This window comes from Hymenobacter sp. UYCo722 (genome assembly GCF_040547115.1).
In the GTDB taxonomy this organism is placed as follows: Bacteria; Bacteroidota; Bacteroidia; order Cytophagales; family Hymenobacteraceae; genus Hymenobacter.
In genome coordinates this window covers 401,085-458,489 of record NZ_JBEPPC010000002.1, presented here as the reverse complement: position 1 = coordinate 458,489, position 57,405 = coordinate 401,085, and the positions used below count along the sequence as shown (strand labels likewise).

Here is a 57,405-nt window from a genome sequence, read left to right as displayed (position 1 = left end):
CGACAGCGACGAAATCAGTGCCCTGGCCGTGCGCGGGACGAGCGTGTACGCGGCAGGCACTTTCCGCAGTACCGCAGCCGCTTTTGGCACGACCACGCTCGTGGGCAGCAGCAGCGGCGAGGTATTCGTGGCAGAACTGGCAGATGCGGGGAGCACCGGTCAATTCATGGGGGCGCAGCAAGGAGGCGGCCCGGGCACCGACCAGGCCAACGTGCTGGCCCTAAGCGCGACCGCCGTGTACGTGGGAGGCACCGTTTCCCCACCGGCCACTTTCGGCAACGTCCGTCTTACCAGCCCCGTGGGCAGTGGCGTCGCCTTCTTGGCGTCGCTGACTGGGCCGGCTTTGGCCAGCCAGTCAGCCATTCAACTGGCTGGGGTGCGAGTGGTGCCAAACCCAGCCCACGGCCTGGCCACCGTGCAGTTGCCGGGCACGCCTTCGGCTACGCGGGCCACACTTACGCTCTCCGATGTCGTGGGCCGGGTTGTGTACACGCAGGTCTGCGCCCTTCCCGCCGGTGGCTTGGTTCAGGAACTCAACCTCGCCCTACTGGCCCCGGGCCTGTACTACCTGCGCGTGCAAGCAGGTGCTGCTTCCGCCGGCAGCCGGCTGCTCGTCGAATGAGTTTTCTCCTCTCTACCCGCTTTGGGTAGTCACCCCTCTGCCTGAGGCAATGGCCAACGCACGCTCCCGAATAGAAAAACCAGCCCCTCGATGCTACACCCTTCTGCACAATTGCTTTTGTACGCCAGCTGCTACCTGCTGTTTTTGGGGCTGCTGTGGGTGTGTAAATCCCAGCGAGCCCATCGGTTGTTCGATGAAGATGGCCTGGTGGCCACGCCCTGGCTGCTCATGGCCCTGCACGTGGGGGGCATTATCCTGTTTGGCATCATACCGGCGGTATTGCCGCATCAGCCTGCGTTCGCGGCCAGGAGTGGCCCTGCGGAAACAATGCTGCCCACCACCATCACCGTGCTGCTGACGGTGTTTATCAGCCTGTTTGCTCCGCGCCTGGCCGAGAAGAAGTACCGGGCGCTACCCCGCGCCGAAGCATCGGCGAGCCTCGGCAGTGCCTACATCAGCACCTACTTTTTGGTGCGCGTGGTCTTTATCTGCGCTTACGAAAGCTGGTTTCGGGGCGGCCTGCTGCAGGATAGTACCGCGCACTTTGGCGCGCCGGCCGCGGTGCTGCTCAACGTGGCGCTTTACGCCGCCCTGCACCTCGTCAACGGCAAAGCCGAGACGCTGGGCTGCCTGCCCTTTGGCGCGCTGCTCTGCGGCCTGTGCCTGTGGCAAGGGGCCGTCTGGCCGGCCATAGCGCTGCATCTGGCCCTCACGCTGCCCTACGAATTCTGGTACTGGCGCAACATCCCCCACTTCATTCCCCTGCGACATGAAAATCTTGGTAACGGGAGCGTCCGGCTACATCGGTAGTAAGCTCGCCCTTCGGCTCGCCGGCCAAGGGCAGCAAGTGCACGCCCTGGTTCGCAGTGCAGCGGGCCACGCCGCCTTGCAGCACCCCAACATCCGGGTATTCACGGGCGATGTGCTGCAGCCCGAGGGCTTGCGGGCGGCCATGGAAGGCTGCGCCCAAGTGTACCACACGGCCGCCAAAACCGGGGCCTGGGCCCCCAACCCGGCGGTTTTTTACGAGGTCAACGTGGCGGGCACCCGCCAGGTGCTGGCCACCGCCCGGCAATGCGGCGTGACGCGCACCGTGCTCACCAGCACCTGTGGGGCCATTGGCCCGGCCCGGCGTGCGCCCATGACGGAAAACGACCACCACCCCACGGGCCTGGAGATTGATTACGACCGCTCCAAAAAAATGGGAGAAGACCTGGCCCTGCAGTGCGCCCGCGACGGCATGGACCTCGTGGTGGTGAGCCCGGCCAAAGTGTACGGCCCGGGCAGCTCGTCGCACGCCCTCACGGCCAATGCCATTATTCAGGCGTTTCTGGCCAAAGGCATTGCTTTTATTCCTTCTCCCGGCACGTTTGAAGTCTGCTTTGCCTACATCGACGACGTGGTGACGGGCCACTTGCAGGCCATGGCAAGCGGCAGTAGCGGCGAGAAATACATCCTGGGCGGCATCAACGTGTCCTATCGCGACTTTTTTATCCGCCTGCGCCTGCTGGCCGGCCGCCAGGGCCACATTGTGTCCCTGCCCAAGCCCCTGCTCACGGTCCTGGCCCACGCGCAGGTCCTCAACCATCGCCTCACCGGCGGGTCGGTGCGCTTCACGCCGAGGTCCGTCGGCTACCTGTTCCGCAACTACACCTTCAGCAGCGACAAAGCCGTGCGCGACCTGGGCTACCGCATTACTCCCCTCGACGAGGCCCTCACTGCAACCATTCACTTTTTAACGCCCCCCGCTCATGGCTAGCCCGCAGTACACCTTGATTACCGGCGCCAGCGCGGGCTTCGGGAAAGCGCTGGCCACGGAATGCGCCCGCCGGCAGCTCAACCTCATTCTGGTGGCGCTGCCCGGCGAGGACTTGCCGCGCTTCGCCGAGTCGCTGCGCACGCAGTACGGCGTGTCGGTTTGCAGCATCGAACAGGACCTGTGCCGGGAGGCCGGCTGCAGCGAAGTGTTCGGCCAGGTGCAGGCGGCGGGGCTGGAGGTGAACATGCTGGTAAACAACGCCGGCATTGGCAGTACCGCCCTGTTCGGGGAGAAAAGCACGGCGCTGTACGAGCAGCAGATAAAGCTAAACGTGCTGGCCACCACCCGCATGACGCACCTGTTTCTCGACACGCTGAAACGCAACCGGCCGTCCTATGTCCTGAACGTGGGCAGCCTGGCCTGCTTCTACGCCCTGCCGCACAAGCAGGTGTACGGGGCCACCAAATCCTTCGTGTACTACTTCTCCCGCAGCTTGTGCAAGGAGCTGAAACCCGACGGCGTGCACGTGAGCGTGCTGTGCCCGGGCGGCCTGCTCACCAACCGCGAAGTCACCGCCCTCATTCAGGCCGGCAACTACCTGTCGCGCCGGTCCAGCATGACGCCCGAGCAGGCCGCGCCCGTGGCCCTGGATGGCCTGCTGGCGCGAGAAAAGGTCATCGTTCCGGGCCGGCTCAACCGGTGCTTTCTGGTCCTGAACGCCCTGCTGCCGGAGTTTATCAAAGCCATTATTATGAACGGCACCATGAACCGCTTAGCCGCCGGGCACCGCCCGGCGCGCTACGTGGCCGAGGCCCGGGCCGGCGCAAACCGGGCACCCCTCGCCACCTGCTGAATTTCGCTTCCTCACGAGTGCAAACAACCACCTCATGTTCACGTTCGACATCGCTGCGGCCGGCTTTCTGTTCGCCGCCTTCTTTGTAGAGTTCGCCCTGATTCTGCGTCACCAGCCGGCCCCGGAATTGGTACGGGATATCAAGGCCAACTTCCTGATTGGCGTGTGCCTGGTCGGGGTGGGCGTGCTGATGAAGGGAGTGGAATTCAGCGTGTTTTCGGTGGTGTACGGCGTGGCGTTTTTCAAGCCGGCGTTGTCGTGGTGGCTGTGGGTGATTGGGTTTTTCAGCTGCGATTTCGTGCATTATTTCTACCACTGGGTGGGGCACCGAACCCGGCTGTTCTGGGCGGCCCACGTCACCCACCACTCTTCGGAATACCTCAATTTATCGACCGGCTGGCGCACCAATTTTTTTCATCTTTTTTATCGATTCCTGTTCTGGGCGCCGCTGTGTTTGCTGGGCATTCCGCCGGCCATTGTCTTGTTTTTTGAATCCATTACCGCCATTCAGAATTTCATCGTGCACACCGAAAAAGTGGGAAAGCTCGGCGTGCTCGACTGGCTTTTCAATACCCCGTCCAACCACCGGGTGCACCACGGCACCAACCCGGAATACATCGATAAAAACCTGGGCGGCATCCTGATGCTCTACGACCACCTGCTGGGCACCTACGCCCCGGAAAAAGCCCCGCCGGTTTACGGCATCACGCACAACATCGACACGCACAATCCCTACACCATCATCACCCACGAATACCGCCGCCTGCTGCAGGAATTCCCAAAGATGAACGGCATCAAGGCCAAGCTCCAGTACCTGTTGGCGCCGCCTCAATAACCAGAAAGGGTTGACCAGTCCGGTTCGGCTAAATAGCATCGTCATGAAACAGCTGTATTCTCTCGCAAGGCTGCCTCAGTGTGCGGTCAGTCTTTTATTCTTGACAGGGTTCCTGCTCGGCAAACCGGCCGCCGGCCAGGCCCCAAGCTTCGCCCACGCCCTGACCGTGGCCGCCGGCGCCACGGCCAACAGTGGGGGCAGCACCAGCCTGGAAATTGCGACCGATGCGGCCGGCAACAGCTACCTCACCGGCTGGTTTAGCGGCACGGTGCTGTTCGGCACGTATTCCATCACCAGCATTGGCGGCCACGACCTGTTCGTAGCCAAATACGACCCGACGGGGGCCTGCCTGTGGGTAGCCCGGGCCGGCGGGCCCGGCGACGACTACGGCAGCGGCATCGGCATCGACGGCAGTAGCAGCGCATACGTGGTGGGCAGCTACACGGGCTCGGCGGCTTTTGGCGCTACCACGCTGGCGGGTACGGGCGGTATCGAGGTGGTGGTGGCCAAACTGACTCCCGCCGGGGCCTGGCAGTGGGCCCAGCCGGCCGGCGGCGCGGGCGACGACTACGGGCAGGGCATCGCCGTGGACGCGAGCGGCAATGCATATGCGGCGGCGGCCTTCTTCAGCCGCACGGTCCAGGTGGGAACGACCACGCTCACGAACACGGCCGTCGTCAATTCCTTTGTGGCCAAGTATGCGCCGACGGGCGCGCTGCAGTGGGTGAAGCAGGCCGGGGGCTCGGCCACGGTGTATGCCAATGCCGTGGCCGTGGACCGCAGCGGCGCGCCCTATGTATTCGGCGATTTTTCGGGCAGCACCCTGCTGGGCAGTACCGCGCTGGTCAGTGCCGGGGAGCAGGACGTCTTCGTCGCCAAGCTCGACCCGGCCAGCGGGGCCTACCTCTGGGCCACGCGGGCCGGCGGCAGCGGCAACGAACAGGCCCCGGCCGGCACCGCCATCGTGGCCGATAGCAGCGGCAGTGCCTACATCACGGGCCGCTTCACTAGCCGGGACGCCGCTTTCGGCAACCTGCAGCTGCAAGCCACGGGCAGCACGGACTTGTTTATCGCCCGGCTGGCCCCCGCCGGCACCTTCCAGTGGGCCGTGCAAGCCGGCGGGCCGGCCGCCGATGACGAGGGCGAAGGCCTGGCGCTTGATGGCCGGGGCTTCGTGCTGGCCACGGGCCGCTTCGGCGCGACGGCGGCCTTTGGTTCCACCACCCTGGTCAGCGCGGGCAGCTCCGATGTGTACCTCGGCAAGCTAAACGCCGGCAGTGGTGCCTGGGTGGGCGCGGCCCGAGCCGGCGGGCCCCAGGCCGACGCGGGCTACGGCGTCAGCCGCGATGCGGCCGGCCGCCCGTATACCACCGGCTTTTACAGCGGCGGCAGCGCCTCCTTTGGTCCCGTAGCGCTCAGCACCATTAGCCCCGCGCAGCCCGCCAGCTTTCTGGCCCTGGACCGGGTTGTGCCGCCTTCGCTGGCCATCGCCGGCGATTCGCTGGTGTGCAACGGGGGGCAAGTCACGCTCACGGCCGTGACTACCGGCGCGGTGGCAGGCTACCGCTGGAGCACGGGGGCGACTACGGCGGCCATCGTCGTCACGCAGCCCGGCACCTACACCCTGCAAGTCACTTTTGCCGGTGGGGCCGTGCTGGCGGCCAACTACCGCGTGCGGGGCCTGACGCCGCCGGTGGTTACCATCGCGGGCGGGCCGGGGCTATGCCCGGGCGGGGCGACCACGCTGCTGGCGGCGGCTCCCGGGGCCCGGTCGTTACGTTGGAGTACGGGCGCAACGACAGCTGGCATTACCGTTACGCAGCCCGGCACGTACACCGTCACCGCCTCGTACGGCGTCGGGTGCACCGCTACCGCCTCCATCACAGTCGTGGGCAATTCAGTGGCTGTCAGTGGCCGCTTCCAGCTTTGTCCTGGCCAAAGCACTACACTCACTGCCGCCGCCACCGGTACTGCCGTGGCCAGCTACCGCTGGAACACGGGCGCTACCACGCCAACGCTGACCGTGGCGCAAGCGGGCACGTACACCGCCACCGTTGCTTTTGCCGACGGCTGCCTCCTCACGGCCTCCCACCGCGTGGGCCCACCCACAGCTACGGTCGCCTCCGTGACTGGCGACACCATTATGTGCCCCGGTTCGTCGCTGCAGCTCACCGCCATGAACCCCGATGCGCTCACCTACCGCTGGAATACGGGTGCCACAACGCCCGTGATTACCGTGGCAGCACCCGGCACCTACGCCGTGCTCCTCACCTACGCCGGCGGCTGCACCAGCCGCGATTCCCTGGCCGTGCTGCCGGCCCCGGCCGTGCCCGCTTTCACCCTGGGACCGGACACAACGCTGTGTTTCGAAATGCCCCTGCTGCTGCGGGCCCCGGCCCTGGCTGGCTCCGGCGTGTCGTTTCGCTGGTCCGACGGCTCCACCGCTCCCACGCTGCGGGTGCAGGCGGCGGGGCTCTACTCTCTGCAGCTCACCACTCACTGCGAGGCACGCACCGTTTCCCGCCGCGTGGACTACGCCTCGTGCCTGTTCATTCCCAACGTGATAACGCCAAACGGTGACGGGCGCAACGACCAATTCGTTATCAAAGGACTTACGCGGGGGGCCTGGGCGCTGGCCCTTTATAACCGCTGGGGCCGCGAGGTATACGCCACCGCTGCTTACGGCCACGACTGGGGTGCTGAGGCTCCCGCGGGCGTGTATTATTACCTGCTCTGGCAGGGCCCTGTCCGTTACAGGGGCACCCTGGAGGTGTTCCGCTGAGGCCGGCCAAAAAGTTTGCTAAAAGGGTCCCAGCAGCAAAAGGTGTTTAGTAGCTATTGCTGAACTTACCGCCGTGACCGGAGATTAAAGCTAAAAAATACCGGCACGCTTCGTCTTCAGTGGTAAAGGTGCGCACGTAGTATTTCTTCCCGCGTTCGCTGTAATACACTTCCCACCCGTCTACGGTCCGGTCAAGCGTCACCGTATCGTCGAGCAGTCCTCCAGCCAAGTACCAGCCGCGGCGACCATCAGCCACGAGTCTTTTCTCTAAGGCAGCTATATCCATCTGATTGATAACTATCTACGGAAACGAGGGAGCCGTCAACGCTACTTTCTCCACACCACTGAGAACCACCATCTGCGATTTTTACATCCCATAATGGAGCATTCTGAAATGATACTGGTTTTTGAAACCATTAAATTCAGTAAAAAAATAAACCGCCAATTCACGTGCAGCAAAATGGCTGTTTTCACAAGTCAGCACGAAGGGGAAGAAGACCAGCTGTTGGCCGGTCTACTTCCCCTTCGTAGCTTATGGACTTACGCCCGCTCAGCAGGGTGCCCAGGTAGTAGGACGGCTGGTTGCGGCCAGCGGGCGGCGGGGCTTGGTGCCACTATTGCCAGCCCCGTAGCGGGCCGCTACTCGCTACCGGCCGCCGAGCTTGTGCCCGTGGGCATCAGGTATTTCTGGTACCAGGCCAGGTAGCGGGCGTAGCGGTCCTTCACGTAGCTGGGGGTGCTGAAGCCGTGGAACTGCCCGGGATAAATAACCAGTTGGGTGGGCACGCTCAGGCTTTTGAGGGCCTGGTACATCTGCTCGGTGTTGAGCAGGGGCACGTTGAAGTCCTTTTCGCCGCACATAAACAGGGTGGGCGTCTTGATGCGGTCGGCGTGAAAGAAGGGGTACGACACGCGCATGTACACGTCGGGGTTTTTCCAGGGCGTGCCCAGCTCGGTTTCGTAGTCGCGGATGTACTGGTCGGTGCCGTAGCCAGCCAGCACGTTGGCGATGCCGGCCCCACTCACGGCGGCCTTGAAGCGCTGGTCGCGGGCAATCACCTGGTCGGTCATGATGCCCCCGTAGCTCCAGCCGCCCACGCCCAGCCGCTCGGGGTCGGCCACGCCCTGGGCCACGGCGTAGTCTACCACGGCCAGCACGTCTTCGGTGTCCTTGTTGCCCCAGTCGGCATAAATGGCCTTGCTGTATTCCAGGCCCCGGCCCGAGCTGCCGCGGGGGTTGGCCGCCACCACGGCAAAGCCGTTGGCGGCAAAGTACTGCCACTCAAACGAAAAACCGTAGCCAAACTGCGCCACCGGCCCGCCGTGAATGCGCAGCAGCGTGGGGTACTTGCGGCCGGCCTGGTAGCCCACGGGCTTCACCAAAAAGCCGCTCACCGGCGTGCCGTCCTTGCTTTTGGCCTGGATGGCCTCCACCGCACTCAATGAAATGCCTTTGAGCCAGGTGTCGTTTTGCTTGGACAGGGGCTTGGGAGCGCCTTTTTTGTCCAGCCCAAACACCTCGGCGGGTGCCTGGGGCAGGCTGCTGAGCACCACTACCTGCCCGTTGCGGGCCAGGGCGAAGTCGTTTACCTCCCGAGCGCCTCCCAACACCATCTCCAGCTTGCCGCCCGCTGCTGGCACCCGGGCCAGCGAGGTGGCGCGGTCGTCCTCCAGCAGAAAATACAGGCTTTTGCCGTCGGGGGCCCACTGGGGCTTGGTGGTGTTGCGGTCGCGGCCGGCGGTGAGGGCGCGGACGGCCCCGCTGCCCACTTCCACCACCATCAGCTGGTGCAGGGCGTACACGAGCTGCTCGCGGGGGCCGCCCTGCACAAAGGCGATGCGCCGCCCGTCGGGGCTCCACGCGGGGCGGCTGCCGTAGCCCGGCGCGCACTCGGGCACGTCGGTGGTGAGCAGCGGCCGGGCCGTAGCCCCAGCCTTCGCATCCATGAGGTACAGGTCGAAGTTGTCGTGGCGGTCGGGGTCGGGCCCGCGCTTGCTGGAAAACACCAGCTGCTGGCCGTTGGGGCTCCAGGCGGGCAGGTACTCGTCGTAGGGGCCGGGGGTTAGCTTCGTGAGTTTGCGCGAGGCCACGTCGAAGACGTAGAGGTGCTGCCGCTGCTTGTTCAGGTACCCGTCGATGTCCTGCTTGAACTGGAAGCGGTCGAGGACGATGGGCGGCGCGGTTTTCTTTTTGGCTTTCTGGGCGGCCGTGAGCGAGTCGGGGTCGGCATCGCGGATGATGAGGGCCAGGCGCTGGCCGTCGGGCGACCACACGTAGTCGGACACGCTGCCCTTGAGCTTGGTCACCTTTTCGGCTTCGCCGCCGGCCCGGTTCAGCAGCCAGAGCTGGGCGTCACCGCCGTCCTCCTCGCCGCGGCTCGACACAAAGCTCAAAAACTTGCCGTCGGGGCTGAAGCGGGGCTTGGCCTCACTGGCCGGGGCGGTGGTCACGCGCAGGTTTTGGGTGCCGTCGGTGCGGGCCATCCACACGTCGGCGTCGCGCTTGTCGGTGGCCGAATCGGCGCGCGTCACGGTGTAGGCCACCCAGGCCCCGTCGGGCGACAGCTGGGGGTCGGCCACGTCGCGCATCCGCGACAGGTCGCTGAGCTGGAGGGGCCGTTGGACGGTTTGCGCCTGCAAAATCGTCGGGGGCAGCACCAGGGCGGCCCACAAGGGAAGAACTTTTTTCATAACACCACGCGGAGAAAAGATGCCCGCGCCAAGCGGGTTGGGTTGGTGTACGAAGCTACGCCCGGCTTGGTAGTTGTCCCCCAGCCTTCATGAGTAAGCTGGCTTATTTCGCTTAGCAAACCGGTCCTGCCGTAAACGCATTCTACTGACCAAAAAGAGCGTGGCATAAACCCAGTAACTCCGTTTGCAGAGGATAATGGGTACTGATTATTGCCGGTACTCGTTTAAAATGGCTTGCCTTAGCCGTTGGTTAAAGCGGCCTCGGTGCCTGATTAAAGCCAATGCCACCGAATCCTGCGTGGCGACGTCCGTCAGCCCAATTTCCACGGTAGAGATGCCCCGCTTGCTGCGCAGGACGCCAATCGGCCCGCGGTGCGTAAACTGGGTAACGTAGTACAGCCCCTCGCCTCGCTGGTTCGTCACGACGGGGCGGTAGTAAAACCGTTTGAGCAGGGCCAAATCCGGTTCACTCACGCGCCCGGCCCGGTGCAGGGCGTGGGCGAGCAGCTGTTGCTGGACTGGCCCGATGGCCCAGGTGAGCACCTTCCGGGAACTGGCCTCACGTTCATGCAAGACCACTTGTGCCTTGCAGCCCCCTACCAGGAGCAGCAGGCCGAGAGAAAGGTTGAGCGGTAGGCGTAACACAGAGGAGATGGGAGTAGGTAGCCGCGTAAGTTCAGCAATAGGGCCCGACAAATGAAATAGGCGGTATCTTGGCCTTGCTCCTATTGGGGTGCTACTTGCCATTTCTCTCGAAGGGAAGCGCCTCGGGGCGGTTCGAGAATCTTTGCTTTTCCATTTCTATGTTTCGAAAACGCATACGCGGGGTGCGTCGGCACTTCCACCGCCACCAACGGGACGCCGCGATTCCCGTCGCCCTGGACGCGGAACGTTTGGCGCGCTACGGAGTGGACTACGCGTCGCTCGGCATTGCGCCGTGGTTCACCCACCAGCGGCCCCCACGGGCCTTTCGCCGCGTGTGGGTCACGCGCCTAGTCGCCGATTTTCACCGCTGGCGGGCCGAGCTGGCCCGCGACTATCCAGCGTTTTACCTGGCCGTTTGGCTCTTTGAGCCCCACTTTGGCCACTCCCAATTGGTGGCCGCCCTGGCCGACCGCCACGCCCACTACGACGGCCTCTTTGGCGAAGCGGGCTCGTTTCGGTCGCTCCCAGCCCGGCGCTTGCCCCCGGAATACCAGGATGTGCCCGGCATCGCGGACTTGACCTGGAACCGGCACGCGGACATCGCGGCCTACTCGCCCGACGATTTTGCCGCCCAGGACGCGCAGACCAAGCAGAAGCCCCACTGGGACGCGACCACGGTGGACGGCGAGGCTTACGTCGCCGTCCAAATCGGTTGGGTGTGGGTCGGTCGGGCTACGACGGAATCTCTCTTGCTACCGGTCGGCGAGTGAACGAGCGCATTCCCTGAAACGGGCCAAACAGAATATAAAGCGTTAAGCAGCTTCCCCGCTGCTACCAGAAGGCCCCTTTGAACCCGCCAGACTGGCTCAGACCAGCGCCGCGGCCACCTAAGCCAAAAACCTGCACAGGCTAATCAGAAAGTCCTGCCTCCCACACCATGAAAATACTCCTGAGTTGCCTGTTGTTTTTCAATGCATTATGTTTCCTGCTTTTTGCCTTGGATAAGCGGAAAGCCCAACAGGGCCAGCGGCGCATTGCCGAAAAAATGCTGCACCTCGCCACGCTGCCGGGCGCAGCGCTAGGCGCATGGGTGGCTATTTTGCTGCTGCACCACAAAAATCGCAAAGCCGCTTTCTGGGGCATTACCCTGGGGCTGACGCTGCTGCAAGGGGCCGTGGTCTATTTCGCGTTGCCCTATTTTCGGGCGCAGCTTTAGCCGCGCAAAACGGCGGCCTGCGAGCTGTTTCGGCGCTTGGTTGCGCCAGCCAATTGGCCACGCCCAATACTTCCGTGCCGACGGCAATAAGAACAACTTATCGGTCCGTTCAAAATAAGCAGAGCGCCAGTTCTAATGAGGCGAAAAGCACGGCCACCAATAGAAAAGCAAACAGCAACACGAAGTTGCCAGATAACCGCCCGCTGCCGTACAATACGGCCAAGAGGCCCAGCATCGTGCCGTTCGTCAACAGCACTTCCCGGCAGGAAAAGAAATAGGAGGCCGTTTCATCGAAAGTGGTGTGGGGGTTTGAGCAAACGGTGGGTCCGTGAACGGGCTCCGTTTGATGAAAAGCGCCATTTAGTCTTTCTCGATACCTAACTGGTCTCAATAGTGGACGTCAAAGCGACCTTGTGTTAATTCATTGGTCACGTAGGGCGCCCACGTTTGACGCAATTGTCCTTCAAACGTGCCGGCAATGATATGGTGGACGGTGTCCACCTGCGTTAACACAATGCGGCTGGTCGCGGCCGTGCTCAGTGCCAGCCGGTGGGTGGGTTCTGTCGTCATGTTATCCTGCAGGGCGAATCCGGTGGGCACCGGGCGGACCATGCCCGTGAACTCGGGCGAGCACCGGTAGCTTCCGGGTCCCCGGATGGAGTCAAGTTGCAGCAGGAAGTTTTCCGCGTGCTGCGCCGTGGTGAGTCGGGTGGTCACGAGCAATCGAGGCAGTCCCCCGGGCCCGCGGTCAAAACGGGCTGAAAGCATGTTGTCTTGGCAGGGGCCTGAAAAGACGCACGTTTGCCCGTAGGTGGTCCAAACACGTCCGTTAATTTGGAAGCCCAGCGTATTAGCGCCAACGGTGGTAGCAGGAGGCAGCTGCAGCGCTGGCTCTGGCGTTTTGGAACGGCTACACCCACCCAATAGGAAGCAGACGCTCAAAAAAGCTGTTAGAGCAGAAATCAGTTTCATATAATCGGAAGTAGTGCAAAGGGATGAGCAATGCGATACCGGTAGGGTTGCATTGTAGTAACAAGTCCGTTTTCTTAGAAGCTATTGTACACGCAAACGGTAGGCCCCTAAATTCCTATTGTTCAGTTGAATGTGCGATAATCAAGCTCACGGTCTTGTTTGCTGGCTCGAGAAAGGCATTGGTTCCATCGGGTTGGGGGGCAACGCGTCGTCCGGCAAGCTTCTGGCCAACGGGGTGGCCGACAAATAAAATGACTGCACGGTTTTTTCGTGGCCGTTAACCGTCATTTCCCGGACATAACTGCGGGACACGTGCGCGTTTTCGTCGACGAAGCTCGGGATTTCTACCAGCGCGCCTTGGCAGTTGTACAACAGCTTCACCCGGTAAGCGCCCGGGGCAAAGGAGAGGGGCACGCCGCATCTCGTTAAATCCCCGGCGAGTTCGTACCGGTCGGTTGCCGCGGTTCGCTCTGCCCGACTTTCCCCGGGCAGCTCATAAATAAGGTTCACCCACCCCACGTAATGGCACGGAAAGACAATGGTTTTCTCCCGCGTGGCAGAGCCCGCGCAGGAAGGCAGCCATGCCCCAAACAAAAGCAGCAGAACACGACGCATAGCGGCACCCAAGGTACATCGACAATGGTGTGCCGTTCAGCCAAACGGTAATTCAAACAGCCACCGTCTTCTAGACAGCGTCTGCCAAGGGCCCATTATCGACCCTTGTTTGCACCTCAACCACTTATCGAACGAGCAATTGAAAATGTGATAAGCGGCCGCTGTCCAAAACGAGATGTCGCGTTGAGTGATTTTCTGGAAACAAGCAAAAATCAACTCCCTGCGCTATCCGTTCAGGAATGCTGCTTTATCCGGCTACTCGGCTTTGCTTGCCGTGCTATAATTTCCGTTTTCTGACAGGACCCAAACAACGCCGGTTTTGGCAGTAGGTCGCCGTTACGCTTTCGGCACCAGCTTGCCCGCCAGGTACTCGGCAATCTGCACGGCGTTGGTGGCAGCACCTTTGCGTAGGTTGTCGGCTACCACCCACATATTTAGCGTTTTGGGCTGGGTGTCATCGCGGCGCAGGCGACCTACCAGCACGGCGTCCTTGCCGTGGCTGTCTTTGGGCATAGGGTATTTGTTGGTCGAGGGGTCGTCGACCAGTTCCACGCCGGGCGTGTTGGCCACAATCTCACGCACGTCGGCCAGGTCAAATTCCTCGGCAAACTCCACGTTGAGGGACTCCGAATGCCCGCCCATCACCGGAATGCGCACGCAAGTGGCCGTGACGCGAATGCTATCGTCGCCCATAATTTTCTTGGTCTCATTCACCATTTTCAGCTCCTCCTTGGTGTAGCCGTTGGGCTCGAACACGTCGATGTGCGGCAGCACGTTCAGGTCGATGGGGTGCGGGTAGGCGGGGTTGCTGGCCGGGTGGCCGGCGCGCTCTTCCAGCAGCTGGTCCACGGCTTTTTTGCCGGTGCCGGTCACGCTCTGGTAGGTGCTCACCACAATGCGGCGCACGCGGTAGCGCTTATGCAAGTCGTTCAGTGCCACCACCATTTGAATGGTAGAGCAGTTGGGATTGGCGATAATCTTATCATCCGGGCCGATGGTGTCGGCGTTCAGCTCGGGCACTATCAGCTTCTTGGTAGGGTCCATGCGCCAGGCCGAGGAGTTGTCGATAACCACGGTGCCCACGGCGGCGAAACGCGGCGCGTGCTCCTTGCTCACAGAACCGCCGGCCGAGAAAATGGCGAAGTCGGGCCGGGCCGCGATGGCGTCGTCCATGCTCACCACCGGGTATTTTTTGCCCTGATACTCCACCTCCTGGCCCACCGATTTGGCCGAAGCCACGGGCAGCAGCTCGGTGAGGGGAAACCGACGCTCGGCCAGCACTTTCAACATCTCGGTGCCCACCAGTCCGGTGGCACCCACAACAGCAATTTTCATGGAAAAAGCAGAAAATTAAACAGCTACGCCCCTGCGTACGCATTCGCAAATGTCGCCAAAAATGGGTTACTTTAGACGCTTGAGCTGTTTGGGAAACCTCCGGAACGTCATGCTGAGCGCAGCCGAAGCATGACCGTCTGAAATCCTGACTTGACGCCCAATCACCTTCCACGCTGCAAAGTCTTTCGCTTGAAACACCTATACCTGCTCCTCCTGCTATTGCTGCCCGCCCTGGCCCAGGCCCAGGTCGTCGATGCGTTTACCGATGGCAACTTCACCGCCAACCCCGCCTGGACCGGCGACGCGGCCGGCTTTCAGGTGGTGGGGCAGCAGTTGCAAAGCAATGGCCCGGCCGTAACCGGCACCCAAATCGCCCTCAGCACGCCCAGCCAGGCCAACATCGGCACGGTGTGGGAGTTCTGGGCCAACCTGAAGCTGGCCACCAGCTCGGGCAACCTCGCCGACGTGTGGCTACTGGCCACCCAGCCCGACCTCAAAAACCCGAGCAATACCGGCTACTTCGTGCGCCTCGGCGGCACCGACGACGAAGTGAGCCTCTTTCGCAAAGACTCGACCCGGGCCGCCGTCCTCGTTATCGACGGCCTGAACGGCACCCTGGCCAGCACCACCAACAACCTGGTGCGCGTGCGCGTGACGCGCACCACCGCCAACCGCTGGACCCTGGAGCGCGACCTCACCGGCGGCCGCACCTTCGTGGCCGAAGCCGCCCAGCCCATCGATGCCACCTACCAGCGCAGCGTAGCCTTTGGCGTATCGCTGCTCTACTCGTCGGCCAACAACCGCAGCTTTTTCTTCGATGACTTCGCCGTAACCGATGCCACCGCGCCGCTGCTGGTGCGGGCCGTGCCCGTCGATTCCCGGCAGGTCGATGTACTTTTTAATGAGCCGGTGAGTGCGGCCAGCGCCGGCATACCCGCCAGCTACCGCCTGCAAAGCGGCACGGTGCCCATCGCGGCGCAGGTTTCGGCCGGCAACCCTGCCAGCGTACGCCTCACCTTCGGGGCCGATTTCGCGCCTCAGAGCGTGGTCGAAGCCCGCAACATTGCCGACCTCTATGGCAACGTGGCGGCCGGCCCGCTCACGGCCCCCTTCACAGCGCTACCCGCGGCCCCGGCGGTGGGCGAGCTGATTATCAGCGAGATTTTTGCCGATGAAACGCCGCAGGTAGGTCTGCCGCTGTCGGAATACATTGAGATTTATAACCGCAGCGCCACCAAAACCCTGAGCCTGCGCGGTGTACGCCTGGGCAAGGGCGGCAGTACTACCGTAGCCGTTTTTGCGGATACCGCCAAGCTGCTGCCCGGCCAGTACGCGGTGGTGTGCGGCAGCACGCGCGTCCTGCAATTCGCCAGCTACGGCAAGGTGTACGGCCCCACCAACTTCCCTTCGCTTAGCAATAGCGGCGACCAGCTGGTGCTGCGCGGCCGCGACGGCCGCACGCTGTTCGAGGTCAGCTACTCCGATTCCTGGTACCGCGACCCCAAAAAGAAGGACGGCGGCTGGAGCCTCGAAATAATTGATGCCAACAGCTACTGCGGCGGGGCCGAAAACTGGACCGCCAGCACCGACCCCACCGGAGGCACGCCCGGCCGCGCCAACTCGGTGCGCGCCGCCAACGCCGACGTGCTGCCCCCCGCCCTGCTCCGCGCCGTGGCCCTGAGCGCCACTACCGTCCGCGCCTACTTCTCCGAGAAGCTCGACAGTACCACGGCCGCCGCTGCCAGCCGTTATACCTTGTCGCCGGCCCTGGCCGTGGTGCGCGCCGCCCCGGTGGGGCCCGATTTTCGCCAGGTCGACCTCACGCTGGGGGTGGCCCTAGGGGCCAGCCGGCCCACCACCCTGGCCGTGCAAACCGCCACCGACTGCGCCGGCAACGCCAGCGGCCCGTTGCAGTCGGCCACTTTTGCCCTGCCCGAAGCGGCGGTGAGCGGCGACGTGGTGTTCAACGAAATCCTGTTCAACCCCCGGGTGGGCGCGGTGCGCTTCGTCGAGCTCATCAACCGCAGCCCGAAGTTTATCAACTTGCAGGGCTGGCAGTTGGGCAACCTCAAGCCCGACGGCAGCGTGGACAACACCCTACTGGCCAGCGGGCCGCTGGTGCTGGCCCCCGGCCAGCTGCTGGCCTTCAGCAGCAGCACGCCCATCATCACATCGCAGTACCCCAGCAGCAACGACGCCGCTAACCTGGTGCAGCTCAGTAGCCTGCCTACCTTCCCCGATATCGGCACGGCCGTGCTCGCCGACAGCCGGGGCTTCGAAATTGACCGGCTGGTGTACAGCAAAAGCCTGCATCTGAGCCTGCTAAGCACCCAGGAAGGCGTGTCGCTGGAACGTATCCGCACCAACGGGGCCAGCAATGGCAGCAACTTTCACTCGGCGGCCGGCGCGGTGGGCTACGCCACGCCCGGCCGCCCCAACTCGCAGGCCCAGGACGAACTAGGCGGCGACCAGGAGCTGGCCGTCACGCCCGAAGTCTTCACCCCCGACGACGACGGCCAGCAGGATTTTGCCACCCTCAACTACCACCTCGACAACACCGGCTACGCCGCCACCATTACCGTGTACGACGCCCTGGGCCGCCTCACGCGCCACCTCGTGCGCAACGAAACCCTGCCCACCACCGGCTTCGTGCAGTGGGACGGGGTTGACGACCGGGGCCACAAGGCCGCCGTGGGCTACTACATTTTGCTGGTCGAGCTGTTTCGCCCCAGCGGCGGCGAGCGGCGCGAATACAAGAAGACCGTGGTGCTGGGCGCGCGATTTTGACGCTTTCGGCTTAATAGAGGAATGAGTGATGAGGGCCCAGCGGTGACTGCCTCGTTAAACCCTGGCCGCTTGCTCGCGTCTGAAAAGGCATGAACAGCAACCAGCAACTGCAACACCTCTACTGGCGCGCCGGCTTCGGGCCGCGCCCGCAGGACGTGGCCGCCGGCCTGAGCCCGCGCAAGGCCCTGCGCCAGCTGCTCCACGATTCGGCCGGCTACGAGCCCCTCGTGGGCCCAGCCCTGAACTACACCGACCCGCAGGGCGCGGTAATGGCCGAGCCGGCTACCATGAAAAACAACCCCGTACCCAACGGCCTGGTGACTACACCCGACCAGCCCGGTGCCCCGGTGATGCCCATGCGGCCCCGGGCGGCCTTTAAAGCCGGCGGGGCGGCCGGGGTACCGCGCCTGCGCCGCGCCGAGCTTACGCCCGAGCAGCGCAAGATGCAGAACCGGGGCCTGCGCGATGCCTTCAACAACATGAGCACGGCCTGGATGGACCGCATGGCCAGCTCGCCGGCCCAGCTGCGCGAGAAGATGACCTTGTTCTGGCACGGGCACTTTGCCTGCCGCGTGCGCCAGCCCGGCCCCGCCCTGAGCCTGCACAACACCACCCGGCAATACGCCCTGGGCAAATTTCCCGACCTGTTGCTGGCCGTGAGCCAGGAACCGGCCATGCTGCAGTTCCTCAACAATCAGCAGAACCGTAAGGAGCACCCCAACGAGAATTTCGCCCGCGAGGTGATGGAGCTCTTCACCCTTGGGCGCGGCAATTACTCCGAAACCGACGTGAAAGAGGCCGCCCGTGCCTTCACCGGCTGGGGCTACGACGGGCAGGGCGGCTTTCGGTTCCGCGAGCGCGACCACGATGCGGGCCCGAAGACGTTTCTGGGCCGCACCGGCAATTTTCGGGGCGAAGACGTGCTGAAGATTATGCTGGAGCAGCCCGCTGCCGCCACATTTCTGACCACGAAAATCTACCGTTTCTTCGTGAATGAGGTGCCCAACCCGGCCCACATCGAGCCGCTGGCTAAAGCCTTCCGCCAGAGCGGCTACGACGTGGCCGACCTGTTGGAGCGCCTGTTTTCGGCCGACTGGTTTTACGAGCCGGCCAACGTGGGCACCCACATCAAAAGCCCCGTGGAGCTGCTGGCCGGCCTGCGCCGCACCCTGAACCTGAAAATCGACAACACCCAGCCGCTGCTCGGCTACCAGCGCGCGCTGGGCCAGACCCTTTTTCAGCCGCCCAACGTGGCCGGCTGGCCCGGCGGCCGCAACTGGATTGACTCGTCGTCGCTGCTGCTGCGGCTGCAATTGGCGGCTATCCTGTTCAGAAACGCCGAGTTCGCCGTGGCCCTGAAGCAGGACGAAAACGACCTCGACCCCAACCAAACCAAGGCCCAGCGCACCGTGCGGCCCGGTGCCGGGGCCCACCTGCCATTGGCCCCGCTGCAACAACTGCTGGGGGCCACGCCCACCGCCCAGCAGCCCACGCGGCTCAGCGAGTTCCTGCTGCAAGCCCCCATCCGGCCCGAGAACCTGCAGCTGGTGCAGCAGGCCGCCGCCCAAAAAGAGCCGGCGGAAGCCCTCCGCACCACGCTGGTGAGCCTGCTGAGCCTGCCCGAATACCAGCTGGCGTAGCTGAACGACAGGAAAGTAAAGGCCATCATGCCGAGCGCAGCCGAGGCATGACGGCCTTTGCTTTCTCCATTATCTATTTCCTTCCCCCTATTCCCTTCCAATAATATGCCTACCTCCCGCCGCGATTTCCTGCGCACCTCCGCCCTGGCCAGCACGCTGCTGCTGGTACCTAAGTTTCTGCACGCCCTCGACCGGGGGCCCGGGCTGGCCGGCCTGCGCGATGCCGTGGGTGCCCGCCGCCTTATTGTGGTGCAGCTGGGCGGCGGCAACGACGGCCTGAATACCGTCATCCCCTACCGCAACGACCTGTACTACAAGGCCCGGCCCACGCTGGGCATCAAGGAAACCGAAGGGATTCTGGCGCTGGATAAAGACCTGGGCCTGCACCCCGCCCTGCGGGGGCTGAAGGGCCTCTACGACCAGGGCCAGCTGGCCGTACTGAACGCCGTGGGCTACCCCAACCCCGACCGCTCGCACTTCCGCTCGATGGATATCTGGCAGTCGGGCGCGGGCTCCGACCGGGTGGTGAGCACCGGCTGGCTGGGTCGTTACCTCGACTCGAGCTGCGCCGACTGCCAGCGGCCCTACAACGCCCTCGAAATCGACGACACCCTGAGCCTGGCCTTGAAAGGCCGCCAACGCAAGGGCCTGGCCCTGAAAACGCCCGATAAATTTCATCAGCTCACCCAGAACCGCTTACTCAGTAAGGTGAGCAAGGAAGCTGATTCGGGCCATCACGAGCAGGTCGACTACCTCTACAAGACGCTGGCCGAAACGGCTTCCTCGGCCGACTACCTCTACGACAAGTCGAAAATCTACCAGTCGACGGTGACCTACCCCAATTCTGACTTCGGCAAAAACCTGAAAACCACTGCCGAGCTCATCAATTCCGGCGTGGAGTCGCGGGTATTCTACCTGGCCTTAAGCGGCTTCGATACCCACGTGCGCCAGCACGAGCAGCAGCAGCGCCTCTTCACCGACCTCGGCGACGGCCTCGCCGCCCTAGCCGACGACCTGCGCCAGCACGACCAGTGGAATAACACACTGGTGCTGGTGTTCTCCGAGTTTGGCCGGCGCGTGAGCCAAAACGCCAGCAACGGCACCGACCACGGCACGGCCAACAACGTGTTCCTGGCCGGCGGCGCGCTCGCCAAAAAAGGCGTTATCAACGCCGCACCCGACCTCGCCAACCTCGACCAGGGCGACCTGCGCTACCAGGTCGACTTCCGCAGCATCTACGCCAGCGTGCTCAAAGACTGGCTCGGGGCCGATGACCTGGCCATTCTGGGTACCGGTTTCGAGCGGATGCCAGGGCTGGTGTAATAGGTGGGCACGGGGCAACCGTGCAACTGCTCCGACTGTTAAATCCGTTGCAGGCTCTTGTAAAAATTTTCCTGGTACGACTTGCCGATGGGTACAAAGTGGCCCCCGTGCAGGTTGGCCGTGTTGTCTTCGATGGACTCGATGTGCTGCGTATTCAGCAGGTAGCTGCGGTGCACCCGCACGAAGTTGGTGTACGGAGCCAGCCGGCTTTCGAGGGCTTTGAGTGTGGTGTACACAATGTACTTATGCTTGTCGGTCACAATGTTAACGTAGTCCGACAGCGCTTCTACGTACAGCACCTCATCAAAATTGATGCGCACCATGCGGCTGTTCACCTTCACGAAAAGGTCGCTGCGAACGGGCACTTCGGCGGCGGCCGGTGCGGCCGGCGCGTTGCTGGAGACGCGGCTGCCTACCCGCTCGACGGCTTGGGTGAAGCGGGCAAACTCGAAGGGCTTCACCAGGTAGTCGGTGACGCGCAGGGCGAAGGCATCGACGGCAAAATCCTGCCGGGCCGTGGTGATGATGACTTCCGGCGGGTTGGGCAGCACGCGCAGCAGGTCGAGCCCACTGAGGTGGGGCATCTCAATATCGAGAAACAGCACGTCGACGCGGTTGCCTTCGCGGAAAAAGGTGAGCCCGGCCAAGCCATCGGCCAGCGAAGCGACCAATTTCAGGCCGGGGCTCAATTCCACGTAATGCTCCAGGGTGAGGCGATTTATCTCGTCGTCGTCGATGATGGCGCAGGTAAGCATAAGCAGAGCAAGGTGGGATTGGAAACCGACCAGTAAGGGCGGGCAAATGTTTCGTTCGTCGGTCTAAAGTAGCCGTTCGGATGGCAAGTTAGACCACCGGCCGATGAAGTAAATTTATTCTTGATAAAACAATGTGGCAATTTTGATATAGATTTGTGGCATGCCAAGTATCGTCCGGTTGCTATTGCTTCGTGCCCAACGTTCTACCCTGCTCAGCCATTGGGTTGCGGTGGGCCTGGTAGGCCTGCTGCTGGCCTGCCCCACCCTTCCGGCCCAGGCCCAGCGCTGGGCCGCCCACCCCACGGCCGCCAAGGCCGAAGCACAAAACGAAACCGCGGCTCCCAGCCTCTCTTGCCACGTGCACGATGTGCAGCGCATCACCGGCTATCTTGCTGATGCATTGCGCCTAAGCACCGCCCAGCAAATGGCGTTGCAGCACTGCACCGTGGCTGAGCGTGCAGCCCTGCTGCTCGCAACTTCCGATAAAGACGCGCTGGATGCGCAGGCGCGCTACCTGGCTACCGTGCGCCGGGTGCTGGCTTCGAGCCAGCTGCGCGCCTACGTGCTGCTGCGCCAGCAGCTCGAAGGCACCCTGCTACCCCTCGACGGCCTCGGTCTAGCGGCCCGCTAGCGCCGCGCCGGCCCCCGCGGCCACGGCTCCCGGGCTGGTTCGCTTTCCGCTTCTCTCTCTGAGTACAGCCCCGCCTTTTGGCGCGGCCGGCCATTCTGCAAACAAGAAAATCTCTTCCTTTTGCACCATTCCTCCCCTGCCTGCCACGTGGGCCCGCTACGCCAGCCGCCGCCGTTTTGGGCGGGGGGGCCGGGCTTAGCCCCCGGGCTGCTGGGCCAGCTCCTGCCGCACCAGGGCTTGCACGGCGGGCTGCTCATAATCGGCCTCCGCCTGAATGTGGGCCATGAGGCGGACCATAATCGCATCCTGACGCTGGCCGGCGGCCCAGGCCTCGGCGTAGGGCGTGTCGGAGAAGGTAACCTGCGCGTACAGCGGCACCCAGCGCCCGGGATACTGAGTCGCGATTTTAGCTTCTATTTTCTTTTGCAGCAGGAAGCGCGGGTCGGCCACGCGGTCGCGCATCTCCACGAAGTTGTAGATGGCCAGGTCGGCCATGGCATCGTTGTTGGGCTTGCGCTGCGCCTGAAATTCGGCGAAGATGGTGGCCCAGGCGGCATCGCCGTGCTGGTCGAGCAGCTGGTTGAGCACGGTGCAGTCTTCAAAGCCGGCATTCATGCCCTGGCCGTAGAAGGGCACAATGGCGTGCGCCGCGTCGCCGAGCAGCAGCACGTTATCAGCGTATTTCCACGGGAAGCAGCGCACCGTTACCAGCGAGCCCGTGGGATGCGCGAAAAACTCCTCCGTCAGCGCGGGCATCAGGGGGGTAGCATCCGGAAAAACGCGGGTAAAAAACGCGGTTACCTCGGCCGGGGTTTGCAGGGCGGCGAAGCTCTCGGGGCCTTCGAAGGGAAAGAACAAGGTGCAGTTGAACGAGCCGTCGAGGTTGGGCAGGGCAATCATCAGGTACTGGCCCCGGGGCCAGATGTGCAGCGCGTTTTTTTCGAGCTGCCACGCGCCGCCGGCCCCCGCGGCAATGGTCAGCTCCTTGTAGCCGTAGTCGAGAAAATTCTGCGAATAGTCGAACCGGTCGGTGCGCTGCAAAGCGGCCCGCACGGCCGAAAAGGCACCGTCGCTGGCGAACAGCCGGCTATAGGGTGCCGTGTGCTCTTCATCGGTTTCAGTGTCGCGCAGGCGTATTTCCTGCGCTCTCAAATCAATACCCAGGCATTGCTGGCCAAAACGCAGCCGAACGCCCGGCTGGGCCTCGGCCAGGTCGAGCAGGCGGCGATTGAGCTGACCTCGGTTCACGGAGTAGATGGCCTGGCCCTCGCGCCCATAGGGCTGGCGGGTAAGGTTGCCGTGAACATCGTGCATTACCCGGCCACTCATCGGGATGCCCACCTGGCGGATGTCGTCGGCTACGCCTACGCCAGCCAGGGCCTTCCAGCCCCGGTCCGAAAGAGCCAGGTTGATGGAGCGGCCCTCCCGCACATCGGCACGGCGGGGGTCGGGCCGGCGCTCGAGCACCTGCACGACGTGGCCCCGGCGGGCGAGGTACAGCGAAAGCAGCGAGCCCACCAGGCCCGCCCCCATAATGGTGACGGAATCGGTAGCGGCAGGTGGAGATACGGAAGACATAGCAGACAACAACAAAGGCTAGCAGATGGCGAAGCTACTACGTCTGGGAAGGTTGGCGGGTGGCCGGGCGCAAAAACTCGAACGGTTATCAAGGCATTTGGGCGAGCATGTTGCCCGGTTGAACGCAATTCTACTAATCGAGGCAACGCGGAGCGGACCTTTGACGAATTAGAACTAAACCCGTTTTTGCTATGACACATTCACGAATTGAGCAGCCATTAGTTGGCCGGCGGCATTGGCGGCAAGAGGCGGCTAGCCGATGGCACATCCTACGGGCGGGCGTAGCTGCACACAAAGCTTCGTTGGTGGCCGCGCGGGCCAGCGAACGGCAAGTAGCAAACCCGGTTTCGTCTAAATCAGCCTATCGGGTATTGGTTACATTGCGAATTGGAGATTTCGTAGTAGGCCACGAAGGTGACCCACAACTGCTGGGCCATCCAGGAATCCGCTATTAGGCGGTGAAAAAGGAATTTAATCGGTTAAAACGGGCAGTAAAAACGTTGACCTTATTATAAAATATTTACAAACCAGCAGATAAAAATAAGAAATAATGGGTAATTTTGCAAATTGCCTTCACCCAATTATTTCATATGCAACGTATTTTTCTCTCTTTAATTATATTTCTGTGTGCTACTGCCATCGGTTGGGCACAGGGAATGCAAACCGTGGGCGGCACCGTTCAAACGGAAGCGGGCACACCCCTGCCGGGAGCCACGGTTTTTTTCAAAGGCACCTACACGGGCAGCAGCACGAACGAGGAAGGCCAGTTTGCGGTGAAAGGGGATTTTTCGAAGGGCATTCAGACGCTCTCGGTTTCTTTCATTGGCTACGAAACCCAGGAACTGCCCCTCAGCGGCCCCGACAATGCATTGGTCGTGACGTTGCGCCCAAGCGCCGTGCTCGACCAAGTAGTGGTTGCCGCCTCCCGCGTGGAGGAGAACATTGGCCAGGTGCCGGTAACGATTGAAAAGCTCGACCAGCGCCAGGTAGAGCAGATTACCACGCCCGACCTGGTAGCCGGCCTGGCCCGCTTCAAGGGCATCGACATCAGCAGCTCCAGCCTGCTGGTAAGTAGTTTTAGTACGCGTGGCTTCAACTCCTCGCGCTCGGAACGCATTATTCAGCTGGCCGACTATATGGACACGCAGCTGCCCAGCCTGAGCAGCAACTTCGGCAACCTGCTGGGCATGCCCGTGCTCGACGTGGCCAGCGTAGAAGTCGTGCACGGCCCGGCGTCGGCGCTTTACGGGGCCAACGCCTTCAACGGCGTGCTGCTCACCAACTCGAAAGACCCCTTCCGCGACCCCGGCCTGACGGTGCGCCTGCGCGGCGGCAATCGCCGCCTGCTCGATGGCCAGCTGCGCTACGCCGTGAAAATCGGCGACCGCGTGGCGTTCAAGATTTCGGGTGGTGCCATCCGGGCCAACGATTTTGTGGCCAACAACCTGGATGCCACTGCTGCCCAGGTAGAGCCCAACAACAATCCCGTGGGCTCGGGCCTGGGCTACGATGCCGTGAACCGGTACGGCGACGTGGGCAACACCTTCCCGGCCAACCCGACGACCCCCGGCTACGCCGGCCCGGCTCTGGCCAACAAAACGGTTTTCCTGCCGGGCTACACCGAGCGCCAGCTCGTGGCCGGCGACAGCACCACGCACTCCTACAAAATTGCGCCCAGCCTGTCGGTGCTGCTTTCCAACCGCGTGAAGGCTACCGTCGACTATCGCTACACCAACACGACCAGCACGTACCAGAGCGCCAGCCGCTACCGTTTTGTGAACAGCGGCGCGCACCAGGCCCGCCTGCAGCTGGAAGGCAACAACTGGTTTGTGCGCGGCTTCACGACCCACGATTTCTCGGGCGGCCGCGACCCGCAAACCGATGGCTCGTATAACCTGGGCTTCCTGGGCGCATTCTTGCAAACCCAGCAGGCCGTGGGGGCCACTGGCACGCCGGTAGTGGATGCCAACGGCCGGCCCGTGAGCTATGCCCAACGCTACTTTGGCACCTACGCCGGCCGCTACAACGCGGCCGTGGCCAGCGGCCAGAGCCCCGACGCGGCGGCCCTGACGGCCCGCGCCTTCGCCGATGCCAATGCCCCGCTGCTGGTACCCGGCACGCCCGCGTTCGACGCGGCCCGCAATAAAATCATTCACGACCCGACGCCGGGCCAGGGGGCGCGCCTCATCATTCGCTCCATTCTGAACGAGGGCAGCGGCCAGTACACCTTCAAAAACGATTTTGCCGACCTGACCGTGGGCGCGGCTTACCGCCAGTTTTTGCTGGGCTCGGATGGCAGCCTATTCGAAGACACCAAGGATGGCGACCGCATCAAAAACTACGAGTACGGCGCTTATGCGCAGGCCAGCAAGACGCTGCTCGACGACCACCTGAAGCTGGCCGTCGCCGGCCGCGTCGACAACTTCAAGAACTTCGGCACGGCCTTTTCGCCGCGCGCTTCGGCCGTGTACTCGCTCGGCGCCGATAAGCTCCAGAACTTCCGCGTGAGCTACAGCCGCGCCTTCCGCGCGCCGACCCAGAACGACCAGTACATCAAGCTCGACGTGGGCCGCGCCATTCTGCTGGGCAACGTGGGCAACGGCTTCCAGGGCTACACCGTGAACGTGCTGAAGGGTGGAGCGGGCAACTCGCCGGCCGATGCCAACAACATTTACAGCACCGACAAGCTGCGCCTCGAAGAAGTGAACAGCCTGGAGGGAGGCTACCGCGCCCAAATCGCCAAGAAGCTATACATCGACGTGGACTACTTCTACAACGTGTACAACAACTTCATCGCCACCCAGAACTTTGTGGGCCACCTCGACCGTACGCCCCTCACCAACCCGGCCGAGCTGGCGACTACCAACGCTCCCGGCAGCAATGTGCGCGTGATTCAGATTGCGGCCAACGTGAACCAGCGCGTGCAGAGCCAGGGCGCGGGCCTCACGCTGAGCTACACCTTCGCCCCGGCCCTGACGCTAAGTGGCAACTACAGCTACAACGACCTCATCACGAAGGACTTCAAGGCGGGTACGCAATCGTTCTTCAACACGCCCAAGCACAAGTTCAACCTCGGTCTCGACGGCCAGACCCTGGAGCGCACGCTGAGCTACAACGTGAACTACCGCTGGGCCGACAGCTTCCTCTACGAGTCGACCTTTGCCACCGGCACTGTGGCCACGGCCCAGACCGTGGATGCGCAGGTGGGCTACCTCATCAAACCCCTGCACCTCACGGCCCAAGCCGGCGTCACAAACCTGTTCGACGCCCGGAACTTCCAGGTGTACGGGGCACCGAGCTACGGCCGCCTCGGCTACTTCGGCCTGCTGTTCGATATTAAATAAGCCGCCGGTTTTCAATTACGAAAAAGCCCCGTCCAGTTGTTGGACGGGGCTTTTTTGTGGACCAAGCTGAACAATAAAGCGCAGTATATCAGCTTTATTGCTACTGCATCCCCGAAAAATGGTACGTTCCTTGAAAGAAGCACGCTGCCGCCGGGCCGTCCGGGGTTGGGTTGTTGGCGATTCCCACCGCCGCCTTTCCTGCCTGCTCATGCCTGTCAGTGTTGCTCTTCGTCGTTCCAAGCCTTCAATGGTGGTTGCGACAGCCGATATTTTTCCGCAGCCGCAAACGCCGGCCGTCATCGCTCCACAACCATTGGCTGAAGCCTTTGCCATGCGGCCCGTGCTGCGAGTGGGCGACTACGAAGTGGGCGAAACCTTTTGCCCGCGCTTGTGCGGGCATCCCGGCATCCGGTACTAGCGCGGCGCGGCCGGCCCCACCCACCGAAACGTGAGGTTGAGGCGCGGGCCCACGGGCCGGGCCGTTTTGGGCAGCGCGTGCTGCCAGTACTGTTGCGTAGTGCCGCGCATCAGCAGCAGGCTACCGGGGGGCAAATCGAGGCTGAGCGGCGCATGACTTAATCCCGGGCGGGGGCGCAGCCGGAAGCGCCGCACCGCGCCCAGGCTCAGCGAGGCGATGGCGGGCGCGGGGCCGAGCTCGGGCTCATCGTCGGCGTGCCAGCCCATGCTGTCGCGGCCATCGCGGTACAGGTTCAGCAGCACGCTGTTGTAGCGGGTACTGGTGGCGGCTTCGAGGCGCTGGCGCAGTTGGGCGAGCGCCGGCAGCCAGGGGCGCGGCTCCCAGGCCAGGCCCGAGTAGGAGTAGCGAGCCTCCGGGTCGCCGTACCAGGCCGTGAGGCGCGGCTGCGGAAACGCCTGACCAAACAGGCGAATAGTGCGCTGCTCCCAGGCGGCGGCATCGGTGAGGTGGGCCAGTAGCGCCGGGGCTTCGGCGGCGGGCAGGAAGGCGGGGGCAAACAACAGGTCGGCCCCGGGCAGCGGCAGGGATTGAAGCAGCATCGGGAACAGCAGCGGCAGGGTATCAGGGCACAAAGAAGCCGACGGCGGTAGTCGCTAGCGGGCCGGCGTATTCTGTTGGGCCGGGGCCGCTTTGCCCGGCTGCTTCAGGAGCGCGGGCGAAAGCTTTTGCGCGCCCCACACCAGCAGCAGGCACACGGCCAGCGGCACCAGGGCACTGCGATTCCGATACACGGTAGTGCCCACGTAGCGGGGCCAGAACCATTGCAGGTACACCATGGTAGCCAGCAGGTTAAGCCCGAGCAGCCCCCACACGTACACCGAGCTGCCCTGGCTGGCAGCCAGCGCGAGCAGCCCCATGCCCGCGCCCATGTAGGCCAGAATAAAGAGCACCAGCCCCAGCAGAGCCTTTTTCTGTCCTACCCGAAACAAATTGATGCCCAGCAGGATGCCCCCAATCGGCACCGACATGATGGAAAACAGAATGATGGTCAGCGGTGAATACAGGGCCGGGGCATCGGCCGGAATCTCAGCGGGCTCGCCCGGGTTGCGAGCGGGGGCCGGCCGCTCAGCAATTGCTTTGGCAGCGGCCGCCTCGTCGGCCACGCGCTGGGCGGCGGCCCCGGCTTCGAGGGTGGGGCGCAGGGCGGCTTCTTCGGCAGCGGGCTGGCCGCGGCGGCGCAGCTCGTCGAGGGCGGCGAGCACGGCCGCCTCCCGGTACTGGACATGGCCGGTCACGTACTCGCGCAGGGCCGCATCGGTCTTCAGCAGCATCTTGGCGGCGTAATCTTCCATTGGGTAAGTCAGTTGTCAGTGAACAGGTAGCAGTGAACAGTTGGCGGGAGTAAACAGTGGCAGCAAAGGCGCGGCTTGTTATTCACTCCCGCCAACTATTCACCAAAAAATTGCCGCAGGGCTGCGCCCACGCGGTCGACATCGGCGAACGAATTATAGAGTGGTACGGGGGCGAGGCGGATGACGTTGGGCTCGCGCCAGTCGCCGATGATGCCCTGGGCAACCAGGAAATCGAACAGCTCGCGGCCGCGCTCGTGCACCAGCAGCGAAAGCTGGCAGCCGCGCTGGGCCGGGTCGGCGGGCGTAATAATTTCGAGCTTCGAGGCCGGCAGGTTCAGGGCCCGAATGTGGCTTTCGAGGCGGGCCGTAAGCTGCTCGCTCTTGCGGCGCAGGGCCGCGATGCCCCCGGCCCGCTCCACGATGGCCAGGCTGGCAGCGTGAATGGCCATCGGAAAAATCTGCCCGCAGGAGAGCTGCCAGCCGGCCGCGCCGGGCATGGGCTGGAAACCCTTTTTCATCTGGAACCGTGCGGCGGCATCGTGGCCCCACCAGCCGGCGAGGCGCACGAGGTCGGGCTGCTCGGCAAACCGCTCGTGGATGAACACGCCTGACGTGCCGCCCGGCCCCGAGTTGAGGTACTTGTAGGTGCACCAGCAGGCAAAGTCCACGTCCCAGTCGTGCAGGTGCAGCTCGATGTTACCGGCGGCGTGGGCCAGGTCGAAGCCGACCATGGCCCCCACGGCGTGCCCGGCGCGGGTGATGGCCGCCATGTCGAAGGCCTGCCCGGTGTAGTAGTTCACACCGCCGATGATGATGGTGGCCAGCGAGTCGCCGAGCTCGACAATTTTGGCTTCGATGTCTTCGGTGCGCAGGGTGTGCTCGCCGGGGCGGGGCATCAGCTCCACAATCACGTCGTCGGGGTTGAGGCCGTGCAGGCGGGCCTGGCTTTCGAGGGCGTACTGGTCGGAGGGGAACGCGCCGCCTTCCATCAGCACCTTGTAGCGGGTGGCAGTGGGGCGGTAGAACGTGACGAGCAGCAGGTGCAGATTCACGGTCAGGGTATTCATCACCACTACTTCGAGCGGGCGCGCGCCCACCAGGCGGGCGGTGGCATCGGTCAGCGTTTCGTGGTAGTGCAGCCAGGGCGAGGGGCCGAGGAAGTGGCCTTCCACGCCGCGCGCTTCCCAGGAGGCAAACTCGCGTTCGACGGCGGCGCGGGCGGTTTTGGGCAGCAAGCCCAAGGAGTTGCCGCACAAATAAGTACCGGGCTGCCCATCGGGGCCGGACGGCAAATGAAATTCCTGGCGGAAGGCGGCCAGCGGGTCGGTGGCGTCGAGGATGGCGGCGGTGTCGTTCATATTGGAGTACAAAGGTCGGGGCAAAGCAAGCGCGGTGCTAACAAAAGGTTTTGGCCTAAACCCGAAACCGGACGGCTTCCAGCCCCAGCCAGTCCAGGGCGTTCTGGCCCAGCATGCGGGCTTTCAGGTCGGCCGAAAACGGCATGGATTTGATGAGTTGGCCGGGCTCCAGCTCGCCCAGCGGGAAAGGGTAGTCGGAGCCGAGCGTGATTTTTTCGGGCCCCAGGGTCTTCACCAAGTAATCGAGCATCAGCGGGTCGTGCACCAGCGAGTCGACCCAGAACCGACCCAGGTACTGGCGCGGGTTGTGCGGGTTGTCGATGGCGCAAAGGTCGGGCCGCACCTGCCAGCCATGCTCGATGCGGCCGATGGTGCTGGCAAACGAGCCCCCGCCGTGGGCCACGGCCACGCGCAGGTTGGGCAGCCGCTCGAGCACGCCGCCAAATATCAGCGAGCACAGGGCTAGAGTGCTTTCGGCGGGCATGCCCACCAGCCAGGGCAGCCAGTATTTGGGCATTTTCTGCTGGGCCATCATGTCCCAGGGGTGCACGAACACGCAGGCCCCAAGCTGCTCGGCGGCGGCAAACACCTCGAAAAGCTCGGGCGCGTCGAGGTTCCAGTCGTTCACGTGCGAGCCAATCTGCACGCCGGCCAGGCCCATTTTCGTACAGCGCTCCAACTCCCGGATGGCCAGCTTGGGAGCCTGCATGGGCAGGGTGCCCAGGCCCACGTAGCGGGTGGGGTAGCGGTGCACCACGTCGGCAATGTGGTCGTTGAGCAGTTGGCTGAGGTCAAGGCAATCCAGCGGCTGGGCCCAGTAGCTGAACATCACGGGCACGGTGCTCAGCACCTGCACCTGCACCCCAAACTGGTCGTACTCGCGCAGACGCACGGCGGGGTCCCAGCAATTGTCCTGCACCTCGCGGAAGAACTTATCGTCCTGCATCATGCGGGCGCAGCAGGGCTTGTGGTGTTCGAGCCGGATGAAACCCCCATAGCCGTAGCGGGCGGCCAAATCGGGCCACCGCTCGGGCAGAATGTGGGTGTGAATGTCGATGGAAAGCAAACGGGCGAGGCGGGTGGGTTTTTAGGGTAGGAGGGTGTGGGGATATGAGGGCGAGAGTCGTCGGTCATCCTGAGCGCAGCGAAGGACCTTATCACGCCAGGCCAACTTGAATTTTATGCGGTGCAGACGTGATAAGTTCCTTCGCTGTGCTCAGGATGACCGGTATTAGACCACCGGCGCTGGCGCTTCCATGTACGTGCCGCACACCTGGCAGGTCCGCTTGGCATCATCCTGCCAAAAGGCATTCATAATCGGCGGTAGCTGGCTCACGATGTCGGTAATCTCGGCGAACTCCTCGTAGAGCTTGTTCCCGCAGTTTTCGCAGTACCACTGGAAGCCATCGATTTCGCCGGCCGTGCGGTAGCGTTCGATAACCAGGCCGATGGTGCCGGCCGGGCGGCGCGGCGAGTGCGGCACATTGGGTGGCAGCAGGAACAGCTCGCCCGGGCCGATGGTGATGTCGACGGGTTGGCCATCCTCCATGATTTTGACGGTCATCGTGCCCTCGATTTGCCAGAACAGCTCCTCGCCGGCATCGACGTGGTAGTCTTTGCGGGCGTTGGGGCCACCCACCACCATCACAATAAAGTCTTGGTTATCTTTGAAAACCTGCTGGTTGCCTACGGGGGGCTTCAGCAGATGGCGGTGCTCATCAATCCACTGCTGAATGTTGAAAGGGCGCGTTATCATGGGCGGGAGAGGGGTTAGTTCCGGGGCTAATTTACGGCCCGGCGGGGAGTCGGATGCCTATCCAGCCGGCTTATCTTTGCCGCTGCCGGCGGCTGGCAGCGGCTTCAATACAAGCTACGGCTTTCCTCCCTTATGAAAAACTGGCTGCGTGCGGCGCTGCTGTCCGGATTCTACGGGCTGTGGTTTCTTGTTTTTACCTGGCCGCTGGGGACACGCTTGACCACGGCGTTTCTGGCCGACCCGGCCGGCGATGCCAACCAGTTTGTGTGGAACGTCTGGCACTTCGACCAGGCCATCGTGTGGGGCCGCAACCCGTTCGTTACCAACTGGCTGTTCTACCCGCAGGGCACCAGCCTGCTGATGCATACCTACACGCCCGTGCTCGGCCTGCTGGGCCTGGTAGTGGGCAACCCGATACTGGCCGTGAACCTGGGCCTTCTGCTGAGCGCGACGGCCTCGGGCGCGGGGGCTTACCTGCTGGCCCGGCGCTGGGTGCGCAGCCCGGTACTGGCGCTGCTGGCGGGCTTCGTGTTCGCGTATTCGCCCTACAAGCTGCAACGGCTCTCGCAGCACGTCAACCTGGAGCTCACGGCCACGGTGCCGTTCTACGTGCTGGCTTTTTTGCGGGCATTTGAGTTCACGGCGGGGCGGTGGCTGCCCCGGGTGCGCAGCTGGGGCGCGGTGGCTGCCTGCGCCGGGCTGGGGGTGCTCACCCTGCTGAGCGACTACTACGTGCTATTCGGGCTGCTGTATTTCTCGCTGGCCTACGCGGCGTGGTTTGGGCTGCGGCTCGGCCGCATCCGGTGGCGGGCGGGGCGCACCTGGGCGGGGCTGGTGGGCCTGCTGGCCGTCAGCCACGTGCTGGTGCGGCTGTTGCGCATGTCGGGCCTCCCGGAAAAAAGCATCTGGTGGGGCGGCGATTTGGTGTCGTTTCTGATGCCGCCGGCCAGTAGCCGGTGGGTGTACTGGGACTGGGCCGCCCGGCTGCTGCACAACCCCAAGGTGTTCAACGCCCCGGGCTCGATTGAGAATACCGTGTTCATCGGCTACGCGCTGCCGCTGCTGGCCCTGCTGCTGGGCATATTGCGCTGGTGGCACCGCCGCCCGGCCTCGGCCCGCTTTGCCGACCCCGGCGGGCGGCCGCTGGCCTGGGTGCTGGTCGTTTTTCTCCTCTTCACCATCCCGTCGGTGCGGGTGCTGGGCCACGAGCGGCTGAACCTGCCCACGGCGGCGCTGCACTTTATTCCGTTTCTGAACAACCTGCGCTGCCCCACCCGCTGGATAATGATGGTGGGCCTGCTGCTGCCCATCGTCTCGTTCAGCGCCCTCGAAGCTGCCTGGGCCGGCCGCCTGAAACCGGCCACCCAGTTGGGGTTTAGCCTGCTGCTCTTCGCCGTGGTGCTGGTTGAGTTCTGGCCGCGCCCGTTCCCGCTGCAAAGCATCAGTGCGGTGCCGCGCGCCTACCGGCAGGTGGCGCAGCTGCCCGGCACCTCGCTCATCACCATTCCACTGGGCATTGTCGACGGTACCCGACAGGTGGGGCGGTTCAATCCGGTGCAGCTCTTTTACCAAACCCAGCACCACCAGAAGTTGCCTACCGGCTACATCTCGCGGGTAAGCCCCGCGCAGTTCGCCTCCCTCGATGCTGAGCCCGTGCTCCACGCCCTGCTGCTGGCCCAGACGCGGCCCGATTCGGTGGTGGCGGCTCCCGGCCCTACTCCTGCCGAGGTCCGGGACTTTCTGGCACGCTACCGGCCGGCGGCCTTCGTAGTGGAGCCCGCTTATCGCAACCAGCCCGTGCACCAGCGCCTGCGGCAGCTGCTGCTCCTGGTGCCCGGATATTACTACGAACAGCCCGTGGACAGCCTCGTGCTGTTCGCCCCGCCCGGGCGCTAACTTTTCGGCAGGTTTTGCCCCTATTCCTTTTCCCCTATTCCCACTTTCCCATGAGCGACCTCCTCCCCTACCGCGCCCTCGTCGGCGGCAGCACGCAAGGCATTGGCCGGGCCGTGGCCCAGCTGCTGGCCGAGCGGGGCTGCGGCCTCACCCTACTGGCCCGCCACGAAGACCGCCTGCGCGAAACCGTAGCCGCCCTGCCCACGCCCACCGGCCAGGTGCACGACTACCTGGTGGCCGATTTCGACGACCCCAGCCACCTCGCCGAAGTGGTGCAGGGTTACCTGGCCACGCACCCGGCCGGCTTTCACATTCTGGTGAACAACACCGGCGGGCCGGCCGGTGGGCCGCTACTCGACGCGCCGGTGGAGGCGCTGCGGCTGGCCTTCAATCAGCATGTTATCTGCAACCAGCTGCTGGCGCAGGCCGTGGTACCGGCCATGCGGGCGGCGGGCTTCGGGCGCATCATCAACATCGTCAGCACATCGGTGAAGGTGCCGCTGCCGGGCCTGGGCGTGAGCAACACTATTCGGGGCGCGGTGGCCAGCTGGGCCAAAACCCTGGCCAACGAGCTGGGCCCTCACGGCATCACGGTGAACAACGTGCTGCCCGGGGCCACCCTCACGCAGCGCCACCACACGCTCATCGAAAAGAAGGTAGCCCAGACCGGGCAGTCGGCCGAATCCATCGAGGCCGATATGCTGAAGACTATTCCGGCCCGGCGCTTCGGGCTAGCCGAGGAGGTTGCCGCCGCCGTCGCCTTCCTGGCTTCGCCGGCCGCCGGCTACATTAACGGCACCAGCGTGCCGGTCGACGGCGGCCGCACGGGCGCGCTTTAGGCAGTTATCAGTGAACAGTTAACGGTGAGCAGTTCATGGCTAACTGTTCACTGATAACCGATAACTACTCACTGACTGCTAGCTTTACGGCTTCTTCGCCCTGCACAATCCTCTTTCCAGTGGTCAAATTCGATACCCTTTCCATCGTCATTCCGGTTTATAACGAAGCCCGCACCATCCACCAGATTCTGGATTTGCTGCGGGAGCTGGAGCTGGTGAACGGCATCGGCAAGGAAATTATCCTCGTCAACGACTGCTCGACCGATGCCTCGGCCGATACCATCCGGGCCTACGCCGCGCGCTACCCCGAAATGGGCCTGCGCCTGCTCGAGCATGCCGTGAACCAGGGCAAGGGCGCGGCATTGCACACGGGCATCCGCGAGGCCACCGGCGACTACGTCATCATTCAGGATGCTGACCTGGAATACGACCCCGAGGAGTATAACTGCCTTATCAAGCCCATTATCAAGGGCTTCGCCGATGTGGTATTCGGCTCGCGCTTCATCGGCGGCAACCCGCACCGCATCCTGTTCTTCTGGCACAGCCTCGGCAACCAGATGCTCACGTTCCTGAGCAACATGATGACCGACCTGAACCTGACCGACATGGAAACCTGCTACAAGCTGTTCCGGCGCGACATTATTCAGGGCCTGAAGCTGGAGGAAAACCGCTTCGGCTTCGAGCCCGAGGTAACGGCCAAAGTGGCCCGCGTGAAGGATATCCGCATCTACGAAGTGGGCATCAGCTACTACGGCCGCACCTACGCCGAGGGTAAGAAGATTGGCTGGCGCGACGGCTTCCGGGCCATCTACTGCATCATTAAGTACGGGCTGCTGGGGCAGTAGCCGGGCGGCGCGGCCCGGCTACTGGTTCGGGTTCGGCCACTCCAGGTCGAAGAAGTAGTATGTGTACTGCTTCCAGGTTTCGTTGTAGCTGTTCACGATACCCAGGTAATACTGCCAGCCCTGGGCCAGGTTGAGCAGCACCAGCAGCAGCACCAGCACCGCCAGCGGCCAGGCAAAGCCGGGCCACCACCGCGCCCAGAAGCTGGCCAGCGCCAGGCTCAGCAGCGGATACAGGCTGATGAGCGGCCGGGCACTAAAACCGCCGCCGTACACCCAGTCCCACCAGCTGAAGGTGACATACACCATCACCGGCACCAGCACCAGCAGCGGCGGCAGGGCGGCGGGCACGGCACGGCGCGTCCAGGCAATGCCCAGCAGCGCCAGCCCCATCAGCGGCGTCCAGAACAGCCAGCCCTTGCGCACGCTAAACAAGCCGTCGAGCAGGTGCGGATGCCGGAAATCGAACTTCTCGCCCGGGTAAAAATCGAGCACCCAGCTGCCGCCCACCACGCGCCAAAACAGAAACTGCAGGCCGGCAATGGCCGCCACCAGCGCCACCATGCTCAGCAGCTGCGGCCACCGGGCCAGCCACTCGGCCAGCCGCTGGCGCACGGCGGCTCCGTTCGTGAGGCCCCACAGCAGCGGCACGGCCGCCAGCATCAGCTCCGAAGGCCGCACCAGCAATTGCAGCCCGAAGCCCGCCGCCAGGGCCAGCGCCGTGCTCCAGCGCCCCTGCTCGTACCAGGCGCGGGTGTTGCGCAGCAGCAGCACGTTCAGCAGAAACAGCGTGGCGTGCGACATCGTCGCCTCGTGCGTGGCATAGGTGAACAAGTTGGTGCCCAAGCCAATGCACAGCAGCGTGAGCGCCGTAATATAGTCGGGGAAATAGCGCCGTAGCTCGCGCCCCAGCAGCCAGAGGCCCAGCAGCGCATACAGCATGCAGCCCAGCGGCAGCAGCACCTGGTAGGGCAGCGAGTAGCCATCGGCTGGCGGGCCGCCGGGCACCGAGGCGTAGGCGTGGGCCAGCGCAAACCACGGCGCGTAGGCCACGGCCATGCCCAGCGGGTACTTGAACACGGTGCGGTCGTTGGGCAGGTGCACCATGCCGTAGTCGGCGGCGAGGTCGGGCCGGTACTGCGCGCGAATGGCCTGTTGGTAAGTGCCATCGCCCAGGTCGTGGGTGATGAAGGCACCCGGCAGGTAGGCGTAGTAGCCCACGGTGTCGGAAATCAGCACGTCATCCTTCTTCCAGCGGGCACCCCGGCCAATGGCCGCCACAAAAATGAAGGCAATGCACAGCCACACGTAGCCCGTGTGGGTAGCGGGCCACCAGCGCTTTGCGCGCAATTTTGTTTCCATCAGCAGGCCCGACCGGGGCAGGATAACGCCGCCCCCCGCCGCTGGGCAGCCAGCGCGGGAGGCGCGTAGCGGAAATTAATCTATCAGCGAAACGCGCAGGTCGTCGATGTACGCGGGCGTGGTGGCCCCGTCGCGCCACAAGAAGATGCGCAGCTGCTGGGTGCTGGTCGCGGTTTCGGGCAGGGTAATGTCCTTCGTGATTTTGACCCACTTGCGAGCTTCCTTCACCTGCTCGCCGTATTTGATGCCGTCGCCGAACGTCTCTTTGCCGGCGGCCGGGTCGAACACCTGCAGGCCCAGCCGGGCAGTCGATTTATCGTCGGTCATGTAGGCCCAGGCCGACAGCCGGATTTTGTGGGGCTTGCGGGCCGTGGCCTGGCCCAGGGGCAGGTTGTAGCCCATGCCGAACTCGTGGCCGGCATCCACTTTCACGGAGTAGCGGCCGGAATGGGCTTTCTCGCGGGTGACGGTAGTGGGGTCAGGCAACCAGCCCACCACGGCTTCGAAGTCGCTGAAGGCAATGAGGTTAGCGTCGTCTTCGGTCGACGAGCCGCCGCAGCTGGCGAGGAAACAGAGCCCGGCAATGGCCGCGACTGAAAGCGTGTAGAAACGAGCTGACATAAGGAAACGAGTGATTAAGAAAGGGTAAAACTAGCAGAAAAACGGCAGCTGCCCAGCCGCCAGGTGCTTACCACGCATATTTGGACTGCAGGGCTTCGGCCTGAATATCATCGAGGTAGCAGGGCGAGCCGTTCTCGTTCAGCACGAATACTTTCAGCACATCATCGGGCTGGGCATCGGCGGCCAGGGGCACGTCGAGCCACACGGCCGTCCAGCGGCCGGGCACGCTGAGGGCGTTTTGCAGGCGGGTATTTTCCCACTGCACCGTTTCGCCGTGGCGCTCCCGCACCACCACCAGCTTGTGGCCCCAGGCCCCGTATTCGGAGTTCACCAGCACGCTGCCGCGCACCCACTGCCCGGCGGCCAGGCCGGCATCGCGCAGGCGCACCTGCACGGCGGGGCTGTAGGCGCGGCCCTGCACGGCGTGGTACGACTGGCGGCTGCGGTAACCGGCCGCGTTGGTGATGCCGGTGGAGTCGGCGGCGGGCTGGTCGTCGAAGCTCAGCTTGCCCAGCGGGCAGAAGGCATAGTCTTTCACCTTACCAGGCAAGCGGTTTTTCGAGTCGAACAGGTTCAACTCGTCCTGCGTGGGATGCACGTTGCCGAGCAGCGCCCCGAAGTAGCGGCGGTTCATGTTCTCGCCGTCCAGAATGCCGTTGAGGTACTGCCATTCGAGCACCAGGTTCTGGTCGATACACAGCACGCTGCCCAGCAGGGCCGCGCCGCACAGCGCCGGCCGGGCCGGCCGCTGCTGGCCCAGCCAGGCCAGCAAATAGGCCAGCGGCAGGGCCAGCGCCGCGTACGACTGCACCAGCGCCCGCTGCCCCAACGTGCCGCCGTACCACCAGATATCCCAGGCCGACACCACCCAGAGGTTGACCAGAAAGTAGGCCAGCACGGGCACGGCTACGGCCCGGTTGCGCCGCCACAGCACGGCCAGCCCCAGCAGGGGCAGCACCATGAGGGGCGTGTACATCAGCCAGCCTTTTTTGAAGCTGAACAGCACCTGCCACGTGTGCGGCTTCAGGAAGCTAAAGCCCTGCTTTTCGTAGCTATACACGAAGAAATGGCCCGCGGCCCACTTCCAGTACAGCAGCTGCGGCAGCACGGCCAGCAGCCCGCCGCCCACCAGCAGGGCCACGTCGAGGGGCCGCGCGCGCAGCAGCCGCAGCTTGGCGTGCAGGGCCGCCGGCGAGGTCACGCCCCAAAGCAGGGGCAGCAGCACGGCCACCATGTCGGAGGGCCGCACCATTACCAGCAGGCCCAGCGTGAGGCCGATGCCGGCCGCCAGCCCGCGGCGCGGCTGCTCGTGCCAGCGCACCGTGAGCCACAGCAGCAGGGCGTAGAGCGTGAAACCCACGTTGTGCGCCATGGCCCCATCAATGGCGGCGTAGTGCAGGTAGTTGCTGCCAATCACCAGCAGCGCCAGCGTGAGGGCCGTTACCACATCCGACACGTAGCGCAGCAGCACGTGCCGCAGCAGGCCCAGCCCCAGCAGCGAATACACGAGGCTGCCCACGGCAATGGCCACCTGGTAGGGCACCGAAAAGCCGTCGCGGGCGTAGTTCCAGTGGCCGGCGGCCCAGTGCCCCAGCCCGAAAAACGGCGCGTTCAGAATAGCCAGCCCAATGGGGTACTTCATGACCATGGCCCCGGCCGGGCCGCCCGGCACCGGAAACGCCTGGTAGTACGAGCCCGTGGGGTTGTATTCCTGCAAAATGCGCGGCATGAACGCCAGATGCGACAAGTCGTGGTAGATGAAATGCGCGGGCAGGTAGAGGTAGTATCCCAGGGCATCCCAGGTCAGAATAGCCGTGACGTTGTGGGTATCGAAGTTGGGCACCCACAGCCGCAGCTGCAATAGCAGCAGAAACAGGGCGAAAATGGTAGCCAGCGAAAACGGAGCACGAAGCTTCATAGCAGGGGAATAAACCGGGGTTGGGACGGGGCCGATAACGGTTCAGAATCAGGAATCAGATAACACTTTGCTCGCCGGGCGCGGGGGTAGCCGCCGGCCGGCACCACAACTGCCAGGCCCGGCGCACCCCGTCGGGGCCGTGCTCGGCCACCACCAGCAGCGCGGCGAAAGGCAGCAGCCACGCCACGCGCCCCTGCAGGCGGTCGAGCACGTTGGCCAGCGCCCCGGTCACAAAGGCATTGGCGACCAGGCCCAGGCCCAGTACCAGCAACAGCAGCAGCAGCGGGGTGTAGCGGGCCGCCGCCACCGCCGAGCGCCTGGCACCACCTATCAGGCCCGCTGCCACCAGCAAGGAAAGCAGCACGGCCCCGTAAAAGCGCGCATTCAGGTCTTCGAAATGCAGGCTGCCCCGGTTTTGCAGCGATGACATGTAGGCCTTGAGCTCGTAGGATGCGAACTCCTGCACCTTCCAGTAGGGGTTGGTGTTTTCGCGGAAGGGAACTAGGCCGTCGCCGTGGCCCAAGTGCGTCAGCTGGCGCAGGGTGGAGCGCAGGCCTTCCTGAATAAGGTAAGGATAATAGCGCGGGGTGGTCAGAATATGGCCAACAATGGTGCGGTATTCATCCAGGTTGTCTTCCAAGCCGCCGGTCTGGTAGTAGGGGCTTTTTTCATCCCACAGAAAGGTGATGGCATCGTTGGGCAGCTTGTCGCGGAAAGCACACAGTTTGAGCGGCTGGGCGGTATCGCAGTTGCGGTCGAGGTACTTGTCGACGATGCCGGCTTCCACCAGCCGGCCTACCAGAAACACGGGTGTGGCCCGCGACAGGACGAAGCCGCCGCCAAAGGCCGCGTGAATGGCCGGCAGCAACACCCAGCAAGCCAGCACGGTAGCCGTGGTGAGCCCCCACTGCCGCCGGCTGGCCAGCTGCCGCCGAAACAGCCCCTGCCACCAGGCCACCAGGCCAAAACCCAGCACTACCAGTGTGAAAGCGAGCAGGTTGGAGTTGTGCATGAGCGTAGCGAGTGCCGCCGTTGCCAACAGGCCCACCCGCTCGCCCACCGGGCGCACGGGCCCCAGCAGCAGCAGCGCCAGCGCCAGCAGCCCGATGGCCGAAAAAATATCGGGCATGAGCTGGCAGCAGTAGTACGACGCGCCCGTAGCCCAGAGAGTGAGCCCTACCAGCACCAGCCGGCCCGACCGGTGCCGCACGCGCGGCGCGAACTCGGCCACGCAACGCAGCAGCACCCAAGCCAGCAGCAGCGCCTGCGCCAGCACCACCAGCCAGAGGGAAAACTTCAGGCCCGTGGCCCGAATGAACAAGCCATACACGATGGGCCGGTCGTTGGGCACCTCGAAGTGAATAGCCGAGTTGATGTAGCTGCCGCTATCGGAAGTAACCAGCGGGAAGCCGTTGTAGAGGCCGGCGCTGAGCAGCAGTAGCGTGGCCAGCAGCAGCGTGAGCAGCGGAACCAGGCGAGGGCTTACGGAAGCAGGCATAGGCGAGAGCAAAAATGGGAAGCGAAGAAGTGAATGAACCAGGTCGGATAGCGGCGGCCATGTTACTGCGGGCGGCCCCAGAGCGGAATGGCCCCGGGCGAGTGCGTCAGGTAATCGGGCGGGGCCTGGTCGTGGTGGGCCGGAAAGTACGCTACCCGCCAGCCCTGCGCCAGCAGCCGGTTAAGGTCGGCCTCGGCCGGCCACCAGCCATACACAGGGTGGCTTGAGTAGAACTGGGCCTGGAGTTCGTCGCTTCCCTGGGCATTGAAAATGAGGTAGCCCGGCGGCACTTCCGCATCGAGATGGCGGTAGAGGCTGGCATTGGCCAGGCGCACGGCCCGCTCCAGCGGCGCGCCCGATACCACCCCAATGGATTCGGCGAAGTGGTAGCGCACGATGGTCCACGGGCGGGCATCGGCGGCCAGCACCAGGGCCACTACCAGCGCCACGCCCCCGGCCCCGCGCCGCCCACCGGCCGCCCGGAGGCCGCGCAGGACATCGGCCAGCGGCACGGCGGCCAGCAGCAGCAGCAGCGCGCTCACCACGTAGGTATAGGAGTACATGCGGGTAGCGGCGACCGTGAAAAAGGCATATACCAAGGCTACCATCGCCAGCATGGGTACCAGCCGCCCGAGCTGGCCACGCCGCCACACCAGCCCCAGGCCCAGCGCCATCAAAGTCAGCAGGAGGCCATAGTGCGTGGGCAACATACCGAAGTGGTAGTACCAGGGGTAGTCGTGGCCTTCGAGCGGCTCCAGAAAGTGGCGGGTATTGTAGGCTCGTTCGTAGGCGCTTTCCAGCGGAAAGCGCCACGCCGCGTACAGCTGCCAGGGCAGCGCCACGGCTACCGCCACAGCCACCGACGCGGCCAGCCGGCCATACTCGGCCCAGCGGCGCGGAGCAGCTTGCAAAATGGCCACACCCCAGCCAGCGTACACCACCAGGCCCACCAGCCACTTGCACAGCACCGCCGCCCCGGCAAACACGCCCACCAGCACTAGCCAGCGCCACGGCCGGGCACTGGCGCGGTATTCATAATAGGCCCAGATACTAGCCGTCACATAGGCCGCAAAGGCCACGTCGTTGTGGTCCATGCCAATTACTCCGCTGGTTTGCTCCAGCTGGTAAAACGCGCATGCCGCCAGCAGCGCGGCCACGTAGCCGGTATCCGCATCGAGCAGGAGCCGGCCCAGGCGATACACCGGATACAGCACCAGGCTGCCCAGCAGCGCGCTGGGCAGGCGCATGGCCACCTCATTCACTCCCAGCAGCTTCATACTCAGCGCCATCTGCCACATAAACAGGGGCTGCTTGTGCAGCCAGATGTGGTTGCAGCACCAGGCCTTGTAGTCGTAAGGCAACAGGTCGGCGTGCAGCATGGGAGCCAGTGGGTGTAGCAGCATGTTGCTGGCCACCACGGCATGAAACCGCTCATCCCAGTCGTGCAAAAAGGGGTCGAGGCTGGCCATCAGAAGGCGCAGCAGCAGCGCAGCGGCCATCAACAGGCCCACAGCCCAGGTCAAGCGCTGCCGGTACCACGCCCCAATGCTGGCCGCCAGCAGCAGCGCCCCCCCCATCAACAGCCCCATTTGTACTCCTTGGCTTAGCATAGTATGTTGGTCGAAAGCTGCCGCACTACCAGCCGGCCCGCAGCTGAAACACCGAATGCACCCGCCGGCCATCGGCGCGTATCTGGAACACCTCGAAGGGGTAGTCGTAACTATCGGGGTGCCAGCGGTAGCTGGTCAGGAAGTAGTCGGCGCTATCGGGCTGGTCCACGAACATTAGCCGGTCGCGCTGCTCGGGGGGCAGCAGCAGGCGGTTGAAATCGGCCGGGCTGGGCTGGGGCGCGAAGAACTTGATTTTCGGCCGGTCGTCGTGGCTGGCGATGTATTCCAAATCCTGCCGGTAGCCCAGGCCCCAATAATCCATCTCGAACCGCTCGCCCACGTTGGGGCCCGCTAGCAGATTGAAGTACACGTTTTGCAAGGGGTGGTCGCGCACCATCTGCGCGGCCGTTACCAGCAGGCACAGGCCGGTGCCCACGTACCAGGCCCGGGGCCACCCCGCCCAGCGGGGCCGCCAGCCGCTGGCCGCCACCCAGCCGCGCATGCCCACCAGCAAAAAAGCCGGGTAGATGAAGTAGAGCTGCCGCCACCCGTCGTACAGCACCGAGTGGAACACGATAACGGCCAGCAGCGGCCCAATAAATAGGCCCAGAAACATGACATCCTGCAAGCCCCGCTCATTGGCCCACAAGCGCCAGCGGTATCGCACCAGCTGCCGCCCCATCAGCCCCACGCCCAGCAGGCCGGCGGCCAGGTAAAGCACGGGTGTGGTAATACCCGGCCACACCAGCGGGTAGTGCCAAGGCAAATCGGTGGCGGCCACCATGTTGCCGAAATACAGCACCACCCCGCCCCAGCGGAAGGTTTTCATGTGTTCGAAAGCCTCCACAAAATTGTCCAGCGGCGCGGCCCACAGGTAGGGCCACAGTGCTACTATCAGCCCCCACATCAGCGCCAGGTACAGGCCCGTCACGGCCAGCAGCTGCCGCCACGGTATTTCGCCCCGCAGCCCACGCCAGCCCAGCAGGCCCAGCGTCATCAGCGGCACCAATATGCCCATGATGCGCACATCGATGGCCACCGCGCAGGCCAGGGCGTGCCACGCGGCCCGGCGCCAGGTGGGCCGCAGCAGCAGCCGCACGCCCGTGTTGGTGGCCACGGCAAACAGGGCCATGAACACGGCATCCTTATCGTTGTAGAATGACTCGGCAAACAGGCGCGGCGAAAGCACCAGCCACAACGCCGCCAGCAGGCCCAGTCGCCAGTCGTCGAAGCGGCGGCGGGCGAGCTGGAACACGGCAATCAGGCCCCCGAAACACACCAGAAAGGTGCACAGGTGGCGAAACCGGAATTTGTCGCCGCCATCTTCGATGCCCAGCAGGCGTTCGGCCAGGCACACCGGGGTTTCAAAAGCCACGCCGTAGTCGCGGTCGTAGAACTCGGCCAGCGGGGTGCTGTACTTGTCAAAATCGTGGTCGGCGGCAATCCAGTCCGGGGCCACCATCTGGCCCACGTGCTTGAGGCTAATCATGCCGATGTCGCGCTGCTGGTTTTCGTCAATCGACAAACCATAATCGCGTAGCAGTAACAGGCCCAGCAGCAGCACAGCTCCGAAAAAGGCCGGCACCAGCCACCGCTGCAAGGGAGAAGAACGCGAAAAATCAGGCATGGGATACGGGTACCGCAGGAAAAACACAAATCACGAATAGCTTCCGGCAGCCCTAGGCAGGGCGCCCCGGCGGAAGGGCCGCACTGGCCCCATTGCCCGGGGCGGCCACCTCACGGGTGCGGCGCAGGGCGGCATCGTAGTGTCCGCGCCGGGCCCGGCGGCGCAGCTGGCGCAGCTCGCGAAAGCCGTCGAGGCCGCTGAGGAAGCCTACTTTGCTACCAGCGGCGTCGTTCCAGCGCACGGGCTGCTCCAGCAGGCGCAGGCCGGCTTTGTGCGCCAGGTACAGCAATTCCACGTCGAAGCCGAAGCGGTCGAGCACCGCGCCCTCCACGATGGGCCGGCAGGCGGCCATGCGAAAGGCCTTGAAGCCGCACTGGGTATCGGCGTAGGGCAGACCGGTGGCCCACTGCATAATCTGGTTGAAGACGCGGCCGCTGTACTCGCGCAGCCAGGGCTGGTGCACGCCAATGAGGCTGCGGTCGAGGGCCCGCGAGCCGAATACGACGTCGTACTGGCCCGCCAGAATGGGGTCGACCACCTTATGCAGCTCCTCGATGGGCGTCGAGAGGTCGGCGTCGGAAAACAGGGCCACGGTGCCGGTAGCAGCCAGCAGGCCCTGGCGCACCGCGTAGCCCTTGCCCCGGTTGGCGGGGTAGCTGATGAGGCGGGTGGGAATGGTGTCGGGGTGGGTGGCAAAATAGCCCTCCACTACCCGCCCCGTGTCATCCGTCGAGCCGTCGCTGACCACGATGAGCTCGCTGCTGAACGGCTGCGCGTGCAGGTACGTCAGCACCTGCTCGATGGTGCTTCCCACCCGCGTGGCTTCGTTGTAGGCCGGAATGATGACGGAGAGAACGGGCAAGCTGAGTGGAAATAAGCGGCACCAAATGGCGCGGGAAGGGACAATGCGGTGCTACAAAGCTAGCTATTGCGGCCGCCTTTTCCCGCCTGCGGGTTTTTGCGCAGCTTGGCGGCGTTTGGGGCCGCCCGGGCCGGGGCCTGAATCGTTACTTTGAGGTTCCGTCTCTCCCGCTCCCGCCCATGCTCCGCATTCAGAACTACCTCAACGGCCAGCTGGTGCCGCCCCGCGCCGGCCGCTACCTCGACAACATTGAGCCCGCCACCGGCCAGGTGTATGGCCAACTGCCCGACTCCGGCCCCGAAGACGTGGCCGCCGCCGTGGCCGCCGCCGAAGCCGCCCTGCCCGCCTGGCGTGCCCTCCCGGCCGAAGACCGGGGCCGCCTACTCGTCAAAATCGCCGACCTGATTGATGCCAACCTGGAGCGCCTGGCCCGCGCCGAAAGCCAGGACAACGGCAAGCCCCTGGCCCTGGCCCGCGTGATGGACATCCCCCGCGCCGCCAGCAACTTCCACTTTTTCGGCACCGCCGCCGGCCACTTTGCCACCGAGGCGCACGTGCAGGAAGGCGTGGCCGTGAACTACACCGTGCGCCACCCCGTGGGCGTAGTGGGCTGCATCTCGCCCTGGAACCTGCCGCTTTACCTCTTCACCTGGAAAATTGCGCCCGCCCTGGCCGTGGGCTGCTGCGTGGTGGCCAAGCCCTCCGAAATAACGCCCGCCACGGCCTTTTTGCTGAGCAAGCTGTGCATCGAGGCTGGCCTGCCAGCGGGCGTGCTCAACATCGTGCACGGCACCGGGCCGGGCTGCGGGCAGGCCATCGTGGAGCACCCGGGCATCAAGGCTATCAGCTTCACGGGGGGTACGGCTACCGGGCGGCACCTGGCCGCCACGGCCGCGCCGCTGTTCAAAAAGCTCAGCCTGGAACTGGGCGGCAAGAACCCCAACCTCGTTTTCGCCGACTGCGACCTGGCCGCCGCCGTGGCCACCAGCATCCGCAGCAGCTTCGCCAACCAGGGCCAGATTTGCCTGTGCGGCTCGCGCATTTTCATCGAGCGCCCCATTTACGAGGCCTTCAAAGCCGAGTTTCTGGCGCAGCTGAAGGACCAGAAAATCGGCGACCCGCTCGATGCCAACACCAAACAGGGCGCGCTGGTGAGCGAAGCGCATTTACAGAAAGTACTGGCCTACATCGAGCTAGCCCACGCTGAAGGCGGCACGCTGCTGGCCGGCGGCCACCGCGCCACCGTGCCCGGCCGCTGCGCCGGCGGCTACTTCCTGGAACCTACGGTATTCGAAAACCTGCCCTTCGATTGCCGCGTGAACCAGGAGGAAATATTCGGCCCCGTGGTCACCCTCACGCCGTTCGACACCGATGAAGAGGCACTGATGATGGCCAACAGCACCGACTACGGCCTGTCGGCCACCATTTGGACGCGCGATTTGCAGCGCGCCCACCGCGTGGCCCACCAATTGCACTGCGGCATCGTGTGGGTGAATACCTGGCTGCACCGCGACCTGCGCACCCCTTTCGGCGGCATGAAGAACTCCGGCGTGGGTCGCGAGGGCGGGCTGGAAGCGCTGCGGTTTTTCACCGAGGCCCAGAATGTGTGCGTGAAGCTTTAAAACGTTACTCCCGTGTACACCTCTACCAGCGGTACCTGGCAGCCGATGCTGCTCAGGTCCAGCATGGCGCTCAGGTCGCGGGTTTCGGTGAATATCCAGCGGCCCAGCTCATCCAGCGTGTACAGTTCGGCGTGCACTGCTTCGGAACTGAGCATCAGGTACTGACGCAGGCTCTCAATCTGGCGGTAGAGCGTGAATTTATCGTAATGGTCGCGCTCGGCGGTGGAAGTCGACGTTACTTCCACGATGAGCTGGGGGTTGGTAAGTGAGCTGGGGGTTGCCTCATTGTTAAAAACGGGTCCGCAAGCAGCTACTGTATCGGGATATAGATAGCCACTGCGGTTTTTGGTTTGCACCCGCTGGTCTCCCATGTAGCCTTTACAGCCGCGCTGGCGCAGCACCGGGCCAATAACTTGGTTGAGGTTGTAGTTGATTTCGTTGTGCTCCGGCGTGGCTCCAGCCATCGCCAACACCCGGCCGTTCGTGAATTCATGCTTGGCCTCAGCGGCCGTTTCCAGCCGCAGGTAGTCGTCGGCCGAAACCGGAACGAATTCCTCGGGTAATTTGAAAGCAGGCAGGCCCATAACAAAGTCGGTTTCGGTGGATTACCCAAAAGTACGACCCCAACCCCGCTCGCTGCCTTACCTTTGCGGGCCGAAACACCCCCGCTGCCCGCATGTCAAACGCCACCCCCGATTACTACGCCCACCCCACGGCCATCCTCGACGAAGGCTGCCAGGTGGGCCGGGGCAGCCGCATCTGGCACTTCTGCCACATCTCGGCGGGGGCCGATTTGGGCGAGGACTGCAACCTGGGCCAGAACGTGTTCGTGGCCGATGGCGTGACCCTGGGCCGCAACGTGAAGGTGCAGAACAACGTGAGCCTCTACGGCGGCGTTATTTGCGAAGACGACGTGTTTCTGGGCCCCTCCGTGGTGTTCACCAACGTGAAGAACCCGCGCAGCGCCATTCCGCGGAAGGGCCCCGGGCAGTACCTCACTACTTATCTGGAGCAGGGCGTCACCATCGGGGCCAATGCCACCATTGTGTGCGGGGTGCGGCTGGGCCGCTACGCCTTCGTGGGGGCGGGCAGCGTGGTCACGCACGACGTTCCGGCGTATGCGCTCGTATACGGTACGCCCGCCCGCCCGCAAGGCTGGATGAGCGCCGCCGGCCATCGCCTCGAATTCGATGCGCAGGGCCGGGCCGTTTGTCCTGAAACCGGCGAAAAATACGACCTCAGCCCCGACGGCACCACGGTGCGGCCGGCCGCCTCTAAAACTTCCCGGCTGCCGAAAACCAGCAGCTAGCAACCGAACAAATCAGCAACCGATAACTACTTCCCGTGTACGACCAACTATTGCGCAAAGAGGCCACGCTGGCCGTCATCGGCCTCGGCTACGTGGGCCTGCCCATTGCCCTCGAATTCGCCAAGCAGCTGAAGGTGATTGGCTTCGATATCAACGCGGGCCGCGTGGCCCAAATGAAGCAGGGCATCGACCCCAGCGGCGAGCTGGAGGCGAAGGATTTTGAGGGCTGCGACATCACCTTCACCAACTCGCTCGAGGTGCTGCGGCAGGCGCAGTTCTTCATTGTGGCCGTGCCCACGCCCATCGACGAGCATGCCCAGCCCGACCTCAAACCCCTGCTCGGCGCGTCGGGCTCGGTGGGCAAGGTGCTGAAGAAAGGCGACTACGTGGTGTTCGAAAGCACCGTGTACCCCGGCTGCACCGAGGAAGACTGCATTCCGGTGATGGAGCGCCACTCGGGCCTGAAATTCCCGACCGATTTCAAGGTGGGCTACTCGCCCGAGCGCATCAACCCCGGCGACAAGGAGCACACCCTGCGCCGCATCGTGAAGGTGGTGAGCGGCAACGACGAGGAAGCCCTCGATACCGTGGCCAAAGTGTACGAGCTGGTGGTGGATGCCGGCGTGCACCGCGCCAGCAGCATTCGGGTGGCCGAAGCCGCCAAAATCATCGAAAACACCCAGCGCGACGTGAATATCGCGCTGATGAACGAGCTGTCGATGATTTTCGACCGCATGAACATCAACACCTACGAGGTGCTTGAAGCCGCCGGCACCAAGTGGAACTTCCTTAAATTCAGCCCCGGTCTGGTGGGTGGTCACTGCATCGGCGTGGACCCGTACTACCTGACCTACAAGGCCAAAGAGCTGGGCTACGACGCCAAAGTTATTTTGAGCGGCCGCACCACCAACGACAACATGGGAGCCTACATCGCCCGCAAAACGGTGCAGATGATGATTAAAAAGGGCAAGGACGTGGCCAAAAGCCGCGTGCTGGTGATGGGTGCCACCTTCAAGGAGAACGTGGAGGACATCCGCAACTCGAAGGTGGCCGACGTGATTCAGGAGCTAAAGAACTTCTCGGTGAACGTCGACATCATTGACCCGCATGCCAGCTCCGACGAGCTGCACCACGAGTACGGCTTCCGCCTCACCAAGCCCGACGACGTGCGCACCGACTACGATGCCGTGATTGTGGCCGTGAGCCACTCGCCCTACGCCGAGAAGAACGAGGCCTACTTTCAGTCCATAACTGCCGAAAACCCAGTGCTAGTCGACATCAAAGGCCTGTACCGCGGCAAAATGAAGGATATCCAGTACTGGAGCCTGTAAATTCAAGGAACGATAAGGAACGTCATGCTGAGCGGAGCCGAAGCATCTCTACCGCGATAGTATATGATTACTGCTGCACGCGAGATGCTTCGGCTCCGCTCAGCATGACACAAGCCTCGATGACTCATGACAGATAAACGCGCTAAGATTCTCGTTACCGGCGGGGCCGGCTACATCGGTTCCCACGCGGTGGTTGAGCTGTTTCAGGCCGGCTACCAGCCCGTTATTATCGACAATTTCAGCAACTCGCGGGAGTCGGCGTTGGCGGGCATTGAGTCGATTCTGGGCACGACCGTACCGATTTACCGCATCGACTGCGGCGGCGCGGCCGCGCTGCGCCAGGTTTTTGAGGCGGAGCAGGACATCCGGGGCGTGATTCACTTTGCGGCCTTCAAGGCGGTGGGCGAGTCGGTGGCGAAGCCGCTCGCCTACTTCCAGAACAACGTGGGTTCGCTGCTCACGCTGCTGGAAGTAATGAAGGAGTTCGGCGTGGAAAACCTGGTGTTCTCGTCGTCGTGCACCGTGTACGGCATTCCCGACGCGCTGCCCGTAACGGAGGCCACGCCCACCAAGCCGGCCTCGTCGCCCTACGGCCGCACCAAGCAGATGTGCGAAGACATTGTGCACGACGTGGCGGCCGCATCCGACAACCAGATTCGTACTATCCTGCTGCGCTACTTCAACCCGATTGGGGCGCATGCTTCGGCCAAAATCGGCGAGCTGCCGCTGGGCGTACCCAACAACCTCGTGCCGTTTATCACGCAGACGGCGGCCGGCATCCGCGAGAAGCTCGTTATCAACGGCAGCGACTACGACACGCCCGATGGCACCAACGTGCGCGACTACATTCACGTTGTGGACCTGGCCAAGGCCCACATCGTGGCCGTGCAGCGCCTGCTCGACCATAAAGCCGCCGAAACCGTAGAAACCTTCAACGTGGGCACCGGCCATGGCAACTCGGTGCTGGAAGTGGTGCAAACTTTTGAAAAAGTAAGTGGCCAGAAGCTGAACTACAGCATCGGCCCGCGCCGCCCCGGCGACGTGCCCGCCATCTATGCCGACGCGACTAAGGCCGCGCAGGTGCTGGGCTTTAAAACCGAAACTTCCCTGGCCGACTCGCTCGCCAGCTCGTGGAAGTGGCAGCAAACGCTGAAAAACTAATTGTCATGCTGACGAAGGAAGCATCTTATCACGGCTGCTTTCGTCAGGTTCCCTAACCCCTGTAATGCGGACGTGATAAGGTCCTTCACTGCGTTCAGGATGACAGAAAATACCATGAAAATCCTCATCACCGGCGGGGCCGGCTTTATCGGCTCCCACGTTGTTCGGCTGTTCGTTACGAAGTACCCCGAACACCAAATTCTCAACCTGGATGCCCTGACCTACGCTGGCAACCTGGAAAACCTACGCGACATTGAAAAGGCCCCGAACTACCAGTTTATAAAGGGTGACATTGCCGACCAGTCCTTCATCGACCAGCTGTTTGCCAACCAGGAGCCCGACGCGGTAATTCACCTCGCGGCTGAAAGCCACGTTGACCGCAGTATTACCGACCCGATGGCGTTCGTAAAAACCAACGTCATTGGCACCGTGAATCTGCTGAACGCCGCCCGCAACCTGTGGCAGCCCGGCGGCTACGACGGCCACGTGTTTTACCACGTGAGCACCGACGAGGTATACGGCTCGCTGGACTTCGGGCCCGAGATGTTCACGGAGGAAACTTCCTATGACCCGCGCTCGCCCTACTCGGCGTCGAAGGCCAGCTCCGACCACTTCGTGCGCGCCTGGCACCACACCTACGGCCTGCCCATCAAGCTCAGCAACTGCTCGAACAACTACGGCCCCAACCACTTCCCCGAGAAGCTGATTCCGCTGGCCATTCACCGCCTGCGCACCGGCCAGCCGGTACCCGTGTACGGCAAAGGCGAGAACGTGCGCGACTGGCTGTTCGTGAAAGACCACGCCACGGCCATCGACGCGGTATTCCACCACGGCAAAAACGGCGACACCTACAACATCGGCGGCGTGAACGAGTGGCAGAACCTGAAACTCATCGAGCTACTCTGCGACGTGGTGGACGAGAAAACCGGCCAGGCGCAGGGCACCTCACGCAAGCTCATCAAGTTCGTGACCGACCGCGCCGGCCACGACATGCGCTACGCCATCGACTCGAGCAAAATCATGAACGAGCTGGGCTGGAAGCCCTCCGTGACTTTCGAGCAGGGCCTGGCTCAAACCGTGGACTGGTATCTCGAAAACGAGGACTGGCTGAACAGCGTAACCAGCGGCGCGTACCAGGACTACAACCAGCAGCAGTACGCGGGACGTTAAGCGACAACTCAGCACGTCATGCTGAGCTTGTCGAAGCATCTCTACTGCTCTACTATTCGATTACTTTGGCAGCGAAGCGGTAGAGATGCTTCGACTTCGCTCAGCATGACGTGCTGACTAACTCATTAATTAAACGAAGTGTACGAAAACCCCTTCCACGAGCAGCCGCTCGATAACCTGACTTTTCTCGTGACCGGCGGCGCGGGCTTCATCGGCTCCAACATCGTGGAGTATCTGCTGAAGTACGGCGTGAAAAAAGTGCGGACCCTGGACAATTATTCCAATGGCTTCCGCAAGAATCTGGCGCTTTTTGCCGATGATTCCCGCCTCGAAATCATGGACGGCGATATCCGCGATGCGGCGGTTTGTGCCGCCGCCTGCGCGGGCGTCGACGTGGTGCTGCACGAGGCCGCGCTCGGCTCGGTGCCGCGCTCCATTAAGGACCCGGTATTGACGAACGACGTGAACGTGGGCGGCTTCGTGCAGATGCTGACCGCCGCCAAGGATGCGGGCGTGAAGCGCTTTGTGTACGCGGCTTCGTCGTCGACTTACGGCGACCACCCCGGCCTGCCCAAGGTGGAGGACCGCATTGGTAAGCCGCTCTCGCCCTATGCCGTGACCAAGTACGCCAACGAGCTGTACGCCGACGTATTTGCCCGCACCTACGGCATGGAAATCGTGGGCCTGCGCTATTTCAACATCTTCGGCCCGCGCCAGGACCCGGGCGGAGCGTATGCGGCTGTAATTCCGCTGTTCATCGACGCCATTCTGCGCAACGAGCCACCCACGCTGAACGGCGACGGCGGACAGACCCGCGACTTCACCTTCGTGGAGAACTGCGTGGAAGCCAACATCCGCGCCGCCCTCGTCACGAACCCCGAGGCCCTGGGCCAAGTGTACAACATTGCGGTGGGCGACCGCACTTCGCTGGTGCAGATGTACGACATCCTGCGCGAGGAAGCCGGCTCGGACCTTGCCCCCCAGTTCGGCCCCGACCGGGCGGGCGACATCCGCGACTCGCTGGCCGACATCTCGAAGGCTAATCGCCTGTTGGGTTACCAGCCGCAGGTGCGCATTCGCGAAGGCTTGAAGCAGACGCTGGCGTGGTTCAAAGCCAACCAGGATTTCATTCAGGAGCGCAACTAGCGGCGGCTGGCTTGAGACGTAAAAGGCCCCGTGGAGAATCTCCACGGGGCCTTTTCCTTTTATATTGGCTTGCTGGTTAATCCACGAACAACACCTGCGTCATCGTCTGGCCCACGGCTTTCAGCGTCTTGCGGTCGATGATGCTCATGTTGTCGGAAGTGGCGTGGTGGTAGGGCGGGAAGTAGGCGGTACCGTAGCGCGGGTGGTCGTAGATGTCGACCGTGGGAATACCGGCGTTGTTGGTGTACACGTGGTCGTCGGTGATGCCGCCGGTGTCTTCGTAGCGGAAGTAGTCGGAGTAGCCCAGCTGGGTGCCCACGCGCCAGATTTTGTCGAGCGCAAAAAGCGCCTTGGTGCGCGAGGTTTCCTCGCGGGTGAAGCTGCCGCCCTGGGCCCCCACCATGTCGAGCAGCACGCCGTACTCGGCCTTGTAGTTGGCAGGCAGCAGGTGGGTGCTCCAATACTGCGACCCCAGGCACCACGAGTCGGTGGTGCCGCCGTCGAGCTGGTTCTTGATATCGGCCTGGGTGGAGTCGTCGTGGCCCCAGTCTTCGGCATCGAAGAAGATGAAGTCGACGCCCACGTTGGGGGCCTGGGCCTCGGGCAGCTGGCTCAGGATGCGGGCCATTTCGAGGGCCACGGCCACGGCGCTGGCCCCGTCGGACGCGCCGTCCATGGGCTTGTTTTTCTTTTTGGGGTCGGGGTCGGCATCGGCGAAGGGGCGCGTGTCCCAATGCCCAAAGATGGCCACCCGGCGCACTGCCTGCGGCTGATACTGCGCAATGATATTACGAGCGTGGATGTTGGTGCCGTCGAACGTCATCGCCTCGAACGGCTGCTCCATCACCTTCAGCTTGTAGCTTTTGAGCTTAGCGACAATCCAGTTGCCGGCGGCCACGTGCGCCTTCGAGTTGGGCACACGCGGCCCGAACGCCACCTGCTTGGCCGTGAAAGCATAGGCCGAGTCGGCGTTGAACACCGGCGCTTTGGGCAGCGCGGGCGCGGCGGCCGGGACACTGCTTTCGGCCGTTTCGGTGGACTTTTTATCGGGGCAGCCGGTGAGCAGCACGAGGCCGGCCAGGGCGGCGAGAGGAAGGCGGAAGGAGCGGAAGTTCATATCTTTTCTGTCATCCTGAGCTTGCGAAGGACCTTATCGTGCCAGGGTGGTTTTGCTTGGTAACTCAACTGATGCCAGCGTGGTAAGGTCCTTCGCTACGCTCAGGATGACAGGCGGCTTTAACCGGTTTACTCCTCGCTGTAGGCCCACTCCACGCCGGCCTTGGTGTCTTTTATCACGATGCCCTGGGTTTTGAGGGCACCGCGAATCTGGTCGACTTTGTCGTAGGCTTTGTCGGCTTTGGCTTCGGAATAGAAGCCGAGGGTGAGCTCGAGCAGTTGCTCGACGTTGGCGCGGGGCTCGTCGCGCAGGCCCAACACGTCCTGCACCAGGGTGCGGTAGGTGGCGGCGGCTTGCGCGAAGGCGGTGGGGCCCACCTCGGCCAGCGCGGCCGGGTTGGCCGCCAGCGTGTTGAAGCGCTTGAGCAGGTCGAACAATGCCGCCAGGGCGCGGGGCGTGTTCAGGTCGTCGTCGAGGAACTCGGCGGGCTTGGCGGCCAGCGCCAGCAATTGCGTTGCTTCGGTGGTTGGTTCTTGGTTGTCGGTTGCCAGGCTGTTTTCGCCCGCGTCAACAACTGACGACGAATCACTAACAACTAGCTTATCGAGCAACCGCAGGCCGTTCATCAGCTTGCGATAGCCTTTGCGGGCGGCTTGCAGGGCGTCGTCGCTCACGTCCACGGGCGAGCGGTAGTGGGCCTGCAGCAGAAAGAAGCGCACCACCATGGGCGAGTAGCCCGAAACCAGCGGCCCGGTGGGGCCGAGAAACATATCGCCGAGCAGCACGAAGTTGCCCAGGCTCTTGCTCATCTTGGTGCCGTTCACGGTTATCATGTTGTTGTGCATCCAGATGCGGGCCTCGTCGGTGTGCGAGTGGCTGCCCTGGCTCTGCGCGATTTCGCACTCGTGGTGCGGGAACATGAGGTCGAGGCCGCCGCCGTGGATGTCGCTGAGCTCGCCGAGGTACTTGCGGCTCATGGCCGAGCACTCGAGGTGCCAGCCGGGAAAGCCATCGCTCCAGGGCGAGGGCCAGCGCATGATGTGCTCGGGCGAGGCCTTTTTCCATAGGGCAAAATCCAGGGGGCTGCGCTTCTCACTCTGGCCTTCGAGGTTGGCGCGGGTGCCGGCCAGCTGGTCCTCGATGCTGCGGTTCGAGAGCTTGCCGTAGCGCTGGCCTTCCTCGTTGTATTTGGGCACGTCGAAATAAACGGAGCCGTTGACTTCATAAGCCAGGCCGTTGCCGATAATTTCCTCGATTACCTGAATCTGCTCGATGATGTGGCCGCTGGCCTGGGGCTCGATGTCGGGCGGCAGGCAGCCCAGGCCCAGCATGTGCTGGCGGTAGCGGTTGGTGAAGTGCTGGGCCACCTGCATGGGCTCGATGCGGGCAGCGCGGGCGGCCTTTTCCATCTTGTCCTCGCCGGTGTCGGCGTCGCTTTCGAGATGGCCCACGTCGGTGATGTTGCGCACGTAGCGCACCTGGTAGCCCAGGTGGCGCAGGTAGCGCGTCAGCACATCGAACACCACCGGGCCGCGGGCGTTGCCCAGGTGGGCCTCGCTGTACACGGTGGGGCCGCACAGGTACACGCCCACCTGGGGCGGGTGCACGGGTTGGAATTCTTCTTTCTGGCGGGAGAGGGTGTTATAAAGCTGAAGCGACATGGGAATTCAGTTAACAGTTATCAGTGAGCAGTTAACATCTTGGAGATTGTGGCGAAGCAGGATGAACAGCACTGATAACTGCTCACTGATACCTGTTAACTGAATTTAGGCACGGCCACTTGACCGCAGGATTGAGTAGAGAATACGACAAAGCTGTTGGCAATCGTCGTGCAAAGACAGAAACAATTTTTCCTCCAGATACCCCGAAGCCTGAAGCAGCCGCAGCCAATAGCTGGTTTCGCGGGCTTCTTTGTAGGCAATGGAAATCTTGCTGGTAAAGTCGGCCGTCGAAATTCCGCCGTTTGCCTCCTCCGCGTTGGCTCCGATTGAGGTAGCACTACGAACCAGTTGATTGGAAACGACAAACTCGCGTTCAACAGTTTGCAGGTGCCGGCAGCATTTCATCATCCGCACAGCGAAGGCAAACGATTTTTGAAGCAAGGGTCCCGCTTCGTACTTCGGCGTATCCATAGCCAAAACTACTCGGTCAGCAGCGAACAGTCATCAGTAAGCAAACCCGCTTCCGAATAACTGCTGACTGTTCACTGTTCACTGTTCACTGTTAACTGATAGAGCCCTTCGAGCGGGTAATGGTCGCTCCACTTTATTTCCTGATGCACCCGGCAGCCCAGCACCTGCCACTGGGGCGAGGCAAACTGCTGGTCGATGCGCAGGCCGGGCAGCTGGCCGTGGTAGGTGGCCCCGATACCCAGCCCGACAGTGGCCCAGGCGTTCTGCAGATGGTCGGCCAGCTGGTCGTAGGTATAGGAATAGGGCAGGTCGTTGAAGTCGCCGGCCAGCAGCACGGGGTAGGGCGAGCGCAGTACCCGGGCCAGTACGGTATCGACCTGGGTGCCCCGGGCCACGGCCCCGTTGCGAAAGCGCCGCAGCAGATTGGGCGCTTTCTGGCGCAGGCCGGCGCGGCTTTCGGTGGCCGTCACGATGTCGCCTTCGGCCATGCTCATGCTTTGGTAGTGCACGTTGAACACCCGGATGGTGTCGGGCCGGTGGCCGGGCGTGGCCGGGCGGGCCAGGTCGGCCCACATGGCGTGGTTCTGGGTGAGCTTGCCGAACGGGATGGTGCCGCGCCGCACGATGGGAAACCGCGAGAAAATAGCCATCCCGAATTCGGCCCCGATGCGGTTGGTGAGGCTGGTCGACACGAACGAGTGCCGCCCGCTGGCCCGGCCCAGGGCCTCGTCGCTGCGAAATACTTTTCCGTTTTCGGGCGAGCCGCCGGGCTCGTTGTAAAACTCCTGGAGGCAGAGCACGTCGGCCGGGCTGGTGGCCAACCAGCGAATAAAGTTTTTCGACGAGGCGTTGTCGGGGTCGCGCAGCTGCGCATACACGTTGAAGATGCGCACGTTGGCCGAGAGCAGCGACACCGCTCCCGCATTACCGGCCCCGAGCAGGAAATCAGTCCGCCCCTGACGCGTCATCACTGCCTGGTTGAAATCTGCCGCTTCGCCCGTCAGGTGCAGCGCCAGCCCCCGCTGCACGTGCGGCCAGGTGAGCCCAAGCGTCAGAATAGGCAGCAGCGCCACCCGCCAGTTGCGCCGCAACCAGTACAGGGTCAGCAGGGCCGTGCACAGCAGCGCGACCGGCGTGGTGAGGGCCCCGAACAGTGCCGGCCAGAAAGCCCGCGCCGGAATTTGCTCGCAGGCAATGGCCAGCAGCAGCCAGGCCAGGGTGAGGAGGGTAAGCTTGAAGGCAAAAGAACGGCGCACGGCACAAACGAGGGGGTGCGGCAAAGGTAGGGCGAGCCCGGCGGCCATACCTTCGCACGGTCCCTCGCACGAATTTTGCGCGACCCGCGTTGGGCCTGCGCCCCGGGCCCCGGGCCGGGGCATTCCTTTCCGTTTCGCGCTCACTTTCCGCTTTTTATGATGCTACCTTTTCGCTTTACCGGCCGGGCCTGGAGCCTGGCCTTGGGGTTGCTGCTACCGCTGGCCGCCCGGGCTACCTCACCCATACCAGAAGCCGCCAGCCTGGAGTTCGTCCGCAACCAGGGGCAGTGGGATGAGCGCGTGCGCTACGCGGCGGCGTTGCCCAGCGGCCGCCTGTTTGTGCAGCCCGGCGGCCTGACGTACGCCTTCTACGACCCCGCGTTTCTGAACCAGCACCACCACTCGGGCCCCGCCGCCCCAACGGCCCCGGTCAGTGCCAACATCGCGGCCCACGCCTACTCGGTGCTCTTCGAGAAAGCCAGCCCCCGGGCCCGCCTCTCGGCCACCGAGCCCACGGCCGGCGAGCGTAACTACTTCGTGGGCAGCGATGCCCACCGCTGGGCTAGCCACGTGCGCGGCTACCGCCAGCTGCGCTACACCGCCCTGTGGCCGGGCATCGACCTGACCTTGTATGAAAACCACACCCAGCGCCTGGAGTACGACGTGCTGCTGGCCCCACGCGCCAACCCGGCCCGCGTGGCCCTGCGCTACGACGGGGCCACCGCCCTGGCGCTGGATGCGGCCGGCAACCTGGTCATCAAGACCAGCGTGAGCACTACCACTGAGCTGGCTCCGCAGGCCTGGCAGTTTGATGCTGCC

At 63.5% G+C, this 57,405-nt stretch carries 49 protein-coding genes (2 of these 49 running past the window's edge); 25 read left to right on the top strand and 24 right to left on the bottom strand.

Going from position 1 to position 57,405, the window contains the following annotated elements; genetic code table 11:
- From ABIB44_RS07700 to ABIB44_RS07675, 6 genes are all read left to right on the top strand, one after another.
- A protein-coding gene (locus ABIB44_RS07700; RefSeq protein WP_354584056.1) for a T9SS type A sorting domain-containing protein crosses the window boundary here: on the top strand, positions 1-622 show its final stretch. 1,154 nt of this gene lie to the left of the window's left edge; only the last 622 of its 1,776 coding nucleotides appear in the window; the start codon falls outside the window, past its left edge; it ends in the stop codon at positions 620-622.
- 90 nt (positions 623-712) lie between these two features.
- The gene (locus ABIB44_RS07695; protein WP_354584055.1) at positions 713-1,432 is read left to right on the top strand and encodes a CPBP family intramembrane glutamic endopeptidase; all 720 of its coding nucleotides are present in this window, start codon (positions 713-715) and stop codon (positions 1,430-1,432) included.
- A complete protein-coding gene (locus ABIB44_RS07690; protein ID WP_354584054.1) occupies positions 1,392-2,381 on the top strand; it encodes an NAD-dependent epimerase/dehydratase family protein in 990 nt (329 codons plus the stop codon). Before ABIB44_RS07695 ends, ABIB44_RS07690 begins: the two co-directional genes overlap by 41 nt.
- Positions 2,374-3,234, top strand: a complete 861-nt coding sequence (locus ABIB44_RS07685) for an SDR family NAD(P)-dependent oxidoreductase (RefSeq protein WP_354584053.1) — start codon at positions 2,374-2,376, stop codon at positions 3,232-3,234. Before ABIB44_RS07690 ends, ABIB44_RS07685 begins: the two co-directional genes overlap by 8 nt.
- Positions 3,235-3,268: 34 nt before the next feature.
- Entirely contained in the window at positions 3,269-4,069 is an 801-nt protein-coding gene (locus ABIB44_RS07680; protein WP_354584052.1) for a sterol desaturase family protein, read from the top strand.
- Between the two features lie 100 nt (positions 4,070-4,169).
- Positions 4,170-6,851, top strand: a complete 2,682-nt coding sequence (locus tag ABIB44_RS07675) for a T9SS type B sorting domain-containing protein (protein WP_354584051.1) — start codon at positions 4,170-4,172, stop codon at positions 6,849-6,851.
- Between the two features lie 46 nt (positions 6,852-6,897).
- On the opposite strand, the gene ABIB44_RS07670 is transcribed toward ABIB44_RS07675, so the two are convergent.
- Both ABIB44_RS07670 and ABIB44_RS07665 read right to left on the bottom strand, forming a co-directional pair.
- A complete protein-coding gene (locus tag ABIB44_RS07670; protein ID WP_354584050.1) occupies positions 6,898-7,137 on the bottom strand; it encodes a hypothetical protein in 240 nt (79 codons plus the stop codon).
- A gap of 353 nt (positions 7,138-7,490) precedes the next feature.
- The gene (locus ABIB44_RS07665; RefSeq protein WP_354584049.1) at positions 7,491-9,542 is read right to left on the bottom strand and encodes a S9 family peptidase; all 2,052 of its coding nucleotides are present in this window, start codon (positions 9,540-9,542) and stop codon (positions 7,491-7,493) included.
- A 372-nt stretch (positions 9,543-9,914) separates the two neighbouring features.
- Here ABIB44_RS07665 and ABIB44_RS07660 point away from each other — a divergent pair, with 372 nt between their 5' ends.
- From ABIB44_RS07660 to ABIB44_RS07650, 3 genes are all read left to right on the top strand, one after another.
- Positions 9,915-10,178 carry a hypothetical protein gene (locus ABIB44_RS07660; RefSeq protein ID WP_354584048.1) on the top strand — a complete coding sequence of 88 codons (264 nt, stop codon included), beginning with the start codon at positions 9,915-9,917 and terminating at the stop codon, positions 10,176-10,178.
- Positions 10,179-10,450: 272 nt separating this feature from the next.
- A complete protein-coding gene (locus ABIB44_RS07655) occupies positions 10,451-10,957 on the top strand; it encodes a hypothetical protein (RefSeq protein WP_354584047.1) in 507 nt (168 codons plus the stop codon).
- A 167-nt stretch (positions 10,958-11,124) separates the two neighbouring features.
- Positions 11,125-11,403: a DUF1294 domain-containing protein gene (locus ABIB44_RS07650; protein ID WP_354584046.1), complete on the top strand. Its 279-nt coding sequence runs from the start codon at positions 11,125-11,127 to the stop codon at positions 11,401-11,403.
- 387 nt (positions 11,404-11,790) lie between these two features.
- Here the strand turns inward: ABIB44_RS07650 and ABIB44_RS20510 are convergent, their stop codons facing one another.
- From ABIB44_RS20510 to ABIB44_RS07635, 3 genes are all read right to left on the bottom strand, one after another.
- Positions 11,791-12,375 (bottom strand): Riean_0653 family protein, encoded by a 585-nt coding sequence (locus ABIB44_RS20510; protein ID WP_502916484.1) that lies wholly within the window; start codon positions 12,373-12,375, stop codon positions 11,791-11,793.
- A gap of 147 nt (positions 12,376-12,522) precedes the next feature.
- The gene (locus tag ABIB44_RS07640; protein WP_354584044.1) at positions 12,523-12,990 is read right to left on the bottom strand and encodes a hypothetical protein; all 468 of its coding nucleotides are present in this window, start codon (positions 12,988-12,990) and stop codon (positions 12,523-12,525) included.
- 336 nt (positions 12,991-13,326) lie between these two features.
- Positions 13,327-14,325 carry an aspartate-semialdehyde dehydrogenase gene (locus ABIB44_RS07635; protein ID WP_354584043.1) on the bottom strand — a complete coding sequence of 333 codons (999 nt, stop codon included), beginning with the start codon at positions 14,323-14,325 and terminating at the stop codon, positions 13,327-13,329.
- A gap of 189 nt (positions 14,326-14,514) precedes the next feature.
- Between ABIB44_RS07635 and ABIB44_RS07630 the strand changes: the two genes are divergently transcribed.
- The 3 genes from ABIB44_RS07630 (at position 14,515) to ABIB44_RS07620 (ending at position 20,075) form a co-directional block, all read left to right on the top strand.
- A complete protein-coding gene (locus ABIB44_RS07630) occupies positions 14,515-17,112 on the top strand; it encodes a lamin tail domain-containing protein (RefSeq protein WP_354584042.1) in 2,598 nt (865 codons plus the stop codon).
- 89 nt (positions 17,113-17,201) lie between these two features.
- Complete coding sequence (locus ABIB44_RS07625; RefSeq protein WP_354584041.1) at positions 17,202-18,752, top strand: DUF1800 domain-containing protein; 1,551 nt, start codon at positions 17,202-17,204, stop codon at positions 18,750-18,752.
- A 105-nt stretch (positions 18,753-18,857) separates the two neighbouring features.
- On the top strand, positions 18,858-20,075 hold the full coding sequence (locus ABIB44_RS07620; RefSeq protein WP_354584040.1) for a DUF1501 domain-containing protein: 1,218 nt from the start codon (positions 18,858-18,860) through the stop codon (positions 20,073-20,075).
- A 38-nt stretch (positions 20,076-20,113) separates the two neighbouring features.
- On the opposite strand, the gene ABIB44_RS07615 is transcribed toward ABIB44_RS07620, so the two are convergent.
- Positions 20,114-20,830, bottom strand: a complete 717-nt coding sequence (locus ABIB44_RS07615) for a LytR/AlgR family response regulator transcription factor (protein WP_354584039.1) — start codon at positions 20,828-20,830, stop codon at positions 20,114-20,116.
- Positions 20,831-20,990: 160 nt separating this feature from the next.
- Here ABIB44_RS07615 and ABIB44_RS07610 point away from each other — a divergent pair, with 160 nt between their 5' ends.
- Positions 20,991-21,461 carry a hypothetical protein gene (locus ABIB44_RS07610; protein WP_354584037.1) on the top strand — a complete coding sequence of 157 codons (471 nt, stop codon included), beginning with the start codon at positions 20,991-20,993 and terminating at the stop codon, positions 21,459-21,461.
- Positions 21,462-21,656: 195 nt separating this feature from the next.
- Here ABIB44_RS07610 and ABIB44_RS07605 read toward each other — a convergent pair whose 3' ends face one another.
- Positions 21,657-23,039, bottom strand: a complete 1,383-nt coding sequence (locus ABIB44_RS07605; protein ID WP_354584036.1) for an FAD-dependent oxidoreductase — start codon at positions 23,037-23,039, stop codon at positions 21,657-21,659.
- Positions 23,040-23,629: 590 nt separating this feature from the next.
- On the opposite strand from ABIB44_RS07605, the gene ABIB44_RS07600 reads away from it, so the two are divergent.
- Together ABIB44_RS07600 and ABIB44_RS07595 are read left to right on the top strand one after the other, a co-directional pair.
- On the top strand, positions 23,630-26,383 hold the full coding sequence (locus ABIB44_RS07600) for a TonB-dependent receptor (RefSeq protein WP_354584035.1): 2,754 nt from the start codon (positions 23,630-23,632) through the stop codon (positions 26,381-26,383).
- Positions 26,384-26,591: 208 nt separating this feature from the next.
- On the top strand, positions 26,592-26,801 hold the full coding sequence (locus tag ABIB44_RS07595) for a hypothetical protein (RefSeq protein ID WP_354584034.1): 210 nt from the start codon (positions 26,592-26,594) through the stop codon (positions 26,799-26,801).
- Here ABIB44_RS07595 and ABIB44_RS07590 read toward each other — a convergent pair.
- The 5 genes from ABIB44_RS07590 to ABIB44_RS07570 form a co-directional block, all read right to left on the bottom strand.
- Entirely contained in the window at positions 26,798-27,433 is a 636-nt protein-coding gene (locus ABIB44_RS07590) for an alpha-ketoglutarate-dependent dioxygenase AlkB family protein (protein ID WP_354584032.1), read from the bottom strand. The two genes, ABIB44_RS07595 and ABIB44_RS07590, sit on opposite strands and share 4 nt — an antisense overlap.
- A gap of 21 nt (positions 27,434-27,454) precedes the next feature.
- Positions 27,455-28,153 (bottom strand): hypothetical protein, encoded by a 699-nt coding sequence (locus ABIB44_RS07585; protein ID WP_354584031.1) that lies wholly within the window; start codon positions 28,151-28,153, stop codon positions 27,455-27,457.
- A 95-nt stretch (positions 28,154-28,248) separates the two neighbouring features.
- A complete protein-coding gene (kynU, locus tag ABIB44_RS07580) occupies positions 28,249-29,511 on the bottom strand; it encodes a kynureninase (RefSeq protein WP_354584030.1) in 1,263 nt (420 codons plus the stop codon).
- Between the two features lie 55 nt (positions 29,512-29,566).
- Positions 29,567-30,577, bottom strand: a complete 1,011-nt coding sequence (locus ABIB44_RS07575; protein WP_354584029.1) for an amidohydrolase family protein — start codon at positions 30,575-30,577, stop codon at positions 29,567-29,569.
- A 165-nt stretch (positions 30,578-30,742) separates the two neighbouring features.
- The gene (locus tag ABIB44_RS07570) at positions 30,743-31,267 is read right to left on the bottom strand and encodes a 3-hydroxyanthranilate 3,4-dioxygenase (protein ID WP_354584028.1); all 525 of its coding nucleotides are present in this window, start codon (positions 31,265-31,267) and stop codon (positions 30,743-30,745) included.
- A 132-nt stretch (positions 31,268-31,399) separates the two neighbouring features.
- Here ABIB44_RS07570 and ABIB44_RS07565 point away from each other — a divergent pair, with 132 nt between their 5' ends.
- From ABIB44_RS07565 to ABIB44_RS07555, 3 genes are all read left to right on the top strand, one after another.
- Positions 31,400-33,163, top strand: coding sequence for a DUF6311 domain-containing protein (locus ABIB44_RS07565; RefSeq protein ID WP_354584027.1), 1,764 nt, complete (start codon positions 31,400-31,402; stop codon positions 33,161-33,163).
- A gap of 50 nt (positions 33,164-33,213) precedes the next feature.
- Positions 33,214-34,002, top strand: coding sequence for an SDR family oxidoreductase (locus tag ABIB44_RS07560; RefSeq protein WP_354584026.1), 789 nt, complete (start codon positions 33,214-33,216; stop codon positions 34,000-34,002).
- Positions 34,003-34,121: 119 nt separating this feature from the next.
- Positions 34,122-34,847: a glycosyltransferase family 2 protein gene (locus ABIB44_RS07555; protein WP_354584025.1), complete on the top strand. Its 726-nt coding sequence runs from the start codon at positions 34,122-34,124 to the stop codon at positions 34,845-34,847.
- An 18-nt stretch (positions 34,848-34,865) separates the two neighbouring features.
- On the opposite strand, the gene ABIB44_RS07550 is transcribed toward ABIB44_RS07555, so the two are convergent.
- The 7 genes from ABIB44_RS07550 to ABIB44_RS07520 form a co-directional block, all read right to left on the bottom strand.
- The gene (locus tag ABIB44_RS07550; RefSeq protein WP_354584024.1) at positions 34,866-36,206 is read right to left on the bottom strand and encodes a hypothetical protein; all 1,341 of its coding nucleotides are present in this window, start codon (positions 36,204-36,206) and stop codon (positions 34,866-34,868) included.
- 75 nt (positions 36,207-36,281) lie between these two features.
- Entirely contained in the window at positions 36,282-36,827 is a 546-nt protein-coding gene (locus ABIB44_RS07545) for a carbohydrate binding domain-containing protein (RefSeq protein ID WP_354584023.1), read from the bottom strand.
- A 67-nt stretch (positions 36,828-36,894) separates the two neighbouring features.
- Positions 36,895-38,745, bottom strand: coding sequence for a glycosyltransferase family protein (locus ABIB44_RS07540; RefSeq protein ID WP_354584022.1), 1,851 nt, complete (start codon positions 38,743-38,745; stop codon positions 36,895-36,897).
- Between the two features lie 55 nt (positions 38,746-38,800).
- Positions 38,801-40,243 carry a hypothetical protein gene (locus ABIB44_RS07535; protein ID WP_354584021.1) on the bottom strand — a complete coding sequence of 481 codons (1,443 nt, stop codon included), beginning with the start codon at positions 40,241-40,243 and terminating at the stop codon, positions 38,801-38,803.
- Between the two features lie 62 nt (positions 40,244-40,305).
- Positions 40,306-41,853, bottom strand: a complete 1,548-nt coding sequence (locus ABIB44_RS07530) for an ArnT family glycosyltransferase (RefSeq protein ID WP_354584020.1) — start codon at positions 41,851-41,853, stop codon at positions 40,306-40,308.
- A 25-nt stretch (positions 41,854-41,878) separates the two neighbouring features.
- Positions 41,879-43,480, bottom strand: a complete 1,602-nt coding sequence (locus tag ABIB44_RS07525; protein WP_354584019.1) for an ArnT family glycosyltransferase — start codon at positions 43,478-43,480, stop codon at positions 41,879-41,881.
- A 52-nt stretch (positions 43,481-43,532) separates the two neighbouring features.
- Entirely contained in the window at positions 43,533-44,342 is an 810-nt protein-coding gene (locus ABIB44_RS07520; RefSeq protein ID WP_354584018.1) for a dolichyl-phosphate beta-glucosyltransferase, read from the bottom strand.
- A 179-nt stretch (positions 44,343-44,521) separates the two neighbouring features.
- Here ABIB44_RS07520 and ABIB44_RS07515 point away from each other — a divergent pair, with 179 nt between their 5' ends.
- A complete protein-coding gene (locus ABIB44_RS07515; protein ID WP_354584017.1) occupies positions 44,522-45,964 on the top strand; it encodes an aldehyde dehydrogenase in 1,443 nt (480 codons plus the stop codon).
- Here ABIB44_RS07515 and ABIB44_RS07510 read toward each other — a convergent pair.
- Positions 45,961-46,548 (bottom strand): Uma2 family endonuclease, encoded by a 588-nt coding sequence (locus tag ABIB44_RS07510; protein WP_354584016.1) that lies wholly within the window; start codon positions 46,546-46,548, stop codon positions 45,961-45,963. The genes ABIB44_RS07515 and ABIB44_RS07510 overlap by 4 nt on opposite strands.
- Positions 46,549-46,640: 92 nt before the next feature.
- Between ABIB44_RS07510 and ABIB44_RS07505 the strand changes: the two genes are divergently transcribed.
- From ABIB44_RS07505 to ABIB44_RS07485, 5 genes are all read left to right on the top strand, one after another.
- Entirely contained in the window at positions 46,641-47,273 is a 633-nt protein-coding gene (locus tag ABIB44_RS07505; RefSeq protein ID WP_354584015.1) for an acyltransferase, read from the top strand.
- Positions 47,274-47,308: 35 nt separating this feature from the next.
- Positions 47,309-48,604: a nucleotide sugar dehydrogenase gene (locus ABIB44_RS07500; protein WP_354584014.1), complete on the top strand. Its 1,296-nt coding sequence runs from the start codon at positions 47,309-47,311 to the stop codon at positions 48,602-48,604.
- A gap of 126 nt (positions 48,605-48,730) precedes the next feature.
- Positions 48,731-49,765, top strand: a complete 1,035-nt coding sequence (gene galE, locus ABIB44_RS07495; protein WP_354584013.1) for a UDP-glucose 4-epimerase GalE — start codon at positions 48,731-48,733, stop codon at positions 49,763-49,765.
- A 114-nt stretch (positions 49,766-49,879) separates the two neighbouring features.
- The gene (gene rfbB, locus ABIB44_RS07490) at positions 49,880-50,935 is read left to right on the top strand and encodes a dTDP-glucose 4,6-dehydratase (RefSeq protein ID WP_354584012.1); all 1,056 of its coding nucleotides are present in this window, start codon (positions 49,880-49,882) and stop codon (positions 50,933-50,935) included.
- Positions 50,936-51,073: 138 nt separating this feature from the next.
- The gene (locus ABIB44_RS07485; RefSeq protein WP_354584011.1) at positions 51,074-52,081 is read left to right on the top strand and encodes an SDR family oxidoreductase; all 1,008 of its coding nucleotides are present in this window, start codon (positions 51,074-51,076) and stop codon (positions 52,079-52,081) included.
- A 76-nt stretch (positions 52,082-52,157) separates the two neighbouring features.
- On the opposite strand, the gene ABIB44_RS07480 is transcribed toward ABIB44_RS07485, so the two are convergent.
- The 4 genes from ABIB44_RS07480 to ABIB44_RS07465 all read right to left on the bottom strand — a co-directional run bounded on the left by ABIB44_RS07480 (position 52,158) and on the right by ABIB44_RS07465 (position 56,586).
- Complete coding sequence (locus ABIB44_RS07480; RefSeq protein WP_354584010.1) at positions 52,158-53,198, bottom strand: M28 family peptidase; 1,041 nt, start codon at positions 53,196-53,198, stop codon at positions 52,158-52,160.
- A gap of 128 nt (positions 53,199-53,326) precedes the next feature.
- The gene (gene cysS, locus ABIB44_RS07475; RefSeq protein WP_354584009.1) at positions 53,327-54,859 is read right to left on the bottom strand and encodes a cysteine--tRNA ligase; all 1,533 of its coding nucleotides are present in this window, start codon (positions 54,857-54,859) and stop codon (positions 53,327-53,329) included.
- 105 nt (positions 54,860-54,964) lie between these two features.
- The gene (locus ABIB44_RS07470; RefSeq protein WP_354584008.1) at positions 54,965-55,330 is read right to left on the bottom strand and encodes a four helix bundle protein; all 366 of its coding nucleotides are present in this window, start codon (positions 55,328-55,330) and stop codon (positions 54,965-54,967) included.
- A gap of 71 nt (positions 55,331-55,401) precedes the next feature.
- Positions 55,402-56,586, bottom strand: a complete 1,185-nt coding sequence (locus ABIB44_RS07465) for an endonuclease/exonuclease/phosphatase family protein (protein ID WP_354584007.1) — start codon at positions 56,584-56,586, stop codon at positions 55,402-55,404.
- 156 nt (positions 56,587-56,742) lie between these two features.
- Between ABIB44_RS07465 and ABIB44_RS07460 the strand changes: the two genes are divergently transcribed.
- Positions 56,743-57,405: the 5' portion of a DUF7948 domain-containing protein gene (locus ABIB44_RS07460; protein WP_354584006.1), read on the top strand. 2,835 nt of this gene lie beyond the right edge of the window; the window shows 663 of its 3,498 coding nt (coding positions 1-663); the start codon lies at positions 56,743-56,745; its stop codon lies beyond the right edge, outside the window.

What these genes read in the sequence shown, in the direction of transcription:
- ABIB44_RS07695 (WP_354584055.1), top strand. Translation starts at nt 713, where the DNA reads ATGCTACACCCTTCTGCACAATTGCTTTTGTACGCCAGCTGCTACCTG.
- ABIB44_RS07690 (WP_354584054.1), top strand. Translation starts at nt 1,392, where the DNA reads ATGAAAATCTTGGTAACGGGAGCGTCCGGCTACATCGGTAGTAAGCTC.
- ABIB44_RS07685 (WP_354584053.1), top strand. Translation starts at nt 2,374, where the DNA reads ATGGCTAGCCCGCAGTACACCTTGATTACCGGCGCCAGCGCGGGCTTC.
- ABIB44_RS07680 (WP_354584052.1), top strand. Translation starts at nt 3,269, where the DNA reads ATGTTCACGTTCGACATCGCTGCGGCCGGCTTTCTGTTCGCCGCCTTC.
- ABIB44_RS07670 (WP_354584050.1), bottom strand. Translation starts at nt 7,137, where the DNA reads ATGGATATAGCTGCCTTAGAGAAAAGACTCGTGGCTGATGGTCGCCGC.
- ABIB44_RS07665 (WP_354584049.1), bottom strand. Translation starts at nt 9,542, where the DNA reads ATGAAAAAAGTTCTTCCCTTGTGGGCCGCCCTGGTGCTGCCCCCGACG.
- ABIB44_RS07650 (WP_354584046.1), top strand. Translation starts at nt 11,125, where the DNA reads ATGAAAATACTCCTGAGTTGCCTGTTGTTTTTCAATGCATTATGTTTC.
- ABIB44_RS20510 (WP_502916484.1), bottom strand. Translation starts at nt 12,375, where the DNA reads ATGAAACTGATTTCTGCTCTAACAGCTTTTTTGAGCGTCTGCTTCCTA.
- ABIB44_RS07640 (WP_354584044.1), bottom strand. Translation starts at nt 12,990, where the DNA reads ATGCGTCGTGTTCTGCTGCTTTTGTTTGGGGCATGGCTGCCTTCCTGC.
- ABIB44_RS07635 (WP_354584043.1), bottom strand. Translation starts at nt 14,325, where the DNA reads ATGAAAATTGCTGTTGTGGGTGCCACCGGACTGGTGGGCACCGAGATG.
- ABIB44_RS07625 (WP_354584041.1), top strand. Translation starts at nt 17,202, where the DNA reads ATGAACAGCAACCAGCAACTGCAACACCTCTACTGGCGCGCCGGCTTC.
- ABIB44_RS07620 (WP_354584040.1), top strand. Translation starts at nt 18,858, where the DNA reads ATGCCTACCTCCCGCCGCGATTTCCTGCGCACCTCCGCCCTGGCCAGC.
- ABIB44_RS07615 (WP_354584039.1), bottom strand. Translation starts at nt 20,830, where the DNA reads ATGCTTACCTGCGCCATCATCGACGACGACGAGATAAATCGCCTCACC.
- ABIB44_RS07610 (WP_354584037.1), top strand. Translation starts at nt 20,991, where the DNA reads ATGCCAAGTATCGTCCGGTTGCTATTGCTTCGTGCCCAACGTTCTACC.
- ABIB44_RS07605 (WP_354584036.1), bottom strand. Translation starts at nt 23,039, where the DNA reads ATGTCTTCCGTATCTCCACCTGCCGCTACCGATTCCGTCACCATTATG.
- ABIB44_RS07600 (WP_354584035.1), top strand. Translation starts at nt 23,630, where the DNA reads ATGCAACGTATTTTTCTCTCTTTAATTATATTTCTGTGTGCTACTGCC.
- ABIB44_RS07595 (WP_354584034.1), top strand. Translation starts at nt 26,592, where the DNA reads ATGCCTGTCAGTGTTGCTCTTCGTCGTTCCAAGCCTTCAATGGTGGTT.
- ABIB44_RS07585 (WP_354584031.1), bottom strand. Translation starts at nt 28,153, where the DNA reads ATGGAAGATTACGCCGCCAAGATGCTGCTGAAGACCGATGCGGCCCTG.
- kynU (WP_354584030.1), bottom strand. Translation starts at nt 29,511, where the DNA reads ATGAACGACACCGCCGCCATCCTCGACGCCACCGACCCGCTGGCCGCC.
- ABIB44_RS07570 (WP_354584028.1), bottom strand. Translation starts at nt 31,267, where the DNA reads ATGATAACGCGCCCTTTCAACATTCAGCAGTGGATTGATGAGCACCGC.
- ABIB44_RS07565 (WP_354584027.1), top strand. Translation starts at nt 31,400, where the DNA reads ATGAAAAACTGGCTGCGTGCGGCGCTGCTGTCCGGATTCTACGGGCTG.
- ABIB44_RS07560 (WP_354584026.1), top strand. Translation starts at nt 33,214, where the DNA reads ATGAGCGACCTCCTCCCCTACCGCGCCCTCGTCGGCGGCAGCACGCAA.
- ABIB44_RS07550 (WP_354584024.1), bottom strand. Translation starts at nt 36,206, where the DNA reads ATGGAAACAAAATTGCGCGCAAAGCGCTGGTGGCCCGCTACCCACACG.
- ABIB44_RS07545 (WP_354584023.1), bottom strand. Translation starts at nt 36,827, where the DNA reads ATGTCAGCTCGTTTCTACACGCTTTCAGTCGCGGCCATTGCCGGGCTC.
- ABIB44_RS07540 (WP_354584022.1), bottom strand. Translation starts at nt 38,745, where the DNA reads ATGAAGCTTCGTGCTCCGTTTTCGCTGGCTACCATTTTCGCCCTGTTT.
- ABIB44_RS07535 (WP_354584021.1), bottom strand. Translation starts at nt 40,243, where the DNA reads ATGCCTGCTTCCGTAAGCCCTCGCCTGGTTCCGCTGCTCACGCTGCTG.
- ABIB44_RS07530 (WP_354584020.1), bottom strand. Translation starts at nt 41,853, where the DNA reads ATGCTAAGCCAAGGAGTACAAATGGGGCTGTTGATGGGGGGGGCGCTG.
- ABIB44_RS07525 (WP_354584019.1), bottom strand. Translation starts at nt 43,480, where the DNA reads ATGCCTGATTTTTCGCGTTCTTCTCCCTTGCAGCGGTGGCTGGTGCCG.
- ABIB44_RS07515 (WP_354584017.1), top strand. Translation starts at nt 44,522, where the DNA reads ATGCTCCGCATTCAGAACTACCTCAACGGCCAGCTGGTGCCGCCCCGC.
- ABIB44_RS07510 (WP_354584016.1), bottom strand. Translation starts at nt 46,548, where the DNA reads ATGGGCCTGCCTGCTTTCAAATTACCCGAGGAATTCGTTCCGGTTTCG.
- ABIB44_RS07505 (WP_354584015.1), top strand. Translation starts at nt 46,641, where the DNA reads ATGTCAAACGCCACCCCCGATTACTACGCCCACCCCACGGCCATCCTC.
- galE (WP_354584013.1), top strand. Translation starts at nt 48,731, where the DNA reads ATGACAGATAAACGCGCTAAGATTCTCGTTACCGGCGGGGCCGGCTAC.
- rfbB (WP_354584012.1), top strand. Translation starts at nt 49,880, where the DNA reads ATGAAAATCCTCATCACCGGCGGGGCCGGCTTTATCGGCTCCCACGTT.
- ABIB44_RS07480 (WP_354584010.1), bottom strand. Translation starts at nt 53,198, where the DNA reads ATGAACTTCCGCTCCTTCCGCCTTCCTCTCGCCGCCCTGGCCGGCCTC.
- cysS (WP_354584009.1), bottom strand. Translation starts at nt 54,859, where the DNA reads ATGTCGCTTCAGCTTTATAACACCCTCTCCCGCCAGAAAGAAGAATTC.
- ABIB44_RS07470 (WP_354584008.1), bottom strand. Translation starts at nt 55,330, where the DNA reads ATGGATACGCCGAAGTACGAAGCGGGACCCTTGCTTCAAAAATCGTTT.